General features: G+C 60.4%; 55 protein-coding genes (1 of these 55 running past the window's edge). 26 read left to right on the top strand and 29 right to left on the bottom strand.

Annotated features, from left to right (window positions below):
* Window positions 1-61, bottom strand: partial view of a penicillin-binding protein 1A gene (locus CJF39_RS12475; protein ID WP_432760242.1) — the 5' end (the start) only. It extends 2,363 nt beyond the left edge of the window; the window shows 61 of its 2,424 coding nt (coding positions 1-61); its start codon is at window positions 59-61; its stop codon lies beyond the left edge, outside the window.
* Window positions 62-266: 205 nt separating this feature from the next.
* Between CJF39_RS12475 and pilM the strand changes: the two genes are divergently transcribed.
* The 24 genes from pilM (at window position 267) to gspM (ending at window position 26,836) form a co-directional block, all read left to right on the top strand.
* A complete protein-coding gene (pilM, locus tag CJF39_RS12470; protein ID WP_094993696.1) occupies window positions 267-950 on the top strand; it encodes a type IV pilus biogenesis protein PilM in 684 nt (227 codons plus the stop codon).
* On the top strand, window positions 950-1,516 hold the full coding sequence (locus tag CJF39_RS12465; RefSeq protein ID WP_094993695.1) for a PilN domain-containing protein: 567 nt from the start codon (window positions 950-952) through the stop codon (window positions 1,514-1,516). The genes pilM and CJF39_RS12465 overlap by 1 nt, the downstream gene beginning before the upstream one ends.
* Window positions 1,516-2,136: a type 4a pilus biogenesis protein PilO gene (locus CJF39_RS12460; RefSeq protein ID WP_094993694.1), complete on the top strand. Its 621-nt coding sequence runs from the start codon at window positions 1,516-1,518 to the stop codon at window positions 2,134-2,136. The genes CJF39_RS12465 and CJF39_RS12460 overlap by 1 nt, the downstream gene beginning before the upstream one ends.
* Before the next feature lie 5 nt (window positions 2,137-2,141).
* Window positions 2,142-2,660 (top strand): pilus assembly protein PilP, encoded by a 519-nt coding sequence (locus CJF39_RS12455; protein WP_169965921.1) that lies wholly within the window; start codon window positions 2,142-2,144, stop codon window positions 2,658-2,660.
* Window positions 2,661-2,672: 12 nt separating this feature from the next.
* Window positions 2,673-4,058 (top strand): type IV pilus secretin PilQ, encoded by a 1,386-nt coding sequence (locus tag CJF39_RS12450; RefSeq protein ID WP_094993692.1) that lies wholly within the window; start codon window positions 2,673-2,675, stop codon window positions 4,056-4,058.
* 4 nt (window positions 4,059-4,062) lie between these two features.
* The gene (gene aroK, locus CJF39_RS12445) at window positions 4,063-4,581 is read left to right on the top strand and encodes a shikimate kinase AroK (RefSeq protein WP_094993727.1); all 519 of its coding nucleotides are present in this window, start codon (window positions 4,063-4,065) and stop codon (window positions 4,579-4,581) included.
* 148 nt (window positions 4,582-4,729) lie between these two features.
* On the top strand, window positions 4,730-5,830 hold the full coding sequence (aroB, locus tag CJF39_RS12440) for a 3-dehydroquinate synthase (protein ID WP_094993691.1): 1,101 nt from the start codon (window positions 4,730-4,732) through the stop codon (window positions 5,828-5,830).
* Between the two features lie 10 nt (window positions 5,831-5,840).
* The gene (locus CJF39_RS12435; protein ID WP_094993690.1) at window positions 5,841-7,448 is read left to right on the top strand and encodes an AAA family ATPase; all 1,608 of its coding nucleotides are present in this window, start codon (window positions 5,841-5,843) and stop codon (window positions 7,446-7,448) included.
* Window positions 7,449-7,780: 332 nt separating this feature from the next.
* Window positions 7,781-12,229 carry a glutamate synthase large subunit gene (gene gltB, locus CJF39_RS12425; protein WP_094993689.1) on the top strand — a complete coding sequence of 1,483 codons (4,449 nt, stop codon included), beginning with the start codon at window positions 7,781-7,783 and terminating at the stop codon, window positions 12,227-12,229.
* A 33-nt stretch (window positions 12,230-12,262) separates the two neighbouring features.
* Window positions 12,263-13,681, top strand: coding sequence for an FAD-dependent oxidoreductase (locus tag CJF39_RS12420; RefSeq protein ID WP_094993688.1), 1,419 nt, complete (start codon window positions 12,263-12,265; stop codon window positions 13,679-13,681).
* Window positions 13,682-13,846: 165 nt separating this feature from the next.
* On the top strand, window positions 13,847-14,914 hold the full coding sequence (gene hemE / locus CJF39_RS12415) for a uroporphyrinogen decarboxylase (protein WP_047279886.1): 1,068 nt from the start codon (window positions 13,847-13,849) through the stop codon (window positions 14,912-14,914).
* Window positions 14,915-15,303: 389 nt separating this feature from the next.
* Window positions 15,304-16,788, top strand: coding sequence for an N-acetylglucosamine-binding protein GbpA (gene gbpA / locus CJF39_RS12410; RefSeq protein ID WP_094993687.1), 1,485 nt, complete (start codon window positions 15,304-15,306; stop codon window positions 16,786-16,788).
* 102 nt (window positions 16,789-16,890) lie between these two features.
* Window positions 16,891-17,403 (top strand): cytochrome b/b6 domain-containing protein, encoded by a 513-nt coding sequence (locus CJF39_RS12405; protein ID WP_141232186.1) that lies wholly within the window; start codon window positions 16,891-16,893, stop codon window positions 17,401-17,403.
* A gap of 174 nt (window positions 17,404-17,577) precedes the next feature.
* Entirely contained in the window at window positions 17,578-17,994 is a 417-nt protein-coding gene (locus CJF39_RS12400; RefSeq protein WP_094993685.1) for a type II secretion system protein N, read from the top strand.
* Between the two features lie 9 nt (window positions 17,995-18,003).
* Window positions 18,004-19,890, top strand: a complete 1,887-nt coding sequence (gspD, locus tag CJF39_RS12395; RefSeq protein WP_094993684.1) for a type II secretion system secretin GspD — start codon at window positions 18,004-18,006, stop codon at window positions 19,888-19,890.
* The gene (gene gspE / locus CJF39_RS12390; RefSeq protein ID WP_094993683.1) at window positions 19,887-21,359 is read left to right on the top strand and encodes a type II secretion system ATPase GspE; all 1,473 of its coding nucleotides are present in this window, start codon (window positions 19,887-19,889) and stop codon (window positions 21,357-21,359) included. Before gspD ends, gspE begins: the two co-directional genes overlap by 4 nt.
* Window positions 21,360-21,361: 2 nt before the next feature.
* A complete protein-coding gene (gene gspF / locus CJF39_RS12385) occupies window positions 21,362-22,573 on the top strand; it encodes a type II secretion system inner membrane protein GspF (RefSeq protein WP_094993682.1) in 1,212 nt (403 codons plus the stop codon).
* 3 nt (window positions 22,574-22,576) lie between these two features.
* On the top strand, window positions 22,577-23,017 hold the full coding sequence (gspG, locus tag CJF39_RS12380; protein ID WP_094993681.1) for a type II secretion system major pseudopilin GspG: 441 nt from the start codon (window positions 22,577-22,579) through the stop codon (window positions 23,015-23,017).
* A gap of 3 nt (window positions 23,018-23,020) precedes the next feature.
* Entirely contained in the window at window positions 23,021-23,503 is a 483-nt protein-coding gene (gene gspH, locus CJF39_RS12375; protein WP_094993680.1) for a type II secretion system minor pseudopilin GspH, read from the top strand.
* Window positions 23,500-23,871, top strand: a complete 372-nt coding sequence (gene gspI, locus CJF39_RS12370; RefSeq protein ID WP_094993679.1) for a type II secretion system minor pseudopilin GspI — start codon at window positions 23,500-23,502, stop codon at window positions 23,869-23,871. Before gspH ends, gspI begins: the two co-directional genes overlap by 4 nt.
* Window positions 23,861-24,424, top strand: a complete 564-nt coding sequence (locus tag CJF39_RS12365) for a type II secretion system protein GspJ (RefSeq protein ID WP_094993678.1) — start codon at window positions 23,861-23,863, stop codon at window positions 24,422-24,424. The genes gspI and CJF39_RS12365 overlap by 11 nt, the downstream gene beginning before the upstream one ends.
* On the top strand, window positions 24,421-25,281 hold the full coding sequence (locus tag CJF39_RS12360; protein ID WP_094993677.1) for a type II secretion system protein GspK: 861 nt from the start codon (window positions 24,421-24,423) through the stop codon (window positions 25,279-25,281). Before CJF39_RS12365 ends, CJF39_RS12360 begins: the two co-directional genes overlap by 4 nt.
* Entirely contained in the window at window positions 25,278-26,384 is a 1,107-nt protein-coding gene (gspL, locus tag CJF39_RS12355; protein ID WP_094993676.1) for a type II secretion system protein GspL, read from the top strand. Before CJF39_RS12360 ends, gspL begins: the two co-directional genes overlap by 4 nt.
* Window positions 26,381-26,836, top strand: a complete 456-nt coding sequence (gene gspM, locus CJF39_RS12350; RefSeq protein ID WP_094993675.1) for a type II secretion system protein GspM — start codon at window positions 26,381-26,383, stop codon at window positions 26,834-26,836. Before gspL ends, gspM begins: the two co-directional genes overlap by 4 nt.
* Here the strand turns inward: gspM and CJF39_RS12345 are convergent.
* Complete coding sequence (locus tag CJF39_RS12345) at window positions 26,823-28,055, bottom strand: MFS transporter (RefSeq protein ID WP_432760241.1); 1,233 nt, start codon at window positions 28,053-28,055, stop codon at window positions 26,823-26,825. The genes gspM and CJF39_RS12345 overlap by 14 nt on opposite strands.
* Before the next feature lie 169 nt (window positions 28,056-28,224).
* On the opposite strand from CJF39_RS12345, the gene CJF39_RS12340 reads away from it, so the two are divergent.
* Window positions 28,225-29,124 (top strand): LysR family transcriptional regulator, encoded by a 900-nt coding sequence (locus CJF39_RS12340; RefSeq protein WP_094993673.1) that lies wholly within the window; start codon window positions 28,225-28,227, stop codon window positions 29,122-29,124.
* Between the two features lies 1 nt (window position 29,125).
* Here the strand turns inward: CJF39_RS12340 and CJF39_RS12335 are convergent, their stop codons facing one another.
* From CJF39_RS12335 to CJF39_RS12225, 23 genes are all read right to left on the bottom strand, one after another.
* On the bottom strand, window positions 29,126-29,305 hold the full coding sequence (locus tag CJF39_RS12335) for a DUF6124 family protein (RefSeq protein ID WP_070412431.1): 180 nt from the start codon (window positions 29,303-29,305) through the stop codon (window positions 29,126-29,128).
* 384 nt (window positions 29,306-29,689) lie between these two features.
* Window positions 29,690-30,136 (bottom strand): excinuclease, encoded by a 447-nt coding sequence (locus CJF39_RS12330; RefSeq protein ID WP_094993672.1) that lies wholly within the window; start codon window positions 30,134-30,136, stop codon window positions 29,690-29,692.
* A gap of 30 nt (window positions 30,137-30,166) precedes the next feature.
* Window positions 30,167-30,607 carry a hypothetical protein gene (locus tag CJF39_RS12325; protein WP_094993671.1) on the bottom strand — a complete coding sequence of 147 codons (441 nt, stop codon included), beginning with the start codon at window positions 30,605-30,607 and terminating at the stop codon, window positions 30,167-30,169.
* Between the two features lie 19 nt (window positions 30,608-30,626).
* Window positions 30,627-31,853, bottom strand: a complete 1,227-nt coding sequence (locus tag CJF39_RS12320) for a beta-ketoacyl-ACP synthase (protein ID WP_094993670.1) — start codon at window positions 31,851-31,853, stop codon at window positions 30,627-30,629.
* Entirely contained in the window at window positions 31,853-32,581 is a 729-nt protein-coding gene (gene fabG, locus CJF39_RS12315; protein WP_094993669.1) for a 3-oxoacyl-ACP reductase FabG, read from the bottom strand. Before fabG ends, CJF39_RS12320 begins: the two co-directional genes overlap by 1 nt.
* On the bottom strand, window positions 32,574-33,041 hold the full coding sequence (locus tag CJF39_RS12310; protein WP_094993668.1) for a hotdog family protein: 468 nt from the start codon (window positions 33,039-33,041) through the stop codon (window positions 32,574-32,576). The genes fabG and CJF39_RS12310 overlap by 8 nt, the downstream gene beginning before the upstream one ends.
* Window positions 33,038-34,225 carry a beta-ketoacyl-[acyl-carrier-protein] synthase family protein gene (locus tag CJF39_RS12305; protein ID WP_094993667.1) on the bottom strand — a complete coding sequence of 396 codons (1,188 nt, stop codon included), beginning with the start codon at window positions 34,223-34,225 and terminating at the stop codon, window positions 33,038-33,040. The genes CJF39_RS12310 and CJF39_RS12305 overlap by 4 nt, the downstream gene beginning before the upstream one ends.
* Entirely contained in the window at window positions 34,222-34,686 is a 465-nt protein-coding gene (locus CJF39_RS12300) for a DUF3261 domain-containing protein (protein WP_094993726.1), read from the bottom strand. The genes CJF39_RS12305 and CJF39_RS12300 overlap by 4 nt, the downstream gene beginning before the upstream one ends.
* A 59-nt stretch (window positions 34,687-34,745) precedes the next feature.
* On the bottom strand, window positions 34,746-35,474 hold the full coding sequence (locus CJF39_RS12295) for a class I SAM-dependent methyltransferase (RefSeq protein ID WP_094993666.1): 729 nt from the start codon (window positions 35,472-35,474) through the stop codon (window positions 34,746-34,748).
* Entirely contained in the window at window positions 35,471-36,718 is a 1,248-nt protein-coding gene (locus tag CJF39_RS12290; protein WP_094993665.1) for an NAD(P)/FAD-dependent oxidoreductase, read from the bottom strand. The genes CJF39_RS12295 and CJF39_RS12290 overlap by 4 nt, the downstream gene beginning before the upstream one ends.
* A complete protein-coding gene (locus CJF39_RS12285) occupies window positions 36,709-37,869 on the bottom strand; it encodes a sodium:proton antiporter (protein ID WP_094993664.1) in 1,161 nt (386 codons plus the stop codon). Before CJF39_RS12285 ends, CJF39_RS12290 begins: the two co-directional genes overlap by 10 nt.
* Complete coding sequence (locus tag CJF39_RS12280) at window positions 37,866-40,178, bottom strand: MMPL family transporter (protein ID WP_094993663.1); 2,313 nt, start codon at window positions 40,176-40,178, stop codon at window positions 37,866-37,868. Before CJF39_RS12280 ends, CJF39_RS12285 begins: the two co-directional genes overlap by 4 nt.
* Entirely contained in the window at window positions 40,168-40,749 is a 582-nt protein-coding gene (locus tag CJF39_RS12275; protein ID WP_249275358.1) for an outer membrane lipoprotein carrier protein LolA, read from the bottom strand. Before CJF39_RS12275 ends, CJF39_RS12280 begins: the two co-directional genes overlap by 11 nt.
* A 59-nt stretch (window positions 40,750-40,808) precedes the next feature.
* Window positions 40,809-41,234, bottom strand: coding sequence for an acyl-CoA thioesterase (locus CJF39_RS12270; RefSeq protein WP_094993662.1), 426 nt, complete (start codon window positions 41,232-41,234; stop codon window positions 40,809-40,811).
* Window positions 41,227-42,771 carry an HAL/PAL/TAL family ammonia-lyase gene (locus CJF39_RS12265; protein WP_094993661.1) on the bottom strand — a complete coding sequence of 515 codons (1,545 nt, stop codon included), beginning with the start codon at window positions 42,769-42,771 and terminating at the stop codon, window positions 41,227-41,229. Before CJF39_RS12265 ends, CJF39_RS12270 begins: the two co-directional genes overlap by 8 nt.
* Complete coding sequence (locus CJF39_RS12260; protein WP_094993660.1) at window positions 42,752-43,690, bottom strand: glycosyl transferase; 939 nt, start codon at window positions 43,688-43,690, stop codon at window positions 42,752-42,754. The genes CJF39_RS12265 and CJF39_RS12260 overlap by 20 nt, the downstream gene beginning before the upstream one ends.
* A complete protein-coding gene (locus CJF39_RS12255; protein ID WP_094993659.1) occupies window positions 43,687-44,421 on the bottom strand; it encodes a glycosyltransferase family 2 protein in 735 nt (244 codons plus the stop codon). The genes CJF39_RS12260 and CJF39_RS12255 overlap by 4 nt, the downstream gene beginning before the upstream one ends.
* Window positions 44,422-44,470: 49 nt before the next feature.
* Window positions 44,471-46,141 (bottom strand): acyl-CoA synthetase family protein, encoded by a 1,671-nt coding sequence (locus CJF39_RS12250; RefSeq protein ID WP_094993658.1) that lies wholly within the window; start codon window positions 46,139-46,141, stop codon window positions 44,471-44,473.
* Complete coding sequence (locus CJF39_RS12245; protein ID WP_094993657.1) at window positions 46,138-46,683, bottom strand: hypothetical protein; 546 nt, start codon at window positions 46,681-46,683, stop codon at window positions 46,138-46,140. The genes CJF39_RS12250 and CJF39_RS12245 overlap by 4 nt, the downstream gene beginning before the upstream one ends.
* Complete coding sequence (locus CJF39_RS12240; RefSeq protein WP_094993656.1) at window positions 46,680-46,934, bottom strand: acyl carrier protein; 255 nt, start codon at window positions 46,932-46,934, stop codon at window positions 46,680-46,682. Before CJF39_RS12240 ends, CJF39_RS12245 begins: the two co-directional genes overlap by 4 nt.
* A 9-nt stretch (window positions 46,935-46,943) precedes the next feature.
* Window positions 46,944-47,204 (bottom strand): phosphopantetheine-binding protein, encoded by a 261-nt coding sequence (locus CJF39_RS12235; protein ID WP_047273033.1) that lies wholly within the window; start codon window positions 47,202-47,204, stop codon window positions 46,944-46,946.
* Window positions 47,179-47,991, bottom strand: coding sequence for a lysophospholipid acyltransferase family protein (locus CJF39_RS12230; RefSeq protein WP_094993655.1), 813 nt, complete (start codon window positions 47,989-47,991; stop codon window positions 47,179-47,181). Before CJF39_RS12230 ends, CJF39_RS12235 begins: the two co-directional genes overlap by 26 nt.
* Window positions 47,967-48,686: a beta-ketoacyl synthase chain length factor gene (locus CJF39_RS12225; protein WP_094993654.1), complete on the bottom strand. Its 720-nt coding sequence runs from the start codon at window positions 48,684-48,686 to the stop codon at window positions 47,967-47,969. The genes CJF39_RS12230 and CJF39_RS12225 overlap by 25 nt, the downstream gene beginning before the upstream one ends.
* A gap of 337 nt (window positions 48,687-49,023) precedes the next feature.
* On the opposite strand from CJF39_RS12225, the gene CJF39_RS12220 reads away from it, so the two are divergent.
* Window positions 49,024-49,797 (top strand): ParA family protein, encoded by a 774-nt coding sequence (locus CJF39_RS12220; protein ID WP_094993653.1) that lies wholly within the window; start codon window positions 49,024-49,026, stop codon window positions 49,795-49,797.
* Here CJF39_RS12220 and trxC read toward each other — a convergent pair.
* From trxC to CJF39_RS12200, 4 genes are all read right to left on the bottom strand, one after another.
* Complete coding sequence (gene trxC, locus CJF39_RS12215; protein WP_094993652.1) at window positions 49,794-50,234, bottom strand: thioredoxin TrxC; 441 nt, start codon at window positions 50,232-50,234, stop codon at window positions 49,794-49,796. The genes CJF39_RS12220 and trxC overlap by 4 nt on opposite strands.
* A gap of 157 nt (window positions 50,235-50,391) precedes the next feature.
* Entirely contained in the window at window positions 50,392-51,855 is a 1,464-nt protein-coding gene (selO, locus tag CJF39_RS12210; RefSeq protein WP_094993651.1) for a protein adenylyltransferase SelO, read from the bottom strand.
* A 107-nt stretch (window positions 51,856-51,962) separates the two neighbouring features.
* Window positions 51,963-55,310: a mechanosensitive channel MscK gene (mscK, locus tag CJF39_RS12205; protein WP_094993650.1), complete on the bottom strand. Its 3,348-nt coding sequence runs from the start codon at window positions 55,308-55,310 to the stop codon at window positions 51,963-51,965.
* 35 nt (window positions 55,311-55,345) lie between these two features.
* Entirely contained in the window at window positions 55,346-57,088 is a 1,743-nt protein-coding gene (locus CJF39_RS12200) for a potassium/proton antiporter (RefSeq protein ID WP_094993649.1), read from the bottom strand.
* Window positions 57,089-57,533 lie beyond the last annotated feature (445 nt).

Below are 57,533 nucleotides of genomic sequence, written 5' to 3'. Positions count from 1 at the left end.
CGAGCACGAGCCCGCAGATCACAGCAACGAATGACCACCCGAAAAACTTCAGCAGACGAATCAAGGCTTTTGGATTTCCAGATTAAGAAATGGGTTGCACGTCAGGGTTGTGCGCAGGCGCGCCGGGTCGACAATGCGGAAAAAAACGCCCGGCATTATAAGCATTTTTCGGTCATGGGCGTCAGGGACCTCATGTCGGAACGGATTATGAACGGATCTCATTTTTCACCCTCCGTAAGCCACGGATTGCATTAGGGAAAATAGCTGTGCCCGGATTGTTCACAAAAAAACCTCAGCGTTACGCGGGTGTCGAGGTTGGACCAGACTCGATCAATATCGTCGAATTAAGCCGCTCACGCAGTGGCTATCAGCTTGAAGCCTATGCCATGGAGCCCTTGCCAGTCATGCCGTTGCACGATCTGACAGGTCTTACGGCAAAAAGTGTCGCGCAGGTTGTGTCTATCGCGTTGAACAAAGCGGGCATACAGGCACGCAGCGCTGCGATATCAATGCCCGACACGCAGGTGATTTGCAAAATCATCGAGGTGGAACCGGGCCTGAGCGAGCAGGACCTCGAACTGCATGTGCGCCTTGAGGCCGAACAGTACGTTCCGTATGACCTTGATGACGCCGCACTTGATTTCCAAGTGCTGGGGCCTTCACTCGAGAACCCGCACCGCATCAGCGTGTTGCTGGCTGTGTGCCGCCAGCAAGCGCTTGAATGGCATCAATCGGTGCTGGCGGGTGCCGGCTTGCAGGCGAAGGTCATTGAGGTGCGCGATCACGCCCATGCCCGGGGCGTGCAATGGTTGAGTGGCTTGCCCGGTTATCAGCCTGACAACCCGCTTGCCGGGGTGAACGTGAATCCTCGCCTCGCACCCGAAGCGCTCTTCTGCGATGCTGCGCAGCTGTTGACAGCCTGTGGTCTGGCCTTGAGGGGGTTCGATTGATGGCGCGAATCAATTTGTTGCCATGGCGTGAGTGGCTGCGCGAAAAGCGTCGCAAAAGGTATGTGGGTATGCTGGTGGCGTTGCTGGTGGTGACGGCTGCCGGGTTGTTTGTGCTGGATCATTTCGTCGACCGCGCTGTGGAGCGACAGTTGGCGCGTAATGATCTGATCCGAAGTTCAATGGTCCAACTGGATGGACGTGCGCAGCAGATCGATCAGTTAAAAGTGCGCCGTGAGCAATTGTTGGAGCGCATGCAAACCATCGAAACACTGCAAGGCAATCGCTCCGGCAGCAGCATCGTGTTCGATCAACTGGCGCGCAGTTTGCCGGAAGGTGTGTATTTCACCGACGTGAAGATGGTCGAACGCACCATTGCGATTACGGGGGTGGCGCAGTCCACTGCACTGGTTGCCGAGTTGATGCGCAATCTGGACGCCTCACATTGGCTGGAGGCTCCCACGCTGATTGAGGTGCGGGCCAAAGATGGGCAGGGGGACAGCCAGGCACGGTTATTTCAGATGACCGTGCTGCAATCCCAAAACGGCCATGATGGCGGGCAGTTTTGATGGGCGCGCAATGGCTGGAGAGCCTGCGTACTTTTGACCTGCAAGAATTGAATCTCAAACACGCCGGGATGTGGTCGGCCCGGCGTAAAGCAGTTGTGGCAGCCGGTCTCGTGGCGCTGCTTCTGCTGACGGGGTATGGGCTCTGGCTGAAGTCGGGGCTGGCCCGGTTCCATGAGCAGCGCAATGCCGAGCCCGAACTCACTGCTCAATTGGCGACCCGTGCCCGTGAGGCTGCGTCACTGGTTGACCATCGCCGGCATCTTGAAGCGCTACAAGCGGCCTTCGACGATGTAATGCGGCAACTGCCGCGTCAATCCCAAGTGCCGGGTTTGCTGGACGAAGTGTCCCGGCTCGCCCAGAACAGCGGCCTGATCATCGAACAGATCCAGTGGCTGCCTGAAACACTACAACCCGTTTATAGCGAACTTCCCCTGCAATTGATGGTGGTGGGCGGGTATCACGACCTTGGGGTTTTTCTCAGTGGTATTGCGGATTTACCCCGGATCGTCACCGTGCATGATTTCACCCTGACGGCTGCCACCCCGGCAGCGAATGGCCCATTGCGCATGACGTTACTGGCCAAAACCTATCGCGCCAATGATCAAGGACTGATCCCGTGAGTGTGATGTATCGATGTGTGCTGGCCGGTGCGCTGGCAAGCCTCGCGGGTTGCGACAACCCTCAGGGTATTGAGACGCTGGAGCGTGAACTGCATGCGCTTCAAGCCATTGATGGCATTCCCGTGCCCCCCCTGCCAACCCGTGTGCAGCACCGAGCGTTTATCTACGAAGCCACTGCACTGCGCAGCCCTTTTCAGGGGGCGTTCGGGGTGGAAGGGGCTCGCTGGCAGGTGAGTGATGCAGACCACAGTGACCATGAGGGACGCAGCAAAAGCGTTTTGGAAGACATTGATCTTGAGCAGTTCGAGATGGTTGGCACCTTGTCGGACCTGTATCAGGACAACGTCCTGTTACGCGCCAAGGGTGTCGTGCATCGTTTGCAGTCCGGTGACTATTTGGGTCGTCATAACGGCCGGATTGTCGCGCTTAACCCGCAGCACGTTGAAGTGTTTGAAGTGATTTCTGATGGTCGGGGCGGTTGGCTGGAAAGAACCCTGACGATTCCTTTGAAACAGCAGTCTTAACGGAAATAAACCATGAAAAGGATTTTCCCGGTCTGTGGACTGGCGCTATGGAGTGCGCTGAATTCACAGGCAGTGTTGGCCAGTGCGCCTTTGATACTCCCTGATGCGTCGACGCCTTGGGTTGTTCAGCCTGAGCAGGCCAAGGCTCAAACCTACGAGGGCGACCTGCTGTCGCTCAACTTTCAGGACATTGAAGTGCGCACGGTGCTGCAGATTCTTGCGGACTTTACCCGGTTCAACCTGGTGGTCAGCGATGGCGTTGAAGGCAATGTCACGCTCAACCTGCAAGACGTGCCCTGGGATCAGGCGCTGGACCTGGTACTCAAAAGCAAAGGCCTGGATAAACGCATGGAAGGCAATGTGATGTTGATTGCGCCAGCGGATGAAATAGCCGCCCAGGCGCGTCAGGTGCTGGAGGCACGTAACCAGATAGCCGACCTTGCCCCCTTGCGTCGGGAGGTGGTGCAGGTCAATCACGCCAAGGCTGCGGACATCGCCAAGCTGTTTCAGTCTGCGACCGGCCATGCCTCAGGCGTGGAAGGGCAAGGCTCGATCACTGTGGATGAGCGCACTAACCACATCATCGCGTTCCAGACTGCCGAGCGGCTCGGCGAACTACGGCGCATCGTGGCGCAACTGGATGTACCCATGCGTCAGGTGATGATTGAGGCGCGTATTGTCGAAGCAGGGGTAGATTTTGAAAAGAAACTGGGCGTGCGATGGGGTGGCGAGATTCGTAATGCGGGCAATTGGAAAGCAGGAGGCATCAACAAGCCCGTTGTAGAGGGCGCCGCTGAAGTCAGCGCACCGTTCGTGGACTTGGGCGTTGCCAATCACACCTCAGGGTTGGGCATCGCTTTCATCACCAACAATGTCTTGCTGGACCTCGAATTGAGCGCCATGGAAAAGACGGGCAATGGCGAAATCATCTCGCAGCCCAAGGTGGTTACTTCTGACAAGGAGACCGCAAAAATTCTGAAGGGCACTGAAATTCCCTATCAGGAATCCACCTCCAGCGGCGCCACCTCCGTGTCGTTCAAAGAAGCCTCGCTGTCACTGGAAGTGACCCCGCAGATCACACCGGACAACAGCATCCTCATGCAGGTGGTGGTGACAAAAGACGAGCCGGACTACATGAACATGGTCAACAACGTACCGCCCATCAAGAAGAACGAAGTGCGCGGGAGGGTGCTGGTCAAAGACGGAGAAACCATCGTGATTGGGGGCGTGTTCTCAAATACGCAAAGCAACGTGGTAGATAAAGTGCCATTTTTGGGCGATCTGCCGTATGTTGGCCGACTTTTCCGTCGGGACCTTGTCCTCGAAAAAAAATCCGAGCTGCTGGTGTTCTTGACTCCGCGTATCATGAACGACCTGGCGATTGCTGCGAGTCATTGATTCTGTGCGAAATTTGATTCTTGTTGGGCCGATGGGCGCGGGTAAAAGCACCATTGGACGTTTGCTGGCCAAGGAACTGCGGCTGCCGTTCAAAGATTCCGACAAGGAAATCGAACTGCGCACCGGCACGAATATCCCGTGGATCTTCGATAAAGAAGGTGAGGCGGGGTTTCGTGATCGTGAGACGGCCATGATTAAAGCGTTGTGCCATGAAGATGGCATTGTGCTCGCAACTGGGGGCGGGGCCGTGATGCGGCCTGAAAACCGTAAGTTCCTGCATGCAGGTGGGCGCGTGGTGTATCTGCATGCCTCCATCGAGCAGCAGGTGGCGCGTACGTCGCGCGATCGTAATCGCCCCCTGTTGCGCAATGCGAATCCGGAGAAAATCCTGCGCGATCTGCTCGCCATTCGTGATCCGCTTTATCGTGAAATCGCCGATGTGGTGGTCGAAACCGATGAACGGCCGCCGCGGATGGTGGTTTTGGACATTTTGGAGCGTCTGGCCCAGCTTCCTCCTCGTTAAAGCTTGGTACAAAATGCGCTATCCTCGGCGCCGGTCCTGCCCGCAAGCGGTATGACCCAAAGCTACTGGGCAGCGTCCCCACCGGCGCTGCCAACACTTGATAATTGCGAAACAGGGCGCCAGCCGTCCTTTTTCAATGCGGGGATTCATGCAGACACTGAAGGTTGATCTAGGCGAGCGCAGCTACCCGATTCATATTGGCGAGGGTTTATTGGATCAGCCTGAGCTGCTGGCGCCGCACATCGCCGGGCGCCAGGTGGCAATTGTGACCAACGAAACCGTAGCGCCTCTGTATCTCGAGCGTCTGACCCGCAGCCTGGCGGCTTATTCGGTGCTGCCGATCATTCTTCCCGATGGCGAATCATTCAAAAATTGGGAAACCCTGCAGCTGATTTTCAATGGCTTGCTCACGGCGCGCCATGATCGGCGCACCACGGTCATTGCACTGGGTGGTGGCGTGATCGGTGACATGGCCGGTTTTGCCGCATCGTGTTACCAGCGCGGGGTCGACTTCATTCAGGTGCCGACCACTTTGCTGTCGCAAGTGGATTCGTCCGTAGGCGGCAAAACCGGCATCAATCACCCGCTGGGCAAAAACATGGTGGGCGCGTTTTACCAGCCAAATCTGGTACTCATCGACACCACCAGCCTGAACACCTTGCCAGCACGCGAACTGTCGGCAGGGCTGGCGGAAGTGATCAAGTACGGCCTGATTTGCGACGAGCCTTTTCTGACCTGGCTGGAAGAAAACGTTGACGCCTTGCGCGCCCTGGATCAGGCCGCGCTGACCACGGCCATTCAGCGTTCCTGCGCAGCCAAGGCCGCCGTGGTGGGTGCCGATGAACGTGAGTCGGGCGTGCGCGCCACCCTCAACCTGGGCCACACCTTTGGCCATGCCATCGAAACCCACATGGGCTACGGGGTATGGTTGCATGGAGAGGCTGTGGCGGCTGGCACGGTGATGGCGCTGGAGATGTCGGCGCGTCTGGGCTGGATCACCGAGGCCGAACGTGACCGTGGCATTCGCCTGTTCCAGCGTGCGGGTCTGCCGGTGGTGCCGCCCACCGAGATGACGCCTGCCGATTTCATGGAACACATGGCAATAGATAAAAAAGTGATCGACGGCCGCTTGCGCCTGGTGCTGTTACGCCGCATGGGCGAAGCCACAGTGACCGACGATTATCCACAAGAGGTTCTACAGGCCACGCTGGGTGCGGATTACCGCGCGCTGGCTCAGCTCAAAGGTTAATAAGATCCCGATGACTAGTTTGCATGCCGACGAGGCGTTTCTCGGTCACTTTCAACTCAACCACGACCCCTTTGCTCCACGGGTGCCAGGGTTCAAGTTCTTCCCGGCCCAGCGCAAGCCGGTGCTGGGGCAGTTGCACCACCTCGCCCGTTACAGCCAGCTGCTGCTGGTAGTCACCGGGCCTGAAGGCAGCGGCAAGACGTTGTTGCGTCAGGCGCTGGTCGCCAGCACCAACAAACAGTCGGTGCAAAGTGTCGTGGTTTCAGCGCGTGGCGCCGGTGATGCGGCCGGTGTGATGCGCCAGATTGCGCAAACCCTGAATGTCGCCAACCCCGACATCGGCTCAATTCTGGCGCAAGTGGTGCAACTGGCCCTGACCGGCCAGGAAGTTTACTTGCTGATCGATGATGCCGAGCAGCTTGACGACTCGGCGCTCGAAGCCCTGCTGGCGCTGGCGGCCGGGACGCCTGAAGGCCGACCGCATGTGTTCCTGTTTGGCGAGCCTTCGATGATCGCCGGTCTTGAGCAGCTCAGCGCGGACGAAGAGCGCTTCCACGTCATCGAATTGCAGCCGTATAGCGAAGAAGAGACCCGCGAATACCTGGCGCAGCGTCTTGAAGGCGCCGGGGCCGGAATCGAACTCTTGAGCGCGCAACAGATCTCAGATATTCACGAGAGCTCCGACGGCTGGCCTGGGAACATCAACCAGGTTGCCCGCGATGCAATGATCGAAGCCATGATTGCCAGCCGCACTGCGGTCAAGCGTCCAAGTATGGGGTTCAACATGCCGAAAAAACACGTATTGGCCATTGGTGCCGTAGTGGTAGTGGCCGTCGCCGCTGCCATCCTGATTCCGGGTCGCGGCAAAACGCCGACCACCCCAAATGCTGAACAGGCCCAGTTGCCGCTGGGGCAAGCCGCGCCGAATGCTGGCGCTAACCCGTCGGTAGATTTCGCCGGTTCTTCGCAGCCCATGCCGCTGCCGCTGGTCGGTCAGTCGCAGCCGGTGATGCGCGGTCCGCTGGCCGAGGCGGCCGGTGGTATTTCTGAAGGCGATGACGGTGGCGTGCCTGCGGTTGAAGGGGGCGCTGATGTGCCACCTACCGTGACCACCACGGCACCACCTGTCGGCGTTCCTGCGGGCGCTGAGCCCGTGCCGGCACCTGCTCCGGCACCTGCTCCGGCACCACGTCCGGTACAGCAGGCGCCAGTGGCTGCGGCCAAGCCGACCCCCGCCCCGACCCCGGCTGCCAAGCCAACCCCTGCGCCTGTGGCCAAACCCGCAGCCAAACCGGCAGATAAACCCGTCACCCTGGCCAAGGCCGCACCGGGCAGCAGCTGGTACTCCAGCCAGCCAGCGGGCAACTATGTGGTGCAGATCGTCGGCACCAGCTCTGAAGCCTCTGCGCAAAATGTCGTCAAAGAAGTGGGCGGAGAATCGCGCTACTTCAAAAAAATGCTTAACGGCAAACCGTTGTATGTCGTGACCTACGGCAATTTCCCAAGCCACGCCGCGGCCACTGCCGCCATCAAGAACTTGCCAGCGAAGATTCAGGCTGGTAAACCTTGGCCTCGCACTGTCGCCAGCGTCCAACAAGAACTGGCAGCAGCTCGCTGATGCTCCGGCGACCTTACCCAGGTCGCCGTGCTTCACACCTAACATTCCTGCTTGAGCATGCGGCTTTTTGGCCGTGTGCCTTGTGGTGTCTGCGCCTTGTGGCGGTCAACATCAAAAATGTTTTGACTAGCACAAGTAATCTCTTTAAACCTTTCACAAATGCGACACGAATTTACGGTTAATCGCCGCTTAATTTGTGGGCGTTTCTGGCGGTGTGTAGAATGACCACCCTTTTGCCCCTGCCAAGCTGGCGTACGTTCAGCGCGGGAAGCAAGTGGTTGAATTAAAAAGAAATTTGCCCCTTTTTGGGGCAGCCTGGTGAGAAAGTGTCTATGAAAGCAGGTCTGTACCACCCCGACGAATTCAAGGATAACTGTGGTTTCGGCCTGATTGCCCACATGCAGGGCGAACCCAGTCATACCCTTCTACAAACAGCCATTGAGGCACTGACCTGCATGACCCACCGCGGTGGGATCAACGCAGACGGCAAGACCGGCGACGGTTGTGGCCTGCTGATTCAAAAACCTGATCTGTTCTTGCGTGCAGTCGCCAAGCAACAGTTCGGCAGCGATTTGCCCAAGCAATACGCGGTCGGCATGGTGTTTTTCAACCAGGACCCGATCAAGGCCGAAGCGGCCCGCAACAACATGAACCGCGAAATCCTTGCGGCCGGCCTGCAATTGGTGGGCTGGCGCAAGGTGCCCATCGACACCAGCGTGCTGGGTCGTCTGGCGTTGGAGCGTTTGCCGCAGATTGAACAGGTGTTCATCGCCGGTGAAGGCCTGAGCGATCAGGACATGGCGATCAAGTTGTTCAGCGCACGTCGTCGTTCGTCAGTAACCAATGCTGCCGACACCGACCATTACATCTGCAGTTTTTCCCACAAGACCATCATTTATAAAGGCCTGATGATGCCGGCGGACCTCACCGCCTTTTATCCGGACCTCAGTGACGAGCGCCTGCAAACCGCCATCTGTGTGTTTCACCAGCGCTTCTCCACCAACACCTTGCCGAAATGGCCGCTGGCCCAGCCGTTCCGCTTTCTCGCCCATAACGGAGAGATCAACACCATCACGGGCAACCGCAACTGGGCATTGGCCCGTCGCACCAAGTTTGCCAACGACCTGATCGGTGATCTGGACGAACTCGGCCCGCTGGTTAACCGCGTGGGCTCTGACTCCTCAAGCATGGACAACATGCTGGAATTGATGGTCACCGGCGGCATCGACCTGTTCCGTGGCGTGCGCATGCTGATTCCACCTGCCTGGCAAAACGTAGAAACCATGGACCCCGACCTGCGGGCGTTCTATGAGTACAACTCCATGCACATGGAGCCGTGGGACGGCCCGGCAGGTGTGGTGATGACCGACGGCCGCTACGCCGTCTGCCTGCTCGACCGCAACGGCCTGCGCCCGGCGCGCTGGGTCACGACCACCAACGGCTACATCACCATCGCCTCGGAAGTCGGCGTGTGGAACTACCAGCCTGAAGACGTGATCGCCAAAGGCCGCGTAGGGCCGGGCCAGATTCTGGCTGTCGACACCGAAACCGGTCAGGTGCTGGACACCGACGCCATCGACAACCGCCTGAAGTCGCGTCATCCGTATAAGCAATGGCTGCGCAAGAATGCCCTGCGCATCCAGGCCACCATCGATGACCACGACCACGGTTCGGCGTTCTACGACGTCGATCAGCTCAAGCAATACATGAAGATGTATCAGGTCACGTTCGAAGAACGCGATCAGGTGCTGCGCCCACTGGGCGAGCAGGGCTACGAAGCGGTCGGCTCCATGGGCGATGACACGCCAATGGCCGTGCTGTCCCAGCGCGTGCGTACGCCGTACGACTACTTCCGCCAGCAATTTGCGCAGGTCACCAACCCGCCCATTGACCCGCTGCGCGAAGCCATCGTCATGTCGCTGGAAATCTGCCTGGGTGCAGAGCGCAACATTTTCCAGGAATCCCCTGAACACGCCTCGCGCGTGATCCTCAGCTCGCCGGTCATCTCGCCTGCCAAATGGCGCTCGTTGATGAACCTCGACCTGCCGGGCTTTGAGCGTCAGATCATCGACCTCAATTACGACGAGAGCCTCGGGCTCGAAGCGGCTGTGCGCAACATCGCGGATCAGGCCGAAGAGGCTGCCCGCGCGGGCCGTACGCAAATTGTCCTCAGTGACCGTCATATCGCGCCAGGCAAGTTGCCGGTTCACGCTTCGCTGGCGGTCGGCGCGGTTCACCACCGCTTGACAGAAAAAGGCCTGCGGTGTGACAGCAACATCCTGGTCGAAACCGCGACCGCCCGTGACCCGCATCACTTTGCGGTGCTGATCGGCTTTGGTGCGTCGGCGGTGTATCCGTTTTTGGCCTACGAAGTACTGGGCGATCTGATTCGCACAGGCGAAGTGTTGGGCGACCTTTACGAGGTGTTCAAGAACTACCGCAAAGGCATCACCAAAGGCCTGCTCAAAATCCTTTCGAAGATGGGTATTTCGACCATCGCGTCGTACCGCGGCGCGCAGTTGTTCGAAGCCATCGGCTTGTCTGAAGAAATCTGCGAGCTGAGCTTCCGTAGCGTGCCGAGCCGCCTTAAGGGTGCACGTTTTGTCGACCTTGAAGCCGAGCAAAAACTGCTGGCCGCCGAAGCCTGGAGCGCGCGTAAGCCGATCCAGCAAGGCGGGCTGCTCAAATACGTGCATGGCGGCGAATACCACGCCTACAACCCGGACGTGGTTGCTACCCTGCAAGCCGCTGTGCAGCAGGGCGACTACAACAAGTTCAAGGAATACACGTCACTGGTCGACAAGCGCCCGGTGTCGATGATCCGCGACCTGTTGCAGGTCAAAACACTCGATACGCCGCTGGCCATCGAAGAGATTGAACCGCTGGAATCCATCCTCAAGCGTTTCGACTCTGCCGGTATCTCGCTGGGCGCATTGTCGCCCGAGGCGCACGAAGCGTTGGCTGAAGCCATGAACCGGTTGGGCGCACGTTCCAACTCCGGTGAAGGCGGTGAGGACCCGGCGCGGTACGGCACGATCAAGAGCTCGAAAATCAAGCAAGTGGCCACTGGCCGTTTCGGTGTCACGCCGGAATATCTGGTCAACGCCGAAGTGCTGCAAATCAAGGTAGCCCAGGGCGCCAAACCGGGTGAGGGCGGGCAACTGCCGGGCGGCAAGGTCAACGGCCTGATCGCCAAGCTGCGTTATGCCGTACCGGGCGTGACCCTGATTTCGCCTCCGCCGCACCACGACATCTATTCGATCGAAGACTTGTCGCAGCTGATCTTTGACCTCAAGCAGGTCAATCCCAAAGCGCTGGTCTCGGTCAAGTTGGTGGCGGAAGCCGGGGTCGGCACGATTGCAGCCGGTGTGGCCAAGGCCTATGCCGACCTGATCACCATTTCCGGTTATGACGGCGGCACCGGTGCTTCGCCGCTGACCTCCATCAAATACGCGGGCGCACCGTGGGAACTGGGGCTGGCTGAAACCCACCAGACCCTGCGCGGCAACGACCTGCGCGGCAAAGTGCGGGTACAAACCGACGGCGGCCTGAAAACCGGCCTCGATGTGATCAAAGCGGCAATCCTGGGTGCTGAAAGCTTCGGCTTCGGCACCGCGCCAATGATCGCCCTGGGCTGCAAATACCTGCGAATCTGCCACTTGAACAACTGCGCCACGGGTGTGGCGACGCAGAACGAATCCCTGCGTAAAAACCACTACATCGGCACTGTCGACATGGTGGTCAATTTCTTCACCTACGTGGCCGAAGAAACCCGCGAGTGGCTGGCCAAGCTCGGCGTGCGCAGCCTTGAACAGTTGATCGGTCGTACCGACCTGCTGGACATCCTGCCGGGCGAAACCGCCAAGCAGCATCACCTCGACCTGACCCCGTTGCTGGGCAGCGACCACGTGCCTGCCGACAAGCCGCAGTTCTGCGAGGTGGACCGCAACCCGCCGTTCGACAAAGGCCTGCTGGCCGAAAAAATGCTCGACATGGCACGCCCGGCGATCAACGACCTGAGCGGTGCCGAGTTTGAACTCGATATCTGCAACTGCGACCGTTCGATTGGCGCGCGGATCTCCGGTGAAATCGCCCGTACCCATGGCAATCAGGGCATGGCCAAGGCACCGATCACGTTCCGCTTCAAAGGGACGGCAGGTCAGAGCTTTGGTGTGTGGAACGCCGGTGGTTTGAACCTCTACCTGCAAGGCGACGCCAACGACTACGTAGGCAAAGGAATGACGGGCGGCAAGCTGGTGATCGTGCCGCCGACTGGCAGCGTCTACAAAACCCAGGACAGTGCGATCATCGGCAACACCTGCCTGTACGGCGCCACGGGCGGCAAGTTGTTTGCCGCTGGTACGGCGGGCGAGCGTTTCGCTGTGCGCAACTCGGGCGCCCACACCGTTGTGGAAGGCACGGGCGACCATTGCTGCGAATACATGACGGGCGGCTTTGTCTGCGTACTGGGCAAAACCGGTTACAACTTCGGTTCGGGCATGACCGGCGGTTTCGCCTACGTGCTGGATCAGGACAACACGTTCGTTGACCGGGTGAACCACGAGCTGGTTGAAATCCAGCGCATCAGCGGCGAAGCGATGGAAGCCTACCGCAACCACCTGCAACACGTGCTGGACGAATACGTCGAGGAAACCGACAGCGAGTGGGGCCGCAACCTCTCGGAAAACCTTGATGATTACCTGCGTCGTTTCTGGATGGTCAAGCCCAAGGCTGCCAGCTTGAAATCGTTGCTTTCCATCATCCGTGCCAACCCGCAGTGATATGCGCCTGAAGAGTGTGATGAGGTTTTAACCATGGCTGAACGTCTGAGTAACGACTTCCAGTTCATCGATGTCGGGCGCAAAGATCCGAAGAAGAAACTGTTACGTCAACGCAAAAAAGAGTTCGTGGAAATCTACGAACCGTTCAAACCCCAGCAGTCAGCCGAGCAGGCTCACCGTTGCCTGGGTTGCGGTAACCCGTACTGTGAATGGAAATGCCCTGTGCATAACTTCATTCCCAACTGGCTCAAACTGGTGGCCGAGGGCAACATCCTCGCCGCCGCCGAGCTGTCGCACCAGACCAACACCCTCCCTGAAGTGTGCGGCCGGGTGTGCCCGCAAGACCGTCTGTGCGAGGGGGCCTGCACCCTAAACGACGGTTTTGGCGCAGTGACCATCGGTTCGGTCGAGAAGTACATAACCGACACCGCTTTCGCCATGGGCTGGCGCCCGGACATGTCCAAGGTCGTGCCCACCGGCAAGCGCGTAGCCATTATTGGCGCCGGGCCTGCGGGCCTGGGCTGCGCTGACGTATTGGTACGTGGCGGCGTAACCCCGGTGGTTTTTGACAAGAACCCGGAAATCGGCGGTCTGCTGACCTTCGGTATTCCCGAGTTCAAACTCGAAAAAACCGTGCTCAGCCACCGCCGTGAAGTCTTTACCGGCATGGGGATCGAGTTCCGCCTCAACACCGAAATCGGCAAAAACATCAGCATGCAACAGCTGCTGGACGAGTACGACGCGGTCTTCATGGGCATGGGCACCTACACCTACATGAAAGGTGGCTTTGCCGGTGAAGACCTGCCAGGCGTGCACGATGCGCTGGACTTCCTGATTGCCAACGTCAACCGCAACCTGGGCTTTGAAAAGTCGCCGGACGATTTCGTCGACATGAAAGGCAAAAGGATCGTGGTTCTCGGGGGCGGTGACACGGCCATGGACTGCAACCGCACCTCCATCCGCCAAGGCGCCAAGTCCGTGACCTGTGCGTACCGTCGTGACGAAGCCAACATGCCGGGTTCGCGTAAAGAGGTGAAAAACGCCAAGGAAGAAGGTGTGAAGTTCCTCTACAACCGTCAGCCAATTGCCATTGTGGGCGAAGGTCGGGTGGAAGGTGTGAAAGTGGTCGAAACGCGTCTGGGTGAGCCTGATGCCCGTGGGCGCCGCAGCCCTGAGCCGATTCCGGGTTCTGAAGAGATCATCCCGGCGGATGCCGTGATCATCGCGTTCGGATTTCGCCCGAGCCCGGCACAGTGGTTTGAACAATTCGACATCCAGACCGACAGCCAGGGCCGCGTCATTGCGCCCGAGCAGTCGTCGTTCAAACACCAGACCAGCCACCCGAAGATCTTCGCCGGTGGTGACATGGTGCGTGGATCAGACCTCGTAGTGACCGCTATCTTTGAGGGCCGTACAGCGGCCGAAGGGATTCTGGATTACCTGGGCGTCTGACCCGGCATTCACCTGCCCCTTTCTCTGCGGGAGAGGGCGCGGGTTGAGGGAAAAGTGCTCGCCCTTGCGCGTCAAATCGCCTCGATAGATAAAAGGCACGGCTCTTGCCGTGCCTTTTGTGTCCGTCTCTGAGAAAATGCCCGCACTTTTTTTCCGGATGCTGACATGACTGATCTCAAGAATGACCGTTTCCTTCGCGCTTTGCTCAAGCAACCCGTTGACGTAACGCCTGTGTGGATGATGCGTCAGGCCGGTCGCTACTTGCCGGAATACCGTGCCAGCCGCGCCAAGGCCGGTGATTTCATGAGCCTGTGCAAGAACGCCGAGTTCGCGTGCGAAGTCACCATGCAGCCTCTGGACCGCTTCCCGCAGCTTGATGCGGCGATCCTGTTCTCCGACATTCTGACCATTCCGGATGCCATGGGGCAGGGGTTGTATTTTGAAACTGGCGAAGGCCCACGCTTCAAAAAGGTGGTCAGCACCCTGGCCGACATCGAAGCTTTGCCGATTCCGGACCCGCAAAAAGACCTCGGTTACGTAATGAACGCGGTCAGCACCATCCGCAAGGAACTCAACGGCCGCGTGCCACTGATCGGTTTCTCCGGTAGCCCGTGGACGCTGGCCACCTACATGGTCGAAGGCGGCTCGTCCAAAGACTTCCGCAAAACCAAAGCCATGCTCTACGACACCCCTCAAGCGATGCATTTGCTGCTCGACAAGCTGGCGCAGTCGGTGACGTCGTACCTTAACGGCCAGATCCTGGCGGGCGCACAAGCGGTGCAGATCTTCGACACGTGGGGCGGCAACCTGTCCTCGGCGGCCTATCAGGAGTTCTCCCTGGCCTACATGCGCAAAATCGTCAGCGGCCTGATCCGTGAACATGAAGGCCGTAAAGTGCCGGTCATCCTGTTCACCAAAAACGGCGGCCTGTGGCTCGAAAGCATTGCCGACGCAGGTGCGGACGCATTGGGTCTGGACTGGACCTGCGACCTGGGCGAAGCCCGCCGTCGCGTTGGCAACAAAGTTGCCTTGCAGGGCAACATGGACCCGACCGTGCTGTACGCCAACCCGGAAGCCATCCGCACTGAAGTCAAACGTATTCTGGCCAGCTACGGCAAGGGTTCTGGGCACGTGTTCAACCTCGGTCATGGCATCACGCCTGAAGTGAAACCCGAACACGCTGGCGCCTTTATCAGCGCAGTGCACGAGTTCTCGGCGCAATACCACGTTTAAGTATTTCGCTAACTTCCAATGCCCGGCTAATGCCGGGCATTTTTGTTAGTGGTGACTTTGGAATGCAGTGCCGATGTGGGCGTACATATAAATAGCGCTGATTGCATTAAAGTCATGGATTAAAAACTTCAAAGCCTAAGACTTTTCCTACTTGAAATAGCGTGACCGCTTACAGATTAATCGTTGTAAGACGGTAAAATCTCCCACCTCTCGGGTAGGTGTTGACTGAACTTAAACTGCAATTAAGGAAAATATTGAAGGGATTTTCTTTGTGTTATGTAGTTTTGGTTTTGAGCGTTAAATGTTCATCGTGTTGAGTTATTCGTGGTCGTGCATTGAATATATGCGCGCCATTTTTTGTCTTAATAAAAATTAAGAGGGGATTTAATATGACGTCTTCACGCTCCAGGTCTTTGACGTTGACCGGCTGCGTTTCTTCGTTAACGCTGATGGCGGCGATGTTTGCATCGCAGCAAGTAGCGGCGCATGGCTATATGGACAGCCCGCCTTCCCGCGCTTACGCCTGCAAGCAAAAGCTGAATGCAAACTGCGGCCCCGCCGAATATGAGCCTCAAACCGTTGGCGAAGCGCCTAAAGGCTTTCCGGCATTGGGCCCGGCTGATGGCAAGATTGCCAGTGGCGAAAACACCATGTTTGCAGCGATGGATGCCCAGTCCCCGGATCGCTGGCATTTGACCGAAATCAGCAACCGCAATACCGAGTTCAGCTGGTTTTTCACAGCGGCCCACAAAACCACCAAGTGGGAATACTTCATTACCAAAACCGGCTGGAACCCCAACCTGCCGCTGACCCGTGATGCCTTCGAGCTGACGCCGTTCTGCAGCGTAGAGGGCGGCGGCGCTGTGCCGATCGAAGGTGCGGCGGGTGGCAATGGTCAGATCAAGCAGAAGCACGCGTGCACCATTCCGGGCGATCGTAGCGGCCATCACATCATCTTGGGTGCCTGGACAGTTGATGACACCGGCGCATCGTTCTACGACGTTGTTGACGTGAATGTCACGGCCGAAGCCGAGCACGAGCCCGACCCTGATGGCTGGAAGCGTGTCAGTGAGCTGGCCCCAACCCAGGCACTGTTGCCAGGTGATTCGGTCAAGGCTCGTGCGTTTACCGGGAGCTCCGAAAGCGCTGAGTACAGTTTCTCGGTAGGCATCGATTCGGTTGAAGAAGGCAAGCCGCAAAACTGGTCGCTCAAATTGGCTCAGGCAATCAATGCGGCTGACAAATCGGTGCGTGCAGGCATTCGTAATGCTGAAGGCAACATTGAACCGATCAAGGGCACCAACATCTTCTACGTTAAACCGGAAACGGGCGTGACCAGCTATCAAATGCTGACCACCATGGTTCCGGACCCTGCTGCGTACATGCATGTGCATGACGTTAAACCGGAGTATGCGCTGGAAAAAGGCAAAGGCAATGTAGGCTTCACATTGATGACCAACAAGGACATCAACGTTGATGCCACCGTTTACGATGCCAACAACAAGTCCGTCGGCACCGTCAAACAGACCCTGAATGCATCCACCGAACAAGTCATTGTCCCTGTGATTAGCGCACCGGGCGTGCATACCTTGAAGTTGATTGCCAGCAGCCAGGACGGTCGTGAAAACTTCCAGGAAGCCAAGTCCCTTAACCTGACGGGCGATGGCGCCGAGCACGACTTCGATGCTGTATTCCCTGAAGGTATGAAGGACTACAAGGCAGGGATTAAAGTGTTGCATCCACAAACCAATAAGGTCTACGAGTGCAAGCCTTTCCCTTTCTCCGGGTACTGCTCTCAGTATTCGAAGACGGCCAATGGCTTTGAGCCGGGTGTCGGATCGAATTGGGCTGATGCCTGGACGGAACTGAAGTAAAGCTGTTGAAGACCGGGCCGTTTTACAAGACGGCCTAGTCTTCTTGTTCGCGATTAAGATGAAAGAGAGCGAGAATTTTTTTAAATTTTCGAGGCTGACGCCGTGAATCATTCGACGTATTCATATTTACAGAAATGGTTACATGCTATTTCGATGATTATTAGTGCGTGGTTGATGTCGTCGGGGTATTACGCGGCGTTGATATCCCGTTCCGTAGACGTTAAAGGTGCCATCAGTACTTTTAATGTCGCGTTGGCCACCCTGTTTGCTCCTGTGTTCTTTTTTCGAATGTATTTATCGTTCGGTCAAGGGTACGCCGATGTTTTCAGATCAGGAGATGCCATGCGTTATGCGGCGTTTCTTGTTCACAACCTGATGTATTTAACGACCTGCGTCGTCATCGTCTCGGGATTTCTGATGAGGAATCGCGAGATCGATATATTCGGCCTGTTTTACCTGCCTGCCGTAATAACAGACCTGCAACTACGTGGATGGTTTTCCTTTTCTCATGCCTGGGGCTGTTGCGTATTGGCGCTGCTGCTGGTCGTGCATGTCGCGGCGGTCATCAAGCATCAACTTGCTGGCAAATTGATTCTCAAGGGCATGTTTTCCTAAGCCTTTCCACGTGTCGACACATCAATGACAGCTCATACAGCATGCGGACGGTCAACGTTGGGTAGTTCAGCATTCGTTTTTACCCGTTCCTTTCGGCTGGTCCTGAGGGCTTGTCTGGTGGCGTTGCCTTTGAGTGCGGGAGGCTGGCATCTCTGGCAAGAGTGGTCGTATCGCATGTCATTACCCGACCTGATCGTTTTGAAACCTCTTGAAGCCGCCGCCCCTTTGACACCGGTTGCGTTCAGCCCGGATGCCATCGCGACGGTACTGGGCTTTGCACCACAAGGCGCAGCTGTGCGTAGCGCCGAGGCCCTGACGCTGCGCGCGAGCCTGGTTTCCAGCGAGGGACAGTCCCGTGCGCTATTGGCGGGTGCCAACGAGGCTCGTTTCTACGGGGTGGGCGAACGCTTGCCGGGCGGCAGTGTTTTACGCCGTATTGAAGTGTCCCGCGTGGTGCTTTGGCGCAATGGCCGGGAAGAAAGCCTGGTTCTCGAATCCGCCGGGCAGTACCTGCTGCCGGTCACACGTGCTGATGCCCCCAAGGCGCAGCCCGCTTCCACTTATTTGCGGCCCGTTGCCGAACAACCTTAGAGACTCACCATGAACAGGCCAGACAGGTTCGGCATCGGCCGCTTCTTACTGCGTAGCACGCTTTGCACCGCGCTTTTTTTCGCAAGCTCGACGCTCGCTCAAGAGCAATCGTGGCAACTGGCGATGAAAGACGCCGAGTTACGCGATGTGGTACAGCAAATGTCCAGTGTGCTGGGCGCTACGGTTGTGCTCGACCCGCGTGTCCAGGGGCGCATTACTGTGATCTCTGATCAGCCACTCAATCGTGAAGGCGTGCGCAACTTGTTCTACGCGGTGCTGGAGGCCCAAGGCTTTGCCGTGGTCGATCAGGGTGAGCGTTTATTGATAATTCCGGCAGCTGACGCCAAAACCCGGGCCAGCACTGCCGACACCCGGCAAGCGCTGAATGAGGAATTTGTTACCCAAGTCATTGAATTGAACACCAGCGTCGCCGCCGATTTGTCCGGGTTGCTGCGGCCACTTGTGTCTAACAATGGCTATGTCGGGCCTTCGACATCAGCCAATGCGCTGATCGTCACTGACACGGCGAGCAATATCGAGCGTATTGCCCAGTTGGCCAGACAACTGGACGCCGGCGGGCAGTTCGGGCATTCGGTTATTGAGCTGCGCCATGGCCTGGCCAGCGACATTGCGGGCGTGATCGAGAAAACCCTCGACAAAAAGAACACCGGTGGCGGTCAAGTGATTGCTGACAGCAGTTCCAATCGTCTGGTGATTATCGGCACGGAGCCGGTGCGCATGCGCTTGAATACCCTGGCCCACTCGCTGGATAAGCCCGCCACAATCAAGCAAGAAAATGCACGCGTGATTCGTCTGCGTCACAGCGATGCGAAACAGCTGGCCGAGGTGTTGGCGGCTGTCGGGCAGGGCGTACAGCAAAATGCTCCGCTGGGGGGCGCGACACCCGCTGTGACTCAACGCGAAGCAATGGTGGCGGCTGATATCAGCCAGAACGCACTGGTCATCATGGCCGACCCGGCACAGGTGCGTTCGCTGGAGGCCATCGTCAAACAGCTCGATCAGCCTCGCTCACAGGTCTTGATCCATGCCGCCATTGTTGAAATCTCTGGCGACATTACCAAAACCCTTGGCGTGCAATGGGGCGTGAACACCGGCGCTGGTCAAGGCGCGATCACCTTCCCGGGGACCAATATTCAAATCGGCCAACTCTCCGATAGCAACGCGCAGTTGCCTGAAGGGGCGGTCTTGCAGATCGGCAGCGATCGGTTTAATGCCTTGATTTCTGCACTGGCCAGCGATGCCAACAACAATGTGTTGTCCACCCCGAGCCTGCTTACCCTGGACAATCAGGAAGCCGAAATTCTGGTCGGGCAAAACGTACCCTTCAAGACCAGCAGCTACGTTCCGCCCAGCGAGGGTTCGCAAACCCCGGTCACCAACTTCACCCGTCAAGACATCGGCATCAGCCTCAAGATCAAGCCGCACATCAATGACGGTTCTTCATTGCGCCTGGAAGTCGAGCAAGAGAGTTCCGAGCTTGCCCCTTCGCTCGAAGGTTCCAGCGACCTGATCACCAACAAGCGGAAACTCAAGAGCACCATCCTGGCCGAGGACGGTGAAATCATCGTGATCGGCGGTCTGATTAAAGACAGTGTGCGCACCCAAGTCAGCGGCGTACCGCTCTTGCGCAGCATCCCGTATCTGGGGGCGCTGTTTCGCTGGAACAAAGACACCCAGACTAAAACCAATTTGATGGTCTTCCTGCGCCCGACCATCGTGCGCAGCAAGGAAGACATTCACGGCCTGAGCCAAAAGAGCTACGACGCGTTGCGCTCACTCAGCCAGCCTGAAGCCAAAGCCAACAACACGTTGCTGCTGCCCCGCGATCCGCAACAGCTGTTTGACGGCAACCTGTCGACGCCTGCCCAGCCATGAGCGAATCCACTCCACGTTTGCCGTTCAGTTTTGCGCGGCGTTTTGGCGTCGTACTGGAGGCGGCTAGCACCCCGGCCACACTGTTGATGCGCAGTGACACCCCGTTGAGCGTAGTGGCCGAAGTGCGGCGCAAGGTCGCCACAGCGCTGGTGCTCAAGCGGGTTTCGGACGCCGAGTTCAATACCGCGCTGGCCAGTGCCTACAGCGCAGGTCAGAGCGCCGCCGAGCAAGTCGCGCTTGGCCTGGACAGTGAGCTGGACCTGATGAGCGTGGCCGAACAGGTGCCGCAAACTGCCGACTTGCTGGAGCAGGAAGGGGACGCCCCAATCATCCGTCTGATCAACGCGTTGCTGCGCGAAGCCATGCGTGAGAAAGCTTCCGACGTGCACCTCGAAACGTTTGAACATTACCTGTCGGTGCGCATGCGCATTGATGGTCAACTGCGCGAAGTGCTCAGGCCAAAGCGTGAACTGGCCAATTTACTGGTGTCGCGCATCAAAGTTATGGCCCGGCTGGACATCGCTGAAAAGCGCGTCCCGCAAGATGGCCGTATCAGTTTGCGCCTGGCCGGTCATGAAGTGGATGTACGCGTCTCGACCTTGCCTTCGTCCCACGGCGAACGGGTCGTGATGCGATTGCTCGACAAACAGGCGGGCCGACTGGACCTCCAATGCCTGGGCATGCCCGCCGATACGCTTGCCTGCTTTGAGCAGGTGCTGGCCCGTCCCCACGGGATTTTCCTGGTGACGGGGCCGACCGGCTCGGGCAAAACCACCAGCCTGTATGCCGCCCTGAGCCATCTCAATCACGCTTCGCGCAACATCCTGACCGTTGAAGACCCTGTGGAGTATCACGTGCCGGGCATTGGCCAGACGCCGGTCAACACCAAGGTCGACATGACCTTTGCTCGCGGCTTGCGGGCGATTTTGCGTCAGGACCCGGATGTGGTCATGGTCGGCGAAATCCGTGACCGGGAAACCGCCGACATTGCCGTACAGGCCTCACTGACCGGGCACCTCGTGTTATCGACCCTGCACACCAACAGCGCCATCGGGGCCGTTACCCGACTGGTCGACATGGGCGTCGATGCGTTTTTGCTGGCCTCATCGCTGGTCGGGGTGTTGGCCCAGCGTCTGCTGCGCACTTTGTGCCCCGCATGCAAGGTGCCGTACACCGCCGACCCGGCTGTGTGTACACGGCTGGGGCTTGATCCGCAGGCGGCCGTGACCCTGTATCGGGCTCATGGCTGTGACCATTGCCAACAAGGGTATCGGGGGCGTATCGGGATTTACGAGTTAGTGCGGGTGACCACGGCGTTGGCGGGCCTGATTCATCAGGGCGCCAGCGAGGCGCAGTTAACGCGCGAAGCGCGCGGGGGCTCGCTGAGCTTGTTTCAGGATGGTCAACGGCGGGTACTCGAAGGCCTCACCAGCCTTGATGAACTGCTACGCGTCACCCAGGAAGACTGAGCATGCCTGCTTTCGACTATCACGCGCAGGATGCCAATGGCCGCACGTGCCGGGGCCAGCAGCACGCGGACAGTGCACGGCATGCGCGGCAGTGCTTGCGCGAACGTGGCTTGCGTCCGCTGCAGGTGAGCGAGGCCCGCGGCGGCCGGACGGCGGGGCGTTTCGGGCAGGCCGGAACGCGGCTGGGCGTGCCCGGTCTGGCCCTGTTGACCCGTCAATTGTCGACGCTGGTTCATGCCGGCCTGCCCCTTGAAGAGGCCTTGCTGGCCGTCGCTGCGCAAACCGACAAGCGCAAGGTCGGCAGCTTGCTGGCAGCGGTGCGCAGCCGTGTCCTGGAAGGCCATTCGCTGGCCACCGCGCTGTCGGGGTTCCCCCGTGCATTCCCCGAGCTGTTCTGCACCACCGTCGCGGCGGGTGAACGCAGCGGTCATTTGGGGCACGTGCTTGAACAATTGGCCGACTACACCGAAGCACGTCATGCCGCGCGCCAGAAGATCCAGCTGGCGCTGGTGTACCCGATGATCTTGTTGTTCGCGTCCCTGGCCATCGTCGGATTTTTGCTGGGCTATGTCGTTCCGGATGTCGTGAAAATTTTCGTCAACAGCGGCCAGGCCCTGCCCGTGCTCACCCAGGCCATGATTGCCCTGAGCACAGGCTTGCGCAGCTACGGCTGGCTATTACTGATCGTCGTGATCGTGGGGGCGGGTGCCGCACGCTGGGCCTTGCGCCAGCCCCGGCTGACCGTGCGCTGGCATGGGCTGCTGCTCAATGCGCCTGTGGTGGGCGGCGTACTGCGGGCAATGGAAGCGGCGCGCTTTGCCAGTACCTTGTCGATCTTGGGCAAAAGTGCCGTGCCGTTGGTGGATGCGCTTGAAATCTCGGCCACGGTTATCGCCAACCTGGCGATCCGCCAACGCCTGCACGAGGTCGCCCGTTCGGTGCGTGAAGGCGGGACCCTGGCCCGGGGTCTGGAACGCAGCGGGGATATCCCGCCCATGATGCTGCACCTGATCGCCAGCGGTGAACGTGCCGGTGAGCTGGACAACATGCTGGCCCGGGCCGCCGAACAACAGGAGAAAAACCTCGCCGCCCGCGTCGCCCTGGTGGTGAGCCTGTTCGAGCCCATCATGCTGGTGCTCATGGGCGGCGTCGTTTTATTGATCGTCATGGCCATCTTGCTGCCCATTCTTAGCCTCAATCAACTGGTGAACTGACTGATGAAAGCCTCCTCCAAATCCACTCAACGCGGCTTCACCCTGATCGAAATCATGGTGGTCGTGGTCATCATCGGCGTGCTCGGCGCCATTGTGGTACCGCAATTCATGAGCCGCCCGGATCAAGCCAAAGTCACGGCGGCACGCACAGACATTCAGGCCATCTCCACGGCGCTGGAAATGTACCGCCTGGACACCTTCAACTACCCCTCCACCCAGCAAGGCCTCGAAGCGTTGAGCGCACGCCCGTCCGGAACACCGCTGGCCAAAAACTGGAACCCTCAGGGTTATCTGAAAAGTCTGCCACTCGACCCTTGGGGCACGCCCTATCAATATGCCAACCCCGGCACCCATTCGGCCGGTTACGACCTCTTCTCCTTGGGCGCTGATGGCGTCGCTGGCGGCGAAGGGTTTGCAGCCGACATTGGTAACTGGAGCGAGTGAGCCATGCGGCGCGCGGCGGCAGGCTTTACCTTGATCGAAATGATGGTGGTCATTGTGTTGATCGGCGTGATGGCATCGATGGTGCACATCAGTCAGGGCGACAACACCGCACGCCTGGCGCGCCAGGAGGCTGACGTGCTGTTGAATTTGATGCACGGCCTGCGTGAAAAAGCCGTCCTTGAAGGGCTTGAGTTCGGGCTGCGGCTGGAGCCGAAGGCTTACCAGTTGATGGCGTTCACGCAGGAGCAATGGCAGCCATTGCAACCCGCCGTGCAACTGCCCCAAGGGGTGCAACTGGCCTTGACCCTCGAAGGCCAGCATCACCCCCTCAACGACAGCGCCCAGTTGCCCCACGTGGTATGGCTGAGCAGCGATGAAAATACCGCCTTTGATTTGCACTTCGACAGCCCGCCGGTCCGCTGGCGCAGCATCGTCAGCGACGGTCTGAATGACGCGCGCATTGACGACAACGGCTCGCTGCCATGAAGGCGGAAAAAGGCTTCACCTTGCTGGAGATCATGGTTGCGCTTGCCATCTTTGCCACCCTGTCGGCCGCGATTATGTCGGCCAGCAGCTATGTGCTGGGGCAAAGCGCTCGGGTCGAGTCGCGCTTGTTCGCCGCCTGGTTGGCCGACAACCACCTGAGCGACTTGCAACTGCACCCGCAGCCGCTGACAGAAGGTCAAACGGTCCTCACCCTGAATTTTGCACAACGTGACTGGCGCGTGCAGCAGCGCATCGCCCGCGAGCCCGGCACAGGGCTGTGGCGGGTTGAGCTGGAGGTCAGCCCGGTTGGCAGCTCACAGGTGATGCAGACCGTCGTGCAGTGGTTGGCGGTGAAAGATGCGCCCTAAAACGCAGGCAGGTTTCACCTTGCTCGAACTGGTCATAGCCATGGCCATTTTTACCCTGCTGGGGATTGGCTGTTGGCGCCTGTTTGATGGTGTGGTGCGTGCCGAACGCGCCAGCAATGCCCATGAACAGGCGTTGCGCAGCCTGCAACGGGCGGTGGCGTTGATCGAACGGGATGCCTTGCACGTGCACACGTCGGCCAGGCAGCCCGGCCTGACGCTGTACCCCGACCGGCTCAACCTGCGCCGTGGTAATTGGCGCAATCCGCTGGGCCAGCCGCGCAGCGAATTGCAAGACGTCAGCTACCGGCTTGAACAGGGTGTGCTGTGGCGTTACAGCCAGGGCGTGGACGTGCCCGGTGTGCAAAAACAGCAACTGTTGAGCGATGTGCGCGCTGTGCGCTGGCGCCTGTTTGATACCCAAACCGGCTGGCGCAACGCGTGGCCTACCAGCAAGGCCTTTGCAAAAAAGACCCCGCAAGCCCTTGAACTTCAGTTGTCCGTGGGCCGCTTTGGGCAGGTACGCCGCGTGATGTTGCTGCCGGAGGGTGAATGAAACGCCACGCCCAGCAAGGCGTGGCCTTGATAACGGTGCTTCTGGTCATGAGCCTGGCCTTGCTGATTACGGCCGGGATGCTGCGCAGCCAGCGGTTGTCGTTGCACAGCAATGCCCAACAGATCCATCAATTGCAGTTGCGCCAGCTGGGTTTCTCCGGCGAAGCCTGGGGCCGCGAGCGCTTGCGTACGTTGTTGCCCGATCCCGCGTCGCCGGTGGCGGTCGGGCAAGCCTGGGCTCAGGGCAAACCGGGCTTGAACGTTGAGGGGGGCCGGATCGAGGTTGAAATCGAAGACCTCAGCGGGCGCTTCAACGTCACCTCTTTGCTGACCAAGGGCCCGCCCGACGAGGCGAGCGCCCAACGCTGGCTGCGTCTGCAAAAACGGCTCAAGGTCCCGGTGATAGAGGCCACCGCTTTTCAGGGCCTGAGCCTGAATGACATCAGCCAGTTGCGTCAGGTGCCGGGTGTCGATGCCCAGTGGTTATTGCGCATGCAACCCTGGATCGCCCTGCTGGACAAAGGTGCGCGGCTCAACGTCAACACCGCTTCAGCCACGCAGCTGTCCTCGTTGACGGGGATCACCCCCGGCCTGGCCCGCCGTCTGGTGGCCGAGCGGCCCGCACACGGCTATGCCAGTGTTGAAGACTTCACCTTTACCCCGGCGCTCAGAGGGCTCGGCATTCAGGCCACAGGTCTGGGCATCGACAGTCACCGGTTTCGGATCACCACCCACGTGCGTCTGGGACAAAGCCGTTTACGTCTGGAAAGTGACGTAGCGCGCAACCTCACCACCGGCCAATGGCGTCTTTTGCAGCGACGCTTTCTCGCGCCCCTACACAGCGAACCCCACGAATGAACAGCTGGCTCTACCTTTCCGCCGAGGACTTTGCACGCAGCGACGCCACCGACTTGGCTCGCGCTTGTGTTCACTTCTGGCAGGACGACACAACCGTGTGCCGTGGCCTGCTGGAAGAAGCCGCCGCCGCTTTCCAGCACAGCGCAGTGCAACTGATCGTACCGATGGAAATGTGCAGCTGGTTGCTGACCGAGCCCTGGCCGAATAAGCGGCGGCCCGGCCTTCAGGCGCTGGCGTTTGCCGTCGAGGAGCAGTTGGCTGACGACCTGGATGCGCTGCACATCGCCGTTGGCCCGATGGATGCGCAGCGCCGCTACCCCTTGTGGGTGACGCACAAACAGCGCTTCACCACGTTGCTCAATCAGTTGCAGGCGCTGGGTTTGCACATCGCCTGCGTGCGCGTGGATGCCGACATGCTGCCCCGTGAGCAGGCGTGTGCTGCGCGTTGTAATGGCCGCTGGCTCGTCGGCGGTGCGCTTGATCTCAGGCTGGCGCTCTCTGATCACGACTTTAAAGCTGTGAAAGCCGAGTTACCGGTGGACCTTATCGAACTGCCGGGCGACCCGCTCAACATGCTGCTGAGTGCGTCCGGCCGCGAGGCGATCAACCTGTTGCAAGGGCCATTTCGTCCTGCCGCCCACGCGCTGCCGTGGCGCGACATCTGTGTGTCGTTGGGGCTGACGTTCGCCCTTGCGCTGGGGTTTATTCATGGCCGCAGCAGCTACCTCGAAAGCCAGGCCGCCCGCCTGTACGCGCTGAGCGAAGAGCGCTTCAAAATGTTGTACCCGGGCGAAACCGGCACCCAGGAGTTGTCCACGCAGCTCAGAGGGTTACAGCAACGGGGCGCCGCGCCAGCCGACGGCCACATGGCGCGTCTGGCCCATTTGACCGAACAGGTGATCGGCGCCAGCAGCGTCGACGTCCAGCGTCTTGAGTGGCGTGAGCATGGCGGCTGGGCCCTGACCATCACCGCCTCCAGCTTTGCCGAGCTTGAGCAGTTGCGTGAGCGGGGCGAGCAAAGCGCGCTGCCGATCACCGTGGGCAATGCCCGTCAGCAAGGCAACCGGGTGCAAGCCTTACTCACACTGGAGGACGTTTTATGAAGGCTCGTCTGCGTGATTGGGCGCGACAGTGGCAGCAACTCCCGCGCCGTGACCGGCAACTGTGTGTGGCACTGGCGGTATTCCTGTCGGGCGTGTTGGCTGTGTACGGGCTGTGGCAACCGTCGCAACAGCGCCTGCAAACGGCGCAGGCGCTCTATTACAAAAACCTCGCACTGGCCGGTGAAATACAGCGCGCACGGCCAGTCAAGCCGATGAAGGTACCCGATCAACCCCTGCCCACCCGCCTCAGTGAAAGCGCCGTGGCTGCCGGGTTGAACGTGCAACAATTTGAGATGGATACCGCGGTGCTGCGCATCACTGTCAGCGCAGAGGCGGATGTATTACTCACCTGGCTGGCGCGTATTGAGCATGAAGGCGCTGAATTCCAGAGCCTGCACCTGGAGAAACGCGACCGCCTCCTGGAAGCCCGGCTAGTGATCAAGCGGGTTTGATATTGCCCGGCAGGGCGGGCAAACGCGCCAGGTGCAGCGCCACCAGCAGTGCAACCACCAGCAGCCCGCCAATGAACAGGCCGATCCCGCTCCATCCCGCCATGTGCCAGAACACCCCGCCCAGTGTCCCGGCCACGCTCGATCCGGCGTAATAGCTGAACAGGTACAGCGACGACGCTTGCCCTTTGGCCTTGGTGGCGCGGCGGCCGATCCAGCTGCTGGCCACCGAATGCGCGCCGAAGAAGCCAAACGTGAACAGCAACATGCCGATCACGACAAACGCGATGGGCTCCAGCAAGGTCAGGGCGATCCCGGCCAGCATCAGCACAATCACGGCCCACAGCACTTTGCGACGTCCCAATTTGTCGGCCAGCGCGCCAATCTGGGCCGAGCTGTAAATACCTGACAAATACACGATGGACAGCAAGCCCACCACGGCCTGATTCATGTTGTAGGGCTCGGCCAACAAGCGATAACCGATGTAGTTGAACAGCGTCACAAAGCTGCCCATCAGCAGAAAGGCTTCGAGAAACAGCCACGGCAAACCGGCATCGCGAAAGTGCATGGTGAAACCGTCCAGCAGGCTGCGCGGGTTCATGGCCCGTGGCCGGAAATTGCGCGATTCGGGAAGGATTTTTACGAACACCAGCGCCGCTGCCATCGCCAGCCCGCCGATCACCAGCATTGCCGTGTGCCAGCTGACAAAATCGATCAGCACGCCGCTGATCAAACGCCCGCTCATGCCGCCGATGGCATTACCGCCAATGTACAAGCCCATGGCCAGCCCGATGTGCTGCGGGTGGATTTCTTCGCTCAGGTACGTCATCGCCACGGCCGCCAGCCCGCTCAGCGACAACCCCACCAATGCCCGCGTGATGAGCACGCCTTCCCACGTCGGCATCAGCGCACTCAATACGGTAAAGATCGACGCGGAAAACAGCGCAAACACCATCACCGGTTTGCGCCCGAAGGCGTCAGAAATTGGCCCGGTAATCAGCAGGCCGATCGCCAGCATCGCAGTCGCCACCGACAGGATCAGGCTGCTTTGCGCGGCGTTGATGCCGTATTCATGGGACAGCACCGGCATCATCGGTTGCACGCAATACAACAGCGCAAACGTCGCGAACCCACCCGAAAACAGCGCCAGTACCGTGCGCATAAACATCGGGGTGCCTTTTTCGATAAACACGTCATTGAGTTCAGCGACAACATCATCCAGCGCAGAAGGCCGGACTTCGTGGGCGAGAGGGGCGACAGCAGTTTTCACGGGGGACCTCAAAAAACGGGTAAAGCCGAGCGGCAATGGCAAAAGAATATAGGTGGCTAACGATTCTTTCCAATATATTATTCGACCTGTTTAATAGGTTTTACGACTTAATGGAGGGTGTATGGAACTGCGTCACTTGCGCTATTTCATCGCGGTTGCCGAAGAGCTGCACTTCGGTCGCGCTGCTCAGGTGCTAGGCATCTCGCAACCGCCGCTGAGCCAGCAAATTCAGGCGCTGGAGCAGGAACTGGGGGCCCGCCTGTTTGAGCGCACCAACCGCCGCGTTGAACTCAGTGAAGCGGGGCGGCTGTTTCTGGAGGAGGCACGTTTGGTGTTGGCACAGGTCGACAAAGCGGCCGACGTTGCGCGGCGTGCGCAACTGGGCGAACTGGGCGAACTGAAGATCGGCTTCACCTCATCGGCGCCGTTCAGTTCCAGCATTCCGCAGGCGATTTTTGCCTTCCGGCAAGCGTTCCCGGCCGTGCACCTGAACCTTAAGGAAATGAGCAGCCGCGAAGTGGCCGAAGGGTTGGTGGACGAATCCATCGAAGTGGGCATGATGCGGCCGTTGGTCTTGCCCGATTCACTGCACGCCGTGGAGTTGTTTCGCGAACCGCTGGTGGCCGTGATCCGTGCCGATCACCCGTTGGCCGATGGCAGTGAAGAGGGGTTGCACCTGGCGGCGCTGGCCGAAGAGCCGTTTGTGTTCTTCCCGCGCAGCTATGGCAGCGGGTTGTATGCGCAACTCCTGAGCCTGGCGCGGCAGGCCGGGTTCAGCCCGCATTTTTCCCAGGAAGCCGGCGAGGCCATGACCATCATCGGGCTGGTGTCGGCAGGGTTGGGTGTTTCGGTGTTACCTGCGTCGTTCCAGCACATGCGCATCAAAGGGGTAGTCTACCGGCCACTGCTGGACCCGGACGCCAACACCGCCGTGTGGCTGGTGCAGCGCAAGGGCAACCCGTCACCGATGGCCAAGGCGTTCGCAGACCTGCTGACCCGCAAAACCGTGGCCCCGGTATAAGTCACGCCAATAATTTATCCACAGCCGTTCGGGCTTGTTGAATCAGGTGCACCACCGCCAGCGCCACATCGCGGTTCAAGCCTTGCAGGTTGTCCGCCGAGGCGTACGCCGTCGCAAGCGCGCAGCGCAGTAATTCGTGGGTGTGTTCGAGGTGTTGTTCGTATTCGGGGGTGTGGTTCATGCGCAGTTCCTTAAGTGATAAGAGCTGACGCCATTTGCTTGCACACAAAGAGGGTGGCAGCTGTATGCGGGTGTGCAAGACCGGAGGAACGCAAACCGGCAGGCCAAAGACCTCCCACATACAGCCGCCATAAATCGGGCTTCTGAAAGTGACATTTGCGTATTTCGAACTTGCACGTCCGGTCACCCATGGGGGATGACGAACCGGAGGCTATCGATCGAAAGAGACAGACGCAAGGCCCGTGGATTCTCTAGGAAACGTCCTGCAAAGGAAAGCGACAACCCCTCCGACCCCGCCCGCAGCCGAGGCACGAAGCGGCGATCGATTGCGCATCGATCGCACACCTGCGTACCACTTCGACGGCTACGCGCTAAAAAGCCAGGCTCAGTTCACCTTCGCCAGATCACCTTTCAACGCAACACCTGCAATCACGGCGCCCGCATGGCACTCGTAGGTTTTCGGGTCTTTGCGCTCGTTACGTTTGTAGAAGCTGGCGATGTTGGTTACAGCGTTGGCGCCGACTTTTTTCGCGGCTTCATGCAGCGTGATCAGCGCCGATTGCAGGGCCCACGAACAGGCCTGTTCGTCGCTCTTGTTGAAGGCGTTGGTCTTTTTGTTGGTCACCGCGCCGGGTCTGACCACGGTCACGTTGCCGCGCGGGGTATTGCCGGCCAGGTAGAACTTGACGCTACCGTCGATCTTGCCAGTGCTGATGGCTTCGGTCACGACCTGGTCGAAGGGCAGGTACAGCGCGGTGTCGCGGGCCTGGCTGACGGCAGGCAGGGTGCACAGCAGCAGGGTGGTGGCGGCTGCCAGAGTTTTGAATTGCATTGAAGTCTCCATGACGTCGTGATGAGTGCGTTACTGCGGTGTGGCCAAAGCCGATTCCGACAGCTTTCGGGCTGTCTGCTCGTTTTGGTGGTCTTTGAGTTCACGCAGGATGCCCTTGTCCAGCAGGCGCACCCAGCGGATGTAATTCTTGTGAATCTTGCCGTCCTTGTAGTCCAGGCCGCTGCTGTCACGGTACTGGATGCGGTAATGGTTGGCGCTGTAGGGAATGTCGATTTCAGCGTGGTACTGGCCGCGCACCGTGATTTGCGCCTGCACCCCTTGCGGGGTGATTTTTTGCACCGTCCATTGGCGCGCCACCAACGCTTTGACGATGGCCTGTTGCACCTGTGCCCGGTCGGCCTGGATGGACACGGGCAGGGTGCGGTCCGGGGTGAGCAGACGTTTGCTGCTGCAGGCCACGGTGCTCAAGAGGGCGAGGGCGATCAGTGTTGCGCGTAACAGATAAGTCATTCCATTGGCTCCGGCGGGTTCACGCCCAGCGACGGAAAATCAACGACGTGTTGACCCCGCCGAACGCAAAGTTGTTGTTCATCACGTAATCGTTGCGCATCGAACGGAACTCGCCGCGCAGGTAATCCAGCTCGCCACAACGCGGGTCGATGTGGTCCAGATTGAGGGTCGGGACGTAGCGGTCGCGGTTCATCATTTCGATGCTGAACCACGATTCCAGCGCGCCACAGGCGCCCAGGGTGTGGCCCAGAAAACTCTTCTGCGAACTGATGGGCATGCGCGCCCCGAACAGTTCATGGGTGGCCAGGGTTTCGGCAATGTCGCCCTGTTCGGTGGCGGTGCCATGGCCGTTGACGTAGCCGATAGCTGCGGCGTCCAGGCCTGCGTCTTCGAGCGCCAGTTCCATCGCCCGGCGCATGGTGCTGACTTCCGGGCGCGTGGTGTGCTGGCCGTCGGCGTTGCTGCCAAAGCCGACGATTTCAGCGTGGATGTGCGCACCACGCGCCAGCGCGTGTTCCAGTTCTTCGAGCACCAGCATGCCGCCGCCTTCCCCGATCACCAGCCCGTCGCGGTCATTGTCGTAGGGCCGCGGGCTGGTCTGCGGGGCGTCGTTTTTCAGGCTCGTGGCGTACAGCGCGTCGAACACCATGGCTTCGGTCGGGCACAGCTCTTCGGCGCCGCCGGCGAGCATCAGCGGCAAACGTGCGAACTTGATCGCCTCGTAGGCGTAGCCGATGCCCTGACTGCCGCTGGTGCAGGCGCTGGAGGTCGGGATCAGGCGCCCGGTGAGACCAAAAAAGATGCTGATATTGGCCGCCGTGGTGTGCGGCATCATGCGCACGTAGCTGTTGGCGTTCAGGCCCTCGGCCACGGAGTTGAGCAGCATGTTGCCGAACGCCTTGATCTCGTCAGTGCTGCCGGTGGACGACCCGCATGCCACGCCCATGCGCCCGTCGCGAATGATGGGGTTGCCCAGTAACCCTGCGTCCTGCAACGCCTGTTCGGCCGCGCCCACGGCCAGCCGCGACACCCGGCCCATGCTGCGCAGCTGTTTACGGGTCCAGTGTTTAGGCACCGCAAAGTCATCAATGGGGCCGGCCAGGCGGGTGTTAAGTTCGGTGAACCGGTCCCACTCGTCCATGCGCCGGATGCCGCTGCGCCCGGCCACGAAGTTGGCCTCGATGCTGGCCCAGTCGCTGCCCAGCGAGGTGATTCCGGACATGCCGGTGACTACAACGCGCTTCATCAGCACAAGCCTCCGTTGACGGCCAGCACCTGGCGGGTGATGTAGCCCGCTTCGGCGGACATCAGAAAATTGACCGCCCCCGCGACTTCTTCCGGGGTGCCCATGCGTTGTGCGGGGATCATTTTCATCAATTCTTCTACGGGGACGTTTTCGTCGAGCATGGCGGTGTCGATCAACCCCGGCGCGACGCAGTTGACGGTGATCTTGCGTTTGCCCAGTTCAATGGCGAGGGCCTTGGCGGCACCGATCAGCCCGGCCTTGGAGGCGCTGTAATTGACCTGCCCGCGGTTGCCGATCAGGCCCGACACGGAGGTGATGCACACAATGCGTCCTGCTTTGCGGCGGCGGATCATGGGCATCATCACCGGGTGCAACACGTTGTAAAAACCGTCGAGGTTGGTGCGCATCACTACGTCCCAGTCGTCCTCGCTGAGGGCAGGAAACGCGCCGTCACGGGTCAACCCGGCGTTGAGCACCACGCCGTAATAGGCGCCGTGGATCTCGACGTCGGCTTCGAGCGCGGCCTTGCAGGCCGCACGGTCCGCTACATCAAATTGCAACACGCGGGCAGTGCGGCCCAAGGCTTGAACCTCTGCCATCACGGCATCAGCTTGCTGGCGGCCACTGCGGCAATGCAGCACCAGGTCGAAACCGGCGTGTGCCAGACGCAAGGCGATGGCGCGGCCGATGCCACGGCTGGAGCCAGTGACCAGAATGGACTCAGACATGACGGGTCTCCGAGGTGGATTGAGCAAGGTAATGGTCAGCCTGAGGCGGCCGGAACACGTTCAGGCGGGCGGTGGCATGGATGCCGGGGCCGGTGAGGTGACACTCGAACACGCCCATGCCGTTGTCGTCTTCCAGCGAGCGCAGCGCGTGGATATGCAGCTCGGCGCCCAGCGGGAAGTGCTCAACATTGCATTCAAATTTGCGTGTACCGAGCAAAAAGCCCAGCACGACCGGGTCGCCCAGCAGGCGTGCACGGCAACCGGCGTAGGCAGCCACGCTTTGCGCCATCAGTTCGACGCCGACCCAGGCGGGCAGGCTGCCGTCTTCACGGTTGAACAAGCCGCCCGCGCGCACGGTGAGGCGGGTGCGGATCTGTTCTTCATCAAATGCCAGCACCTGATCAATGAGGATCATGTCACCGGCGTGGGGCAGTAAGTCGGCGAGCGGCCAATCGATCATGGGGCGTCTCCGATAATCAGGCTGACGTTGTTGCCGCCGAAGGCAAACGAATTGCTCATCAGGCAGCGCTTAGTGGCACACGTCAGGGTCTGGCCGGGCGTCACCCAGCTCAGGGCTGGCAGTGCCGGGTCGGGTTGGGCGTCCCACACGTGCGGCGCCAACGCATTGTGGCGGCTCAGGCTCAGCCAGCAGAACGCGGCTTCCAGGGCACCGGCGGCACCGAGGGTATGGCCGGTCATGGGTTTGGTCGATGAGCAGGGCACGCCGTCAGGGAACACCTGCGTTACGGCATGGCTTTCCATCGCGTCATTGTGTTGAGTCGCGGTGCCGTGCAGGTTGAGGTAGCCGATGTGTTGCGGCTGCAACTGCGCCCGTTTCAAGGCTGTGCGCATGGCCTGCACGGCGCCGCGCCCGGTGGGTTCGGGCGCGGAAATATGGTGCGCGTCAGAACTGGCGCCCGCGCCCAGCAGGGCGATGGCGTGGGTCTTCGCGGGTTGCTTGCTCATCACAAACAGCACAGCAGCTTCACCGATATTGATGCCGCGCCGGTTGATCGAAAACGGGTTGCAACGTTCTTGCGCCACCGCTTCCAGCGCACTGAAGCCATTGAGGGTCAGCGCGCACAAGCTGTCGACGCCGCCGCACAGCACCACGTCGCACAGGTTCATGTCCAGCAGCCGCTGCGCGCTCATCAGGGCGCGGGCGCTGGAGGTGCAGGCGGTGGAAATCACGTAGGCGGGACCGCTGACGTTCAGCCACTCGGCCAAAAAGGTCGCCGGGGCGCTGAGCTCTTGCTGCTGATAATCGTAATCGCCGGGGAAGTGCTGCGTTTGCAGGTAGTGGGCGATGCCGCGGCTGGCTTCATCGATGCCCGACGTGCTGGTGCCCAGCACAATGGCCACGCGGTCAGGGCCGTAGGTGCGGATCGCTTGCCGGATGTCATCTTCAATCTGCAACGCGGCTTCGAGCAACAACTGGTTGTTGCGGCTGCTTTGCGGGTTGAGACCGCTCGGGATCGGCGCCAGCGCGCCGTGCACCGCGCCCACGGTCAGCGAGCGCCCCGGCACCCAGCCGCTTTCGCGTTGCATGCCACTGCACTCCCCGGCAAACAGGTTGCGTGCCACCTCGTCCTGACCACGACCCAGCGCGCAAATAACGCCCAATGCATTCAGGTAGGCGGTCATCGGGCGGCCTCGTCATCCAGTGGACTGATGTCGTAATACACACCGTCCCGGGTATCGATACGCAACACCTGCGGCTGCTCGTATTGAATCTGCCAGCGGTGGGTCAGCACGCGCACATTGGACATGGCGTTGGCCTGTGGATAATTACGTTTCAATTCGTGGGCGGGGGTCAGCGCAAACAACAGCGCGGCGAACAGCTCCCTGGCTTCAGGGTTGGGCGCCAGCAAGCCGTCGGCGTGCCAGCGGTTGTCCTTGAGCAACTGACGTGCCAGCGGAATCCCCAGCGGGTCCATCAATGACCAGCGCAGCCCGGCGTCTTCCTGCTGGATCACCAGCAGCCAGTCTTGACGCTGATCGGCCTGCTGGCGCTGCACATGCAACTGCATCGGCAGCGTCAGGGTCGGGGTTTGACGGGGAAGCGGCAGGGTGCTGCACCCGCTGAGCAACAGCAGCAGGCACATCCAGAGTGACAGCAACAGCCTGTTGCGACCTGAGGCCGCCACGGCAACGCAGGCATCCATCATGCCGGTGCGCCTTGCAAGGGCTTGCGCGCCACGACGTTGACCAAGGTTTCTTCGCGCTGGCCCACCGGTTTTGGGCGCCGCAGGCCCAAGCGCTCCAGCAGCCCGAAATCTTTTGAACGGCTCCACCACAGGTACGGGTACGACACGTTGCGCGCGTCAAATTCAAACCCTTGGTCGCGGATCATTTCGAGGTATTGCGCGGCACTTTTTTGCACGTGCATCGGGTGGCGGAACAGCCAGCGGATCACCCAGGTGTCGATGTAGGCTTCGGTGGACTCGGCAAACAGCAAATAACCGCCCGGCTTGAGCACCCGGTAAAACTCGGCCAGTGCGCGGTCCTGCTGCACCAAGTGGTGAAACGTCTGGTGACAGAACAGCAGGTCGACGCTGGCATCGGGCATGTCGAGTTCGGCGCAGTCACTGCCGATCAGTTCGATGTCTAGCCCCTGTCTTTTGGCTTCTTCGCGGCTCATTTCAAGGCTCAGCGGGTCGGCATCCAGACCGATCAAACGCTGGGGTGCGAAGGTTTTTTGCAGGTACTGGAACGACTTGCCCTGACCACAACCGGCGTCAAGCAACACCGGCGCAGATGGCAGCTCGTTACTGAAGAGGCTGCACAAGTCGTTGATGGCCACGCGCAACACGTGGTGCTGCCACGTGTGACTGCGCAAAAACCAAAAGCCGAAACGGGTTTCTTCAACGTAGGTGTCGCTCAGAGGTTTCATGCGGGCTCCGTGGCGCAGATATCTGACAGCATGCGCAACCGGCGCTTGGGTTCGCTGACAAAGGGGTTGCGTTCATCCCAGGCGTAGCCGGCCAGTATCGCGCTGATCATGCGGCGAATCTGGGGCGAGCTGCCGGGGTGGAAAATCACGTCCTGAAAGGTGCCGGCGTACCAGCCTTCGACATAGCAGCGGAAGGTGTCGACGCCGCGCTTGAGCGGGTCGGCAAACTCGGTTTGCCAGTCCACGGCTTCGCCTTGCAACTGGCGGTGCAACACGGCTGCGGCCATGCTCGCCGAGCGCATGGCGATGGTCACGCCCGAGGAGAACACCGGGTCGAGGAACTCGGCGGCGTTGCCCAGCAGCGCAAAACCCGGGCCGTGCAGGGTTTTGACGTTGGCCGAGTACCCGCCGATGGTGCGCGCCGGGGTGTCCCACACGGCGTTGGCCAGCACCCGTTGCAGGCTCGGGGTTTCGTCAATGAAGCTGCGCAGGCGCTCGTCGAGCTGCTCGCTGCGGCCTTCGAAAAGCTCCGCCGCCGCGACCACGCCCACCGAGCAGCGGCCATTGCTGAACGGGATGCTCCAGAACCAGATGTCGCGTCGGGTGGGGTGGGTGGTGACGAGAATTTTGTTGCGATCAAAACCTTCGCAATCGATACGGTCTTCGACGTGGGTGAACACCGCCTGACGCACCGGGAAATTGGACGGCGCTTCAAGGTCGAGCAGGCGCGGCAGCACCCGGCCATAGCCGCTGGCGTCGAGGATGAAATCGGTTTCGACCTGATAGCGGCTGCCATCCTCGCGCTCGATCTCCAGCACGGGTTTGACCGGTTCAATGTCGGTGGCAATCACGGTGTGGCCGTAGCGGATCTCAACCCCTTGCAACGCGGCCTGATCGGCCAGCAGTTTGTCGAAATCGGCACGCTGCACCTGAAACGTCGTGGGTTTGCCGTTGCTGAACGTGTCGCCAAAATCGAAGGCGCTGTACTGATCGCCCCAAGCGAACGCCGCGCCGTTTTTCACCTGGAAACCAGCGGCTTGCACGGCGTCCAGCATGCCCGCTTCTTCGATGAAATCGATGCAATGCGACAACAGGCTTTCGCCGATGGAGAAGCGCGGAAAGTGCTGGCGCTCGACGATCAACACGTCGTGGCCTTTGCGCGTGAGCAAAGCCGAGGCGATCGCGCCGGACGGCCCGGCACCAATGACCACAACCTGACGACGTTCCATTTCTACTACTGACACAAGGGCTCCTTGCCGGGGGTTACGGCAGACTTCAACGGGGTTTTATTCATACCCGCCAACGCCGGTAACAGCGTGGCGATCAGGCCCATCAGCATCAGCGCGAAATACAGCGCGGGGCTAATGAGCTGTTGTTGCAACAGCAGGTTGAGAAACACGATTTCGCTCAACCCGCGAATGTTCAGTAACAGGCTTTCACGCCAGCGGCTGGCACCGGCAAACGAGGGCGTGGCCCAACTCAGGCCCAGCCAGTTGCCCAGTACTTTGCTCACCACGGGCAACAGCAACAGGGCGCTCATTTGCAGCGGGCTGATGTCGCTCAGGGCACTGTGGACGTTGATCTGCACAATGCCGAACGTAAGAATCAGCGGGATCGCCAGCCAGGTTTGTAAACGTTCACGCCAGACAGCGTTTAACGGCATCACCAGCGGCACCTTGAGCGCAGCCATGCACAATAGATAGCCAACCCCGAAAATCAGCGCATTGAGGCGGTAATGCTCGGCCACCACCAACCCGGCAAAAAAAACCAGGCTGTAATACAACGGCTGACGAATCCGCAGGGCGCGCCCTAGCAGCGGCAGCAAGGTCCCGGCGAGCGGCAGCAGCAAACTGCCGAGGTCCAGACTGCCTTGCGCCAGCCCGAACAGGGTCCAGCACGTGAGGTCGATCAAGATTGCGCTTTGCACCAATCGCCGGGTGGCGGCGGGCGGATAACCGATGTGGCGCAGGTACAGGTACAGCACCGGGATGGCAGTAATGGCAAACACCAGACCCACGGCCAGCGAACTCAACCAGGGTTGTTCAGGCAACAGCCACACGGCGCAGGCCAGCCCGCAGGCGAAGGGCACGAGAAAGCTGGGCAGGGCGATCTTCACGCTTTGGCGGTCGAGGCGCAGGTCGATCACGTCGCTCAAAATGTGCCCCAGCAATAAGGCGAAACTCAGGCTGTACAGGCCCTTGAGCCAAGTCGGGGCGACCAGTTGCGCCCCGCTGAGGTGCCAGTGCGGTCCGATCCACAGCAGCATCAATAACGGCAAGCCGATGGATGCCAGCAGCAACTGGCTGACAATCGGGATCACACCAAACTGGCGACCCACGCGGGTTGCCAGCGCAAACAACGCCAACGCCAGCAGCCAAAACACCAGCGTCATCACGCGTTGTGCTCCTGACGTCCGGCCCACGGCGCGAGGATGAAACTGAACGCCAGCCCCAGGCTCACTGACAGGCCAAAGTTACTCACGGCAGGCGTGCTGGACACGGCCAGCAAGCCAAACGAGAGCCACGTGGTCAGCGCCGCCAGTAACGTGCCGAGCAGGCTGACGGCCGCGCCACCGATTTGCTCGCGCATCAGAATCGCGTAATCGACGCTGATTGCTGTCACCAGCAACAGGCCGAAAAGGCTGAACAGGGTCAGGGGTTGGCCCAGCCAACCGAGGCTGGCGAGGCTGCACAGCGCGGCCAATAGGGGCAAGGCGACAATGCGCACAGCGCCGCCAAACCCGAACGGTGCGATCAGTAACAACACGATCAAGGCGCAAGACAACAGCTTGAGTTCGGCGGCGCTGAGTTGCGTGGCGGCGAACACCTTGTTCAAGTCCCCGAGGCGGTCCACCAGTTCGACGCCGGGCAAATCCTGGGCTTGTACCCGCAGCAGGCTGGCATTGTTCAACCCTTGCAGGCTGACCATCGCGGCCACGCCATCAGCGTGATGCCCCAGCCACAACAAGCGCCACGGCTCGGCCAGCGGGCCGTTCAGTGCATCGTCGATACGTTGCTCGGGCAAGGCTTGCAGCTGGGCCAGTTCGTTTTGCAGTGCAGCCAGCGGCACGCCCAGTTCCAGCAGCGGCTGCCAGTGTTGGGGCAACGCACTGAGCGCAGCCTTTACCTGCTGTTGCTCGCGGGGCTGGCTGACCAGTTGGTTTAATGCCAGATACCCCTGCAACTTGCCCATGCTGATCAATTGGTCGAGCCGTTCGCTGAGCGCGGTCTGGCGCTCAAGCAGTTGTTGCTCCGTGTCGGCGCGCACCAGAAAGAACTGGCTGGTGGGCTGATACCCGGTGATGCGTGCGATGGCTTGGGCTTGGGCCATTAACGACGGCGGCGAGCCGACCCATTGGCGGATGTCGTTTTTGCTGTTCAGTTGCCACAGACCGGCCGCGCAAAACATCAGCAACACGGCCAGCAGGGCCGGGGTCGGGATCTTTTTCAGCAAGGCTTCACGGGCGTTGAGCAGGGTCTGGGCGACGTTGAGGGGCCACTGCGCAGGTCGCAGTTCCACGCCTTTGAGCAAAGCAGGCAACAGGCAAACAGCGCTCAGGTAAGCACCGATCAGCCCGGCGGCAGAAAAAATGGCGATCTGGGTCAGTGCCGGAAACGGGGTAAAGGCCAGCGCCAGATAACCGATGCAACTGGTGGCCAGGCTCAGGCTCAGGCCGGGTAACGTCAGGCGCAGGGCAGGCCAGCTGCGCCAGGGTTTCAGGCTCCAGCTTTTGGACAGGTAATGCAGCGGGTAATCCACCGCCACGCCGATCAGGCTTGAGCCCAACACCAGCGTCATCACGTGCATGCTGCCGAAAAAGGCCACGCAGGCCACGGCACCGAACAGCATGCCCACCATCACCGGCACGAACGCCAGCAACACGCGCCAGCGGCGGAAGGCCAGCAGTAACAGCAGCAGGATGCCGGCGGTGGCGCCGCCGCCGACCCAGGTGATCTCACGGGTGGCTTGTTGCTGACCGCTGGCGGCGTACAGCAAACCGCTGGCCGCCAGCAGCTCGACCTGTTGTGTGGCGGCCTGCTCGCGGCTGTGCTCCAGCAAGGCGGCGACTTGCAAGGGCAGCGTCATGTCAAACGCGTTGCCTTGGGTTCGGGCGCGCACCAGCACCCAGCTTTTGCCGTCCGCATCAGCAATCAGCGCGCCGCTGCCGATGTCCAGCTGCACCGCGCCGCGCTGCGGCTGGCTGTTTTGAATACGCCCGGTCAGGCCCAGCCAATCGTCCTGGCTGGGCACCAGGCTGAACCCGGTGAAGGGGTCGAACAAGGCTTGAACCCGTTGCTGAATGAACGCGTCCGGGTGCTCGATCAACTGTTCGCGGTCGGCGGCCGAGAGCATCGCCAGCCGCCCGCGCAGCAGTTGTTCGCGCAGCGCCGGGAGATCGGCTTGCAGGTTCCATTGCACCGTTTCAAACAGCCCGCTGGCCTGCCATTGCTCACCCAACTGCTGGGCCATGCTAATGGCCTGCTGACGGTCCGCGCTGCCCACCAGCACCAGCATTTCGCTGTTCAGCGGCTCTTGCATGCGCTGTTCGGCGCGCAATTGCAGCGCGTCCGGGGCGTCACCGGGCACCAGTGCCATGAGGTTGGTCGACAAAGGCGCGCCATGGCGCCACTGCCAGCCCGCCACAGCAAGCACGGCCAGCAACAGAATCAAAAAGCCCCGTGGCAACCAGCGTTCACTGCGCAAAGTCGTGCTGCTCCGCTTCACTCAACGGTTGATCGCTGACACTGTTGAGCATTTTCAACAGCGTGCTGTCGCCTTGGGTTTCATGCAGCTCGATGCGCTGGACCAGTTTGCCGCCTTGGATGTCGATGTGGTTGAACACCTGTTTGAGCAGCAGTGAACGCGGGGTCAGGGTCAGGCTCCAGTGATCGGCTTGGCCGTGCAGTTGCAGGTCGAAATCCCGTTGCAGGCCGCTGCTGTCGCCTTGCAACACAGCGAGGAACAATCGGTTCTGTTCCGCCCCCGCGCTTTTGCCGGGGAGCATTTGCCACTGCGTGCCCTCACGCCGCGCGATGCCGAGGGCTGTGATGCGGTAATCCTGTTGCAAAGGCGATTTGAGTTGCCACAGCAGGCCGTGGTCCTTGGCCAGCACAAAGGTGCCGGTGCTGGTGAGGGGCTTGGGCAGGGCGCGCAGGTGCTTTTCCTGAATGAAGTCGCCGTGGATCACGGGGTGCCTGGCCAGTTGCTCGCTCAGCTGTTGCAGGTCGAAGGCGTGGGCCAGAGGGGTGAAGGCCAGCAATGCAGTGAACAGCATGCAGAGATGGGAACGGCCCTTGCCCTGCGTGTGAGGGGTGATGGTGTTTAACTGCATCGTCATGGCAACACGCTCTCTACCGCATCGATAAAGCATTTTGGCGACACCAGTTGCATCTCGCGGCTGGCAATCTCGACGGCCACTTGCACAGTGCAGGCACGGGTCAAACGCTCCCCCGTAGCCAGGTCCGTGATCAGGTAGCTGATCTTCAAGCGGTTCTCCCACTCCACCAGGTTGGCACGCACGTTGATGCGCTGGCCAAACGTGGCGCCGCGCACGTAACGCAGTTGCAGGTCGATGACCGGCCACGCATAGCCCGCCTCCTGCATCCGGGTGTAGTTGTGGCCGATGTGGTCCAGCAGTGCACAGCGCGCCACTTCGAGGTATTTGACGTAATGCCCGTGCCACACCACGTGCATGGTGTCGATGTCGAAAAACGGCACCAACACTTCGGTATCAACGTGCAACACGCCTTTGCTACGCATGCAGCCTCCAGTGTTGTGCAGCGATGCGGCTCAGGCACAGACGCAGTTCGCGTTCAAGGGCGCGGTCTTCGACCACGGGCGGGAAATCTTTGGCCAGTTCGGCGTGCATCGCTGCCAGGGCGGGTGGCAGCGGGCGAGCGTCTTCGGCGCGGCTGCGCAGCCAGACGCCCTGATTGGCCGCCAGCAAGGTGGCGGCGGCGACCTGTTCGGTCAGCTCCAGCACGCGGATCGCGTCACGGGCGGCGATGGTGCCCATGCTCACTTTGTCCTGGTTATGGCATTCGGTAGAGCGCGAGAACACGCTGGCGGGCATGGTGTTTTTCAACGCTTCGGCGGTCCAGGCGCTGGTGCCGATTTGCACGGCTTTGAACCCGTGGTTGAGCATGGCGCGTTCGGTGCTGGCCCCCGACAGGTTGTTCGGCAAGCCATGGTTGTAACGCACGTCCACCAGCAGCGCGAGCTGGCGGTCCAGTAAATCGGCAACGTTGGCGACCAGGGTCTTGAGGCTGTCCATGGCGAAGGCAATGTGCCCGCCGTAGAAATGCCCGCCGTGCAGCACGCGCTCTTCTTCAGCGTCGATGATCGGGTTGTCGTTGGCGCTGTTGAGTTCGATCTCGATAAACCCGCGCAGCCAGTTCAGGCTGTCGGCCAGCACGCCAAGTACATGGGGGGCGCAACGCAGGGAGTAACGGTCTTGCAGGCGATGCAGCGGCGCGGTCGGGGCGTCGATGGCCAAATCCTGACGAATCCACGCCGCCACTTGCATCTGCCCGGGGTGCGGCTTGGCGGCAAACAGGCGCTCGTCGAAGTGTTCCGGGTTGCCTTGCAGCGCTACCACGTTGAGCGCAGTGATGCGCGTGGCGAGTTTGAGCAGGTAATCGGCGCGGGCGTAGGCCAGGCACGCCAGCCCGGTCATGACGGCGGTGCCGTTCATCAGCGCCAGCGCTTCTTTGGGCCGCAGCACCAGCGGCGTCCAGCCCAGCTCGCGGTGCACGTCGGCCGAAAAGCGCTGCTCACCTTTGAACAGCACTTCGCGCTCGCCGGATAAGGTCGCCGCCACGTAGGACAACGGCGTCAGGTCGCCACTGGCGCCTACCGAGCCTTCTTCGGGGATCAGCGGCAGGATGTCGTGGGCGATAAAGGCCTGCAGCCGTTCCAGCAGCTCGATGCGTACCCCGGACACCCCGTGGCACAGCGACTGCAAACGCGCCGCCAGCACGGCACGGGTCGCCTGGGCATCGAGCAGTTTGCCCAATCCGCAGCCATGGAAGGTGTACAGGTGGCGCGGCAACGCTTCGACGTGCTCCAGTGGCACCGCCACCACGCACGAATCGCCGTAGCCGGTGGTCACGCCATAAATCACGCCTTCCTTGTCCAGCAGCGAGTCGAGAAAACGTGCGCCCTTGGCGATGCGCTCGCGGTATGGGGCGTCATCTTGCAGTCGGGTCGGCGCCTGACGATTGGCCAGCGCCAGCACGTCTTCAATGCGCAAAGGGGTTTGGCCGAAGGTTACTGGCTCATGCGGATGCGTCGTCATCGGTCTTCCAGAATGGGTAAAAGTTAAACCATTGGTGCGGCGCTTCGAGGCAGTAATGCCCCAAGCGCTCGGCGTAGCGGGCGGTCCAGTCTGCAATCACCTGCTCGCGGTCGCTGCGCCGCCAGTGCACGGCGTCGGCGAACGGTTCGAGGATCACGCGATAGCGGCCGGCCTGTTTCAGGCAGAACATCAGGTTGACCGGGCATTTCAACAGCCCCGCCAACAGCCACGGGCCTTGCGGAAAGGCGGCCGGATGGCCGAGGAAATTGACCTGCACGTTGCGCCCGCCATGCAGGGGCACGCGGTCGCCGGCAATGGCCAACCACTCGCCGTTTTCCAGGCGCTGGTTGAGTTGCAGCATCACCGCGGGGTTGAGTTCGCTGACCTGAATCAGCCGCAGGTGGCTGGCGCCGGCTTCGCCCAGCAGGCGGTTGAACTGCTCGGCATGCTTGGTGTGAACCAGCACATTCATGGTCACTTGCTCGCCCAGCTCTGCGAGGGCACGGCACACCTCAAGGTTGCCCAGGTGCGCGCCCACCAGCATTTGCCCGCGTTCGCCGCGGAGTTGGTCGCGCAGCCGCGCAGGGTCGACGATTTCGATGTCGTGGATGCTCAGCTTGCCGTTCCAGACATCGAGCTTGTCGAGCAAGGCGTCGGCAAAGCTCATGAATTGACCGAACACGCGGCGGCGTGTGGGGCGCAGCGATGCTTGCCCGCTCCAGTCGGCCAGACGCTGCTGGTATTGCCAGATGCTGCGCCGCGCGCGGCCGCCAAACAAAAAGAAGTACAGCACGATGGCGTACAACACCGGCGCGAGGACGCGACGGCCCAGCAGTTTGACGCCGAACGCGGTGAGCTTCATCAGCCGGAAACTGCCGCGCTCCTTGTGGTCAGCCCAATGCTGTTGTGGGTCGCTCATGCTGTGCAGCGTCTCCACAGAATGCTTGGTAACCGCAGCAACATGCCGAAAAACAGCCGGGTGTGCATGCTGGAAATCAGTGCGTTGTCGTGGAACAGACGAAAGTGCGAAAGCCCGTCCTGGGGGTAGTGCACACGGGTCGGCAGCCAGCGCATCGGCTGGTTACGCCAGGCCAGACGCACGAGAATTTCGGGGTCGAAGTCCATGCGTTTGCCCAGCTTGACCGCATTGATCAGCGCCAGGGTCGGGGTCAGCGGGTACACCCTGAAGCCGCACATCGAATCGGGGATCTGCAACGACAGGCTGTTGATCCACACCCAGACGTGGGTCAGGTAGCGCGCATACAAACGGCCTTTGGGCACGCTGGCGTCGTACTGTGGATAACCGCAAATCAGCGCGTCAGGGTTGTGCTGCGAGACGTGCAGAAACGTGGCCACATCCCGCAGGTCATGCTGGCCGTCGGCGTCCACTTGCAAGGCGTGGGTGAACCCCAGCCGCGCCGCTTCGCGCAGCCCGGCCATTACCGCACCGCCCTTGCCCTGATTGACCGCCAGGCGGATCAGGAAGACCTGTTCGCGCACCGCCAGTTGTTCAAGCACGGCGCAACAGGCCGGGCTGCTGGCGTCGTCTACCAATACGCACGGCAGACCCGCTGCGAGCAGCGCGTCGACCACCGCAGGTACGGCGGTTTCGTGGTTGTAGACCGGGATCACGGCACAGGGGTTATGCATGGGCGATGCCTTGTTAGCGGGCACGGTGTACCCAGTGAAGCCTGAAGACTTATCCACAGGCTGGTGCCAGGAGGATGCGGCCGCTGGAACACGCTGCCGTTTCGTTGCGGTAAGCGAAGTGCAGCTTCTGGCGTTCGTGGTCGAAGCGCAGGGTCAGTTCAATGGCATCGCCGGGGCGTACCAGTTGCTGGAATTTGAGCACTTCCATCCCGGCAAAGCGTGGCGGCAGGTCGAGCAGTTGCTGACCCAGCGCCAGCGCCCAATCGATTTGCACCACCCCCGGCAGCACGGGGGTTTTGGGGAAGTGACCACTGAAAAAAGCCAGGTCCGGCGGGATCGACAGGCTCAGCGTCCATTGGCCGTCGGCCTCGGTCTGGCTCAGGACGTCGGGCATTTTCGGGCGCGGTGCCAGCAACCAGGCATCGACCTGAGCCTGAGGCAGCTTGCCCTGGCTGGTGAGCGGCAAGTGGCTCAGCAAGCGCCAGCGGCGTGGCAAGGCCAGCGCTTCGCAGTGCTGGCTCAGGTGCTGGCGCAGGGTGTGGGTCAGCGTCCGGCGTCCGTGTTCGCGCAGGGCAAACAGACCGCTGGCACTGAGCACCAGCAGCGCGCCCAGCGACGCCCGGTTTTCGTTAACCACGCCCAGGCGCGCTTCCGCCACCCAGTCGTGGTTGACCAGCGCCTGTTCCAGCATGGGCAAGGAAATGCGTTTTTCTTCGAGTTTGACGATGCGGTCCAATCGGCCCAGCAACTCAAAGCGCCCGTCAGCCTCAATGCGCGCCGCGTCGGCCGTGTGTTCGACATGGCCCGCGGGCAGGTACGCCGATGCAATGCGCAAGGCGCCGTCCTCGCCCTGACTCAGTTGCACATCGGCAAACGGCTGCCACAGGGTTTGGCCCTGGCGCCAGGCGATGCCGCCGGTTTCCGAGCTGCCGAGGATTTCGGTAGGCCACTGGCCCAGGCGTTCAAAGAGGGTGGCGGCTGCATCGGCTGGCAATGCGCCGCCTGATGAAAATACCCGGCGCACTTGGCTCAGGGCGGCCCAGTCGAGGTTGTCAGCGGTGCGTTTGAGCAAAGCCGGGCTGCCAATCCAGACGAAAGAAGGGTGCTCGCGGCTGGCGCGTTGCATGTCTTCGGGGAAGGCCAATTGACGGCGCACAAAGGGACGGCCCGCGCACAGAGGCCACAGCACGCGGAACAGCAACCCATAAATGTGTTGCGCCGCGACACTGGCGATGATGCACGCGTCGCCCAGTTCAGCCCCCCACAGCGCCTCCAGTGCCTGCACTTCATTGGCCATCTGGCGCAAACTTTTGTCGATACGCTTGGGCGCGCCGCTGGAGCCCGAGGTACATAGGCTGAGCTGGCAGGCGTCGAGGTCCAGTTGCGCCGCAGGCAGCGGGTCGGCGGACAGCCCGTGCAGATCACTGCTTTGCGTTATCCACAGGTCAACTTGAGCGTCCCAGCGTTGACGTGTTTGTGCTTGCAGGTCGGCGGGCAGTAATACGCTGACCCCGGCCCGCCATGCGCCCAGCAGCGTGACGGCCAGCTCGGCGGCGTCCTCTAGGTGCACAGCCAGGCGCTGCACACCGCGCTGTTGCAGGCCGCCGGCCAGGCGCAACGCCTGATCGCACAGCGCGGCGTGGTCCAGAGCGGGTTCAACAGTGACGGTGCGTCCTGCCTGCCCCTTGAGCAACAGGTGCTCAAGTTTTATCCAATTCATGCCCGGCCTCTTACCTGTTGTCGTATCAGCCATTCAATGGCAAACAGCAGCCCCATCAACCCGTAGGCGATCAGGCCGTTGTACAACGTCCACCAACTCAAAGGCGCCCACAGCGTCAAACTGGCAGCGACAAACCCGTTGAGCAGAAAAAACAGGCACCAGACCTTGGTCACCTGTCGCGTGTAGTGAATCGCGATGTCGGGCAGCACGGGTTCGCGCAGACGCGCCAGACGCTCGATCATCGGTGGGCCGAATTTCAGGCTCAAACCGAACAGGCTGAGCATGAACCCGCTGATCAACACCGGGTACCAGCGCAGCAGCGCCGGGCTGTTGAACAGCGCCAGCAGCGCGCAAAACACCAAGGCGACGACCGCCATCCACATGCTGCCGGGGCGACGCTCGCCGGTCAGTGCGCGGGCCAGCCACAGGCCACCGAGCAACAGCGCAAACTGCCACGGGGCGAAATGGGCCATGCCGAAATACACCGCGAAGGGGTACAGCAGTCCGGCCAACAACAGGCCAAGGCCAATCAGTCGACTCATGCGTCAGCGTGAACCAGACGGTAAACCGCCTCGACCACGTCATTGACGGTGCGCACCGACTTGAATTCGTCGGCGGCGATTTTTTTGCCGGTTTTGCGCTTGATGTGATCGATCAGGTCGACGGCGTCGATGCTGTCGATTTCCAAGTCCTGATACAGGTTGGCGTCCAGGGTGACGCGTTCGGGTTCAAGCTCAAAGAGTTCGACCAGAGCGTCGCGCAGGGTGTTGAAGATGTCGTCACGGGTTTGCATGGGTCGGTCTCAGGCTGCCTGTTTGGCCGTGACAAAAGCCGCAAGGCTGGCCACGTTGGAAAAATGATCGCGGGTGTCTTTGGCGTCGGCGTCTATTTTGATGCCGTAGGTTTTTTGAATCGCCAGGCCCAGTTCCAGCGCGTCGACCGAATCCAGTCCAAGGCCTTCGCCAAACAGGGTTTGCTCGTCGTCGATGTCGTGGGTGCTGATGTCTTCGAGGCCCAAGGCATCGATGATCAGCTGTTTAATTTGCGTGTTTAGATCGCTCATCTGTGGCGAGCTCCTTAATAAAGTAGTCATGCACGAAGTCATTGAGCAGGCGCGAGGCCTTGGGTGGCGGGCCTAGCGCAGCAAAGGTGTGTGGGTCTATATCGGCCCCCACGCGAAAACTGAAGTGCACGCGGCGATCCGGGATGCGATACCAGGGTTCGGCCTTGGTCAGCGTGGTCGGGCTGACTTTGATGATCACCGGTGTCAGAACCTTCGCACCCCGCAACGCAATCGACGCGGCACCGCGATGAAAGCCGGGTGTTTGCCCCGGCGGCGTGCGCGTGCCTTCAGGAAAAATAATCAGGGTCTGGCCTTCTTGCAGGGCGCTGGCGGCGGTATCCAGCATGTCGACACTGCCGTCATTGCTGATGTACTGCGTGGCGCGCACCTGGCTTCGGGTAAACGGGTTTTGCCAAAGGCTCTGTTTGACCACGCAATTGGCGTTTCTCACCAGCCCGATCAAGAAAACCACGTCGATCAGCGACGGATGGTTGGCGATGATCATTTGCCCCGGCCGCCCGAGCCGGTCGGCGCCTTGCACGTCATACGTCAGCACGCCCATGCGCGCCATCGAGCGGATAAACAGCCAGAACAGCCGACTGACGGTGGCGCGTGCGCGCTCGCGGCGACGAACGGCATTGCCCGGCAGGCAGCTCAAGAGGGGAAAGATGATTAAACGCAGGCCCAGGCAGCCCAGCCCGAACAGTCCGAAACTGAGTGCGGTGGCCATCAGGCGCCAATACCAGGCGTCGCGTCGCGCGCTCACAGGCTGCGTTGCCAGGTCCATACGCGGGTTTTCCAGGCGTGTTGGAATGAAGCCTGCTCGTCGAACAGGTGGCGCACCAGGTTCAGGGCGTGAGGCCACGGCGCTTTATCGGCGTCTGCCGGGCCCGTCTTGAGGGTCACTTGCCATTGCTGGCCAGGGGTCAGGAGCAGCCCCACGGCATAAGGGAAGGGCACATCATCGATCCAGGACGCGTAGGCGTCGGGCGGTTGTTCTTCGGTAATCACCAGCAAGACGGCTGGCGCGCCCTCATTGAGCAGCGCGCAGGCTTCAATCAGGCCGTGTTCCAGACCATCCCCAGCGGCAGCCAGCGCCGTCATCTCACTGGTTTCGCCGCGCAGGATCGACCACAGGCCAATCACCGCGTTATGCACCGACAGGCTGAACTGCGTGGGGGACAACGGCTGTTCGGCGGCCAGGTCGCTGAGGATGTCGAACGTGCGCGGGGTTTCACCGTGGCGGGAGACGAACACCAGGGGCAGCGCTGGATGGCCTTCAGCCAGTGGCCAGCCGACACTGAACGCCATGCGCGCCAAACGGCTCAGGCGGCGGCGCTGCATGGCGGGTAAAAACGAAACATCGGGGGCGGCACCGCTGGTGGCCAACAGGCCGGGTTGCTGGCTCCAGGCCTGCCAATCGGCCACGCTGTCGAGGCCCGGGGCCCAGGCGCGCCACGCGGCGATATTGAAATTGATCACTGGAGTTTCATCCCGCCTTTGCAGGCTTCCTTGATGCGAAAGTGGGCATCGATCGACGCCTCACCTGTAACAGAGTGGCGGCATTATCCCGGTGCAGTTGGCTGGTAGCAAATATTGCTTACAGTTTTAGTATGGTTTTTCCGCGATCTACAAAAAAGACACTGTCTTTTTGCCAGTATTGGTCTATGGGTAAGGCAAAGCTGTCACAGGAATGGGAGATATTCGTGAATATTCGAAGATAAGCGACCTGGAGCTGTAGTTCATTTCGCGACGAGGTAGCGAATACGCGCGAAGGGCATCTACACTCGGGCACTCATTGATACACGGAGGTTTTCAAATGCGTCGGGTGGTGTTCAATCAAAAAGGCGGTGTGGGGAAGTCCAGCATCGCGTGCAACCTGGCGGCCGTCAGCGCCAGCGAGGGTTACCGCACCCTGTTGGTCGATCTCGACGCCCAGGCCAACTCCACTCAATACCTCACCGGATTGACCGGCGACGACATCCCGATGGGGATCGCAGAGTTTTTCAAACAAACCCTGTCGGCCGGGGTCGGTAGTAAGAAGAATCGGGTCGACATTTACGAAACGCCTTTCGAAAACTTGCACGTCATTACGGCCACCGCAGAACTGGCGGACTTGCAGCCCAAGCTGGAAGCCAAGCACAAAATCAACAAGCTGCGAAAACTGCTGGATGAGCTGGCTGAAGATTACGACCGCATTTACATCGACACCCCGCCGGCGTTGAACTTTTATGCGGTATCAGCGCTGATCGCCAGTGATCGTGTGTTGATTCCTTTTGATTGCGACAGTTTTTCCCGGCAAGCGCTGTACGGGCTGCTGTCCGAAATCGAAGAGCTGAAAGACGACCACAATGAAGACCTGCTGGTCGAAGGCATCGTGGTCAATCAGTTTCAGGCTCGCGCCAGCCTGCCGCAGCAAATGCTGGAGGAGCTGATAGCCGAAGGCCTGCCGGTGTTGCCGGTCTACCTCAGCAGCTCAGTGCGCATGCGCGAATCGCATCAGGCCAGCCAGCCGCTGGTGCACTACGATCCCCGGCACAAGCTGACCCTGCAATTTATTGAGTTGCACGACTATCTGGATCAGAACGCTTAAGCGCTGATGCCCTGGCTTTGTAGCCAGGCCTTGAGTTGAGGTAACGGGAAGGCACCGCTCTGGCGGGCGATTTCCCGGCCGTTTTTGAACAGAATCAGGCTGGGAATCGAGCGGATGCCCAGTTGTCCGGCCAGTTGCTGATTGGCCTCGCTGTCGAGTTTGGCCAAGCGGCATTTGCCCAGCAGTTGGCTCGCTGCCTGCTCAAACACGGGCGCAAACGACTTGCACGGCCCGCACCATTCGGCCCACACATCCAGCAACAATGGCAGATCGCCCTTGATCTGGCTGGCGTAGTCGGCCTGGTTTAAATCGAACGGTTTGCCCTGCAACACCGCATTTTTGCAGCGTCCGCATTTGGGATGTTCCCCCACGCGTGCGGCGGGAATGCGGTTCAAGCCGTTGCAGTGAGGGCAGGGGATCAGCAGCGGGTCGGTCATGGCAGAGCTCCATAAAAAAATTGATCACGACGAACGCAGGCTCGCGCTGCTCGGCAGCGGCCACAGGTCAGTGGCGTGCAAGTTCAGCAGATGAATGCTCAACCTGCCACTGTGAGGCAACGCGTGCCAAGGAAGTCCTGTCACGCATTGATCGCGTTTATGACGAACAACTGATCTCCAGGTGCTTGCCCCATTCCGGCGGGCGCTCGGCGTAGGCTTGCATACCCGGTTGTTCGGTAAAGGGCTGCGTCAACACCGCGTGCAGTCGGCGGACTTCGCTGTAGTCCCCGGCTTCGGCGGCGTCGATGGCTTTTTGTGCCAGGTAGTTGCGCAGGATGTACAGCGGGTTGACGGCGTGCATGCGTTCGCGCCGCGCCTGTTCGTCGGTATCGCCTTCTCGTGCAACCCGTGCCACGTAGTGCGCCGCCCATTCATCGAAGCCTTTGAGGTCTACAAAGTCTTCGCGCAGGCGAGCCACGGCCTGTTCTGCCGGACGTTCACCTAACTGGCGGAAAAACAAGGTGTAGTCGATGGCACTGCCTTGCATCCGTTGCAGCAGCGTCTCGATCAATGCCTGATCCGCGTCTTCAGCGGTGGTCAGGCCCAGGCGGCGGCGCATCAGGTCCAGGTAATGGGCTTGGTACAGCGGCAGGAACAGGCCGAGGGTTTCGCGCAGGGCGTCGACGCTGATGAACGGCGTCAGCGCTTGAGCCAGCGCGCTGAGGTTCCATTGGCCGATGGGCACTTGGTTGCTGAAGGCGTAACGCCCTTCGTGGTCGGAATGGTTGCAGATGAATTTCGCGTCGAAGTCGTCCAGGAAAGCGAATGGCCCGAAGTCGAAGGTAATGCCCAGTATCGACATGTTGTCGGTGTTCATGACGCCATGACAAAACCCGTAGGCCTGCCACTTGGCGATCAGTTCGGCATTACGCTCCACGATCTCGCGGAACATCGCCAGGTAGGGCTCGGGCTGTTCCAGGCATTCGGGGAAGTGCAGGGCCAGCACGTGTTCGCCCAGCTGTTTTTGCTGTTCCGGTTGCTGGGTGTAATAGAAGTATTCGAAATGCCCGAAACGGATATGGCTGGGTGCCAGCCGCGGCACCATCGCCGCGCGTTCCTGCTTTTCGCGCCACACCGGGGTGTCGGAGCCGATGACGCACAGCGCCCGGCTGCTGGGGATGCCCAGTGCGTGCAACGCTTCACTGGCGAGGAACTCGCGGATCGAGGAGCGCAAGACAGCGCGGCCATCGCCCATGCGCGAGTAGGGGGTCATGCCCGCACCTTTGAGGTGCACGTCCCAATGCTCGCCCGCGTCGTTGTACACCTCGCCCAGCAGCAAGCCGCGGCCGTCGCCCAGTCGCGGGTTGTAGGAACCGAATTGATGACCGGAATACACCATGGCACGCGGCTCGGCGTCGGCCCACAGCGTGTGCCCGCCAAACAGTTGCGCGAACACCGGATCGTCAGCCACGGCCGGGTCAAGATCAAGCAACGCCATGGCCGATTCGCTGGCCACCACCACGCGTGGCGCGTCGATGGGTTCAGGCAGAACGTGGGTCGAAAACCCGTCGCCCAAGCGAGCAAAACGGTTGTCGAAGGTCAGTTCGTCGAGGGCTTTCAATGGCCTTCTCCCACATGAATTAAAGATAAGTCGCGTTGCAGTCGCAGCCGCAGGCTACAAAGGGTTGCCGGGCAACCCCTGGTCCTGAAGCCCCCGTCGCCCGCTGCCTACAGGGTTTTGGGTGCGCTGTCGGGCTTGTCCAGTTGCGGCGGCGGGTTCGGCACTTCTGGTCCGACCGGCACCAGCTTGTATTCCTGGCCCTGCAAGTTCTTGAGGTACACCTCCATCTGTTGGAACGAGATGTTGATGTTGTGGTTCTTGAACTCGCGGTTGATGAAGCGGTTGACCTCATCAATCACCGGGTTACGGTCGCCCAGGTCGCGAACGTGCATGCGCAGCTCATGATCGAGGGTGCTTTGCCCGAAGTTGAGGAAGTAGACGTGCGGCTCCGGGTCTTTAAGCACCCGCGGGTTCTCTTGTGCGGCTTTGAGCAGCAGATGCTTCACCAGGTCCAGGTCAGAGCCGTAATCGACCCCCAGCTTGAGGGTCACGCGGGTGATGGTGTCGGTCAGCGACCAGTTAATCAATTGACCGGTGATGAACGTTTTGTTCGGGACGATGATGTCTTTGCGGTCGAAATCCGTGATGGTGGTGGCGCGGATGCGGATTTTGCTCACGGTGCCGGAGAGGTTGCCGATGGTGATGGTGTCCCCGATACGCACCGGGCGTTCGAACAGAATCATGATGCCGGAGATGAAGTTGGCGAAAATCTCTTGCATCCCGAAGCCCAGGCCTACCGACAGCGCGGCCACCAGCCACTGCAACTTGTCCCAGCTCACGCCCAGGGTCGACAGGGTGGCGACAAAACCGATGCCGACGATCACGTAAGTCAGCAGGGTTGTGGTGGCGTAAGCGCTGCCTTGCCCGAGATCGAGCCGCGACAGCACCAGCACTTCCAGCAGCCCCGGCAAGTTGCGCGCCAGGGCGATGCTGATGCCGATGATCACCAGTGCACCAATTACGTCACCGATGCTGATGGGTACCATGCTGACGTTGGCGCCGGTGCCGCTGGTGTATTCGTACAGGGTGATGTTGTCGAGGTAGGAAAACACTGAAATCAAGTCTGCCCATACCCAGTACAAGCCACCGACAAACGCTGCGAGCAGCGCCAGGCGAATCAGCCTCAGCGATTGCTGGTTGACCTGCTCAATATCCAGCGTGGGTTCTTCGATGATGATGTCGTTGCCTTCGCCTGCTTCCTTGGCGGCCTGGCGTTTTGCCAGTGCGCGCTGATAAGCCAGACGGCGGGCAGCAACGGCAAGCCCGCGTACAAAGGCGGCTTCTGCCACCAGCCAGAACATCAGCAGGTAAAGCGTGTTGATCAGGCGGTCGCTGAGTTTGAGGGCGGTGTAGTAGTAGCCGAAGCACACGGCCACAAACAGTGCGAGTGGCAGCAGGGCGAAGGCGAAGCCCAGCAGTTTGCGCAGGCGGTAGGCTTTTTTATCGGTCTCGAAGTTGTTGAGCAGCAGGCGGCACAGCAGCCACGCCATGGCGGCGTAACAGCTCAGCACGATTACGATGCCCAGCACGTCGTCGGCCAGCGCGGCCGGTTGTTGTTCGGCAAATGCCACCACGGCCACCAGCGCCAGGACCACAAAACCCAGTTTGCGCACCCAGCGTTGCAGGAACTCGACCAGCGGTTTGGCCCAGCGGAAATGCAATTCGGCCACGCCACCCGGCGCCAGAATGCGGTACGCGGTGTAGAACACCAGCCAGGCCTGAGCCATCTGGATCAGTGCTGCGCCCAAGTTGGCATTCATGCCACGGGCATCGGTTTGCAGGGCATAGCCGCACAGGGCCAGCGCCAGTGAAATCGGCATGGCCAGCAGGACATTGATCAGGATTGCCATCGGGGTGTGCCATTGGCTGTCACGTTTGAAGTGGCCAATGTCCTGATGGATTTTGTTCAACTTGCCGTAGAGGTAACGGCGTTTCCACAGCAACGCCACGATCAACAATGCCAGTGGCGAAAACAGCCACGGTCGCTGGGCGAGACCATCGCGAAGCTCGCTCAGGCCGGAGGTCCAGGGCAAGGTCAGCAGTTGCTGTTTGAGGTAGTGCGGGGCCGTCTCGAGCCACTCCAGATCCAGCGGCTTGTTGCTGGGTATCCAGAACATTTGCTCATCGAGCGTGGCGCGCAGGCTTTGGGCAGTGCTGAGCAGCTGCTTCTGGTTCAGTTGCAGGGTGATGGTTTCGTTGAGCAGCGCGCTCAATTCGCGGTTCAGGCGTTCCAGCAATTCGCCCCGGGTGCCCACCAGTTCCAGCAGGGTTTTGCGCAGTTGCGGGGTGACTTGATCGGCCGGTTGGGTGCTGAGCAGGTTGTCCACATAGGCAACCGGGTTGCTGATCAGTTCGCGCTGCTGGTTGATCTCAAATTGATACAGGCGGATGTCAGCGATTTCGTCTGCCAGGTTTTTGTCCATCTTTTGCAGACGCGGCAGCGCTTGTTTCTGTTTGTAGAGGATCTTGGACAACAGAAGGCTGCCCTTCAGCACGCTGATTTGCTCATCCAGCGCCTGATCGCTTTGGGTGACGTTATCCAGTTGTTGTTTGGTTTCGAGGTTCTGCTGCGTGACCTCGTTCAAGCGGTCGGTGCTGCGCAACAGGTAGTCGGAGAGCTTGAGGTTCAGCGCGCTCTCGGTGGCCAGCAGGCTGCTGCTCCCAGACTTTTGCGCTTCTAAGGATTGCTGGGTCACGGTTTGTTGCGATTGCGCCAGGCGTTTCTGGTTGATCAGGGTTTGCAGCTCCTGAATCTCCTGGTCCTGACGCGCAGTTTTTTCCACAAGGAGGTCATGCTGGCTGCCGCTCAGGTCTTGCAGCAGGCTGTTGCCCGCCAGTTCCTGACGGCGCAAGGCAATCAGAGACGTCAGGGCCGAGGATTCGGCGTTGAGCAGGTTTCGCTGGTCTTGCGTCAGCACTTTGCCGTTATCGCGACCCAGCTTAAGGATGTTGTTGATTTGCTGGATACGTGTCTGGCTGGTGCTGATCTCTGCCTGCGCCCGTTCAGGTCGGGTTTGGGCGGCGATGGTCATGCTGTTGGCACTGGCCAGGGATTTTTGCAATTCGCCCTGCTGCGTGGTGCGATCCGCCACCAGTTGCTCTAGCTCGGGCACGCTCAGGCTTTTGTAACGCTGAGCGACCGGAACAACAGTGCTGGCCTTGAGTCGCGCCAGTTCACGCTGATTTTCGAGGGTTTGCTGCTGCGCAGTGCCGAGCAGTTGTTTGACCTCGCTCAGGCTCTGGTCGTAATCCGCCTTGTTGGCCAACTGGGCCAAGGTCTTTTCGAGGATCGCTTGCAGGGCCTTTTGGTCGGCGTCAGGCAGCTTTCGATCGGCAATTTTGTCCAGGCTTTGCTGAACCGACTCGGTGGTCAGGGGTTCAGCCGCCTGCAGCGAACCCACACAAAGGCTCAGGCCGAGCAGGACGGTGGCGAAAAACGTGCGCAGAGTAGGCATAGATACCGGTCATACAAGGGGCGGAAGGGGGCAGTTTAGAGGAACAACCCCGGACCCGGGGCACTTCCTTCGGGGAATCTGACGCCCACTTTGGCGATCTTGTTCCCGTCCATCACCGCCACGGTCCAAATGGTGTTGTTCCATTCCACCTGGTCGCCCACGACGGGCGCGCCGCCGACCTTCTGCGCAATGAAACTGCTCAGCGGCACGTTGGGGTCGATACCGTCGAGCTTGAGGCCATATAGCGCTGACACCGCGCCCAGATGGGCGTCGCCCTCAAGCACGAAGTCACCGAAAAAGCGCAGGTCCAGGCCACGGGTCGGTGGTTGGCTGAACAATTTGCCGAGGGCGGGCAGGTTGTGTTCATGGCCGATCACGCAGAGCAAATCGCCAATTTCGAGGGTCGTACTGCCCGACGGATGGAGCAGTTGCTGGCCGCGAAACAGGGCAGCGATGCGAGTCCCCTCGGGCATTTTCAATTCACGCAAAGCGGCGCCGATGCACCAGTTTTGTGCGTCAAGACGGTACACAAACAGCTCCCACTCGCTGGTCACGTGAACCTCAAGGGCTGCGCGGGAGATGGGGGCCAGGTCGGGCGGTACTGTCACTTTCAGCAGTTTGGCGACCCACGGCAGGCTGGTGCCCTGCACCAACAGGGAAACCAGCACGATAAAGAAGGCGAGGTTGAAATACAGCTGCGCATTCGGCAGCCCGGCCATCAGCGGGAACACGGCAAGAATGATCGGCACCGCACCGCGCAGCCCGACCCACGAAATAAAGGCTTTTTCACGGGAGTGGAAGGCTTTGAAGGGCAGCAGGCCCACCACCACGGACAGCGGGCGGGCGAATAGAATCATCCACAACGCCAAGGCCAGTGCCGGAACCGCGATGGGCAGCAAGTCGTGAGGCGTGACCAGCAACCCCAGCACCAGGAACATGCCGATCTGTGCCAGCCAGGCCATGCCGTCGAGCATGTGCAAAATGCCGTGGCGGCTGCGGATCGGGCTGTTGCCGATCACCAGGCCACACAAGTACACCGCGAGGAAGCCGCTGCCGTGCAGGGCGTTGGTGAGTGCAAACACCACCAGACCGCCCGCCACCACCAGAATCGGGTACAGGCCGTTGGCCAGATTAATACGGTTGACCAGTTGCAGCATCATCCAGCCACCCGCCAGACCGATGGCGCCGCCAATGCCGAACTCACGCAGCAAATTAAGCAGCAAACTCCAGTGCAGGCTGGTTTCGCCACTGGCCAGCATGTCGATCAGGGTCACAGTGAGGAACACGGCCATCGGGTCGTTGCTACCGGACTCGATCTCGAGGCTGGCCGACACCCGTTCGTTCAGCCCTTTGCCGCCGAGCAGTGAGAATACCGCCGCGGCATCGGTAGACCCGACGATGGCACCGATCAGCAGGCCTTGAATCAGGTTCAGGTTGAACAGCCAGGCGGCCATCAGGCCGGTCAGTCCGGTGGTAATCATTACCCCGACCGTGGCCAGCGATAACGCAGGCCAGAGCGCGACGCGGAAACTGGAAACCCGGGTTCGCAAGCCGCCGTCGAGCAGAATCACGGCCAGTGCCAGGTTGCCCACCAAATACGCCGTCGGGTAGTTGTCAAAAATAATGCCGCCACCGTCGACGCCAGCGGACATGCCCACGGCCAGAATGATCACCAGAATCGGGATCCCCAGGCGCGAAGAGAGTGAACTCACCAGAATGCTTGCACCCACCAGCAACGCGCCGATCAAGAACAGGCTGTTGATGGTCGTCGCATTCAAAGGCAGTACTCCAGAAAACTCAAAGGCAGGGCGCATACCGATCTAGCAGTTTGCGTGCCAGCGATTCTAACCTGCGCGATTGCCGGGCTGTCAAAAAGGTTTTGCGAGAGGACTGTCGAAGGCCCTCAAGGCAGATCGGCTCGATTCTTTTGAAAGTTTGGGAGTCTTCCTACAACGACTCTTAGGGTCTATCCGTTAGCGTTCACCTTCGATTCTTTTGAAAGTTTGGGAGTCTTCCTACAACGACTCTTAGGGTCTATCCGTTAGCGTTCACCTTCTTTGCCGAGGGGTGGTTTCATGATCGGGCGCACCCTCAGTTTCTAAGGAACCAAGGATGTCCACCTTTACCCGCCAAACCCGCTTCGAGTTCACCCTCATGGGCAACGACCAGCCCTTCTCGGTGCTGGCCTTCAAAGGTGAAGAGGCCATCAGCGAGCCGTTTTCA

It is taken from the genome of Pseudomonas lundensis (genome assembly GCF_002269125.1).
In the GTDB taxonomy this organism is placed as follows: domain Bacteria; phylum Pseudomonadota; class Gammaproteobacteria; order Pseudomonadales; family Pseudomonadaceae; genus Aquipseudomonas; species Aquipseudomonas lundensis_A.
Note: the sequence above shows the minus strand (reverse complement) of the source record. Positions and strands in the feature narration are given on the sequence as shown.

Bases quoted from the DNA above. Each gene is read 5' to 3' on its own strand.
- CJF39_RS12465 (WP_094993695.1), top strand. From the start codon at position 950: ATGGCGCGAATCAATTTGTTGCCATGGCGTGAGTGGCTGCGCGAAAAG.
- CJF39_RS12460 (WP_094993694.1), top strand. From the start codon at position 1,516: ATGGGCGCGCAATGGCTGGAGAGCCTGCGTACTTTTGACCTGCAAGAA.
- CJF39_RS12455 (WP_169965921.1), top strand. From the start codon at position 2,142: ATGTATCGATGTGTGCTGGCCGGTGCGCTGGCAAGCCTCGCGGGTTGC.
- CJF39_RS12450 (WP_094993692.1), top strand. From the start codon at position 2,673: ATGAAAAGGATTTTCCCGGTCTGTGGACTGGCGCTATGGAGTGCGCTG.
- aroB (WP_094993691.1), top strand. From the start codon at position 4,730: ATGCAGACACTGAAGGTTGATCTAGGCGAGCGCAGCTACCCGATTCAT.
- CJF39_RS12435 (WP_094993690.1), top strand. From the start codon at position 5,841: ATGACTAGTTTGCATGCCGACGAGGCGTTTCTCGGTCACTTTCAACTC.
- gltB (WP_094993689.1), top strand. From the start codon at position 7,781: ATGAAAGCAGGTCTGTACCACCCCGACGAATTCAAGGATAACTGTGGT.
- CJF39_RS12420 (WP_094993688.1), top strand. From the start codon at position 12,263: ATGGCTGAACGTCTGAGTAACGACTTCCAGTTCATCGATGTCGGGCGC.
- hemE (WP_047279886.1), top strand. From the start codon at position 13,847: ATGACTGATCTCAAGAATGACCGTTTCCTTCGCGCTTTGCTCAAGCAA.
- gbpA (WP_094993687.1), top strand. From the start codon at position 15,304: ATGACGTCTTCACGCTCCAGGTCTTTGACGTTGACCGGCTGCGTTTCT.
- CJF39_RS12400 (WP_094993685.1), top strand. From the start codon at position 17,578: ATGTCATTACCCGACCTGATCGTTTTGAAACCTCTTGAAGCCGCCGCC.
- gspD (WP_094993684.1), top strand. From the start codon at position 18,004: ATGAACAGGCCAGACAGGTTCGGCATCGGCCGCTTCTTACTGCGTAGC.
- gspE (WP_094993683.1), top strand. From the start codon at position 19,887: ATGAGCGAATCCACTCCACGTTTGCCGTTCAGTTTTGCGCGGCGTTTT.
- gspF (WP_094993682.1), top strand. From the start codon at position 21,362: ATGCCTGCTTTCGACTATCACGCGCAGGATGCCAATGGCCGCACGTGC.
- gspG (WP_094993681.1), top strand. From the start codon at position 22,577: ATGAAAGCCTCCTCCAAATCCACTCAACGCGGCTTCACCCTGATCGAA.
- gspH (WP_094993680.1), top strand. From the start codon at position 23,021: ATGCGGCGCGCGGCGGCAGGCTTTACCTTGATCGAAATGATGGTGGTC.
- gspI (WP_094993679.1), top strand. From the start codon at position 23,500: ATGAAGGCGGAAAAAGGCTTCACCTTGCTGGAGATCATGGTTGCGCTT.
- CJF39_RS12365 (WP_094993678.1), top strand. From the start codon at position 23,861: ATGCGCCCTAAAACGCAGGCAGGTTTCACCTTGCTCGAACTGGTCATA.
- CJF39_RS12360 (WP_094993677.1), top strand. From the start codon at position 24,421: ATGAAACGCCACGCCCAGCAAGGCGTGGCCTTGATAACGGTGCTTCTG.
- gspL (WP_094993676.1), top strand. From the start codon at position 25,278: ATGAACAGCTGGCTCTACCTTTCCGCCGAGGACTTTGCACGCAGCGAC.
- gspM (WP_094993675.1), top strand. From the start codon at position 26,381: ATGAAGGCTCGTCTGCGTGATTGGGCGCGACAGTGGCAGCAACTCCCG.
- CJF39_RS12340 (WP_094993673.1), top strand. From the start codon at position 28,225: ATGGAACTGCGTCACTTGCGCTATTTCATCGCGGTTGCCGAAGAGCTG.
- CJF39_RS12335 (WP_070412431.1), bottom strand. From the start codon at position 29,305: ATGAACCACACCCCCGAATACGAACAACACCTCGAACACACCCACGAA.
- CJF39_RS12330 (WP_094993672.1), bottom strand. From the start codon at position 30,136: ATGCAATTCAAAACTCTGGCAGCCGCCACCACCCTGCTGCTGTGCACC.
- CJF39_RS12325 (WP_094993671.1), bottom strand. From the start codon at position 30,607: ATGACTTATCTGTTACGCGCAACACTGATCGCCCTCGCCCTCTTGAGC.
- CJF39_RS12320 (WP_094993670.1), bottom strand. From the start codon at position 31,853: ATGAAGCGCGTTGTAGTCACCGGCATGTCCGGAATCACCTCGCTGGGC.
- fabG (WP_094993669.1), bottom strand. From the start codon at position 32,581: ATGTCTGAGTCCATTCTGGTCACTGGCTCCAGCCGTGGCATCGGCCGC.
- CJF39_RS12310 (WP_094993668.1), bottom strand. From the start codon at position 33,041: ATGATCGATTGGCCGCTCGCCGACTTACTGCCCCACGCCGGTGACATG.
- CJF39_RS12305 (WP_094993667.1), bottom strand. From the start codon at position 34,225: ATGACCGCCTACCTGAATGCATTGGGCGTTATTTGCGCGCTGGGTCGT.
- CJF39_RS12300 (WP_094993726.1), bottom strand. From the start codon at position 34,686: ATGTGCCTGCTGCTGTTGCTCAGCGGGTGCAGCACCCTGCCGCTTCCC.
- CJF39_RS12295 (WP_094993666.1), bottom strand. From the start codon at position 35,474: ATGAAACCTCTGAGCGACACCTACGTTGAAGAAACCCGTTTCGGCTTT.
- CJF39_RS12275 (WP_249275358.1), bottom strand. From the start codon at position 40,749: ATGCTGTTCACTGCATTGCTGGCCTTCACCCCTCTGGCCCACGCCTTC.
- CJF39_RS12270 (WP_094993662.1), bottom strand. From the start codon at position 41,234: ATGCGTAGCAAAGGCGTGTTGCACGTTGATACCGAAGTGTTGGTGCCG.
- CJF39_RS12265 (WP_094993661.1), bottom strand. From the start codon at position 42,771: ATGACGACGCATCCGCATGAGCCAGTAACCTTCGGCCAAACCCCTTTG.
- CJF39_RS12260 (WP_094993660.1), bottom strand. From the start codon at position 43,690: ATGAGCGACCCACAACAGCATTGGGCTGACCACAAGGAGCGCGGCAGT.
- CJF39_RS12255 (WP_094993659.1), bottom strand. From the start codon at position 44,421: ATGCATAACCCCTGTGCCGTGATCCCGGTCTACAACCACGAAACCGCC.
- CJF39_RS12250 (WP_094993658.1), bottom strand. From the start codon at position 46,141: ATGAATTGGATAAAACTTGAGCACCTGTTGCTCAAGGGGCAGGCAGGA.
- CJF39_RS12245 (WP_094993657.1), bottom strand. From the start codon at position 46,683: ATGAGTCGACTGATTGGCCTTGGCCTGTTGTTGGCCGGACTGCTGTAC.
- CJF39_RS12240 (WP_094993656.1), bottom strand. From the start codon at position 46,934: ATGCAAACCCGTGACGACATCTTCAACACCCTGCGCGACGCTCTGGTC.
- CJF39_RS12235 (WP_047273033.1), bottom strand. From the start codon at position 47,204: ATGAGCGATCTAAACACGCAAATTAAACAGCTGATCATCGATGCCTTG.
- CJF39_RS12230 (WP_094993655.1), bottom strand. From the start codon at position 47,991: ATGGACCTGGCAACGCAGCCTGTGAGCGCGCGACGCGACGCCTGGTAT.
- CJF39_RS12220 (WP_094993653.1), top strand. From the start codon at position 49,024: ATGCGTCGGGTGGTGTTCAATCAAAAAGGCGGTGTGGGGAAGTCCAGC.
- trxC (WP_094993652.1), bottom strand. From the start codon at position 50,234: ATGACCGACCCGCTGCTGATCCCCTGCCCTCACTGCAACGGCTTGAAC.
- mscK (WP_094993650.1), bottom strand. From the start codon at position 55,310: ATGCCTACTCTGCGCACGTTTTTCGCCACCGTCCTGCTCGGCCTGAGC.